The 57283-nt window shown below is 55.0% G+C and carries 54 protein-coding genes, 1 pseudogene and 1 other annotated feature (2 of these 56 running past the window's edge); of the genes and pseudogenes, 20 read left to right on the top strand and 35 right to left on the bottom strand.

The window, feature by feature from the left end:
• The 9 genes from arnT to AC1RKG_RS00775 all read right to left on the bottom strand — a co-directional run.
• A protein-coding gene (arnT, locus tag AC1RKG_RS00815) for a lipid IV(A) 4-amino-4-deoxy-L-arabinosyltransferase (RefSeq protein ID WP_116928033.1) crosses the window boundary here: on the bottom strand, positions 1-1079 show its 5' portion. It extends 586 nt beyond the left edge of the window; only the first 1079 of its 1665 coding nucleotides appear in the window; the start codon lies at positions 1077-1079; its stop codon lies off the left edge, out of view.
• On the bottom strand, positions 1076-1981 hold the full coding sequence (arnD, locus tag AC1RKG_RS00810; protein WP_020826631.1) for a 4-deoxy-4-formamido-L-arabinose-phosphoundecaprenol deformylase: 906 nt from the start codon (positions 1979-1981) through the stop codon (positions 1076-1078). The genes arnT and arnD overlap by 4 nt, the downstream gene beginning before the upstream one ends.
• Positions 1978-3960 carry a bifunctional UDP-4-amino-4-deoxy-L-arabinose formyltransferase/UDP-glucuronic acid oxidase ArnA gene (gene arnA, locus AC1RKG_RS00805; protein WP_046375045.1) on the bottom strand — a complete coding sequence of 661 codons (1983 nt, stop codon included), beginning with the start codon at positions 3958-3960 and terminating at the stop codon, positions 1978-1980. Before arnA ends, arnD begins: the two co-directional genes overlap by 4 nt.
• Positions 3960-4940: an undecaprenyl-phosphate 4-deoxy-4-formamido-L-arabinose transferase gene (gene arnC / locus AC1RKG_RS00800; RefSeq protein ID WP_020826629.1), complete on the bottom strand. Its 981-nt coding sequence runs from the start codon at positions 4938-4940 to the stop codon at positions 3960-3962. The genes arnA and arnC overlap by 1 nt, the downstream gene beginning before the upstream one ends.
• On the bottom strand, positions 4927-6081 hold the full coding sequence (gene arnB / locus AC1RKG_RS00795; protein WP_493181697.1) for a UDP-4-amino-4-deoxy-L-arabinose aminotransferase: 1155 nt from the start codon (positions 6079-6081) through the stop codon (positions 4927-4929). The genes arnC and arnB overlap by 14 nt, the downstream gene beginning before the upstream one ends.
• Positions 6082-6481: 400 nt before the next feature.
• A complete protein-coding gene (gene btuD, locus AC1RKG_RS00790; RefSeq protein ID WP_020826627.1) occupies positions 6482-7237 on the bottom strand; it encodes a vitamin B12 ABC transporter ATP-binding protein BtuD in 756 nt (251 codons plus the stop codon).
• A 20-nt stretch (positions 7238-7257) separates the two neighbouring features.
• A complete protein-coding gene (locus tag AC1RKG_RS00785; RefSeq protein ID WP_020826626.1) occupies positions 7258-7809 on the bottom strand; it encodes a glutathione peroxidase in 552 nt (183 codons plus the stop codon).
• A 41-nt stretch (positions 7810-7850) separates the two neighbouring features.
• Entirely contained in the window at positions 7851-8858 is a 1008-nt protein-coding gene (gene btuC, locus AC1RKG_RS00780; RefSeq protein WP_020826625.1) for a vitamin B12 ABC transporter permease BtuC, read from the bottom strand.
• A gap of 172 nt (positions 8859-9030) precedes the next feature.
• Positions 9031-9450, bottom strand: coding sequence for a DUF2502 domain-containing protein (locus AC1RKG_RS00775; RefSeq protein ID WP_493181694.1), 420 nt, complete (start codon positions 9448-9450; stop codon positions 9031-9033).
• Positions 9451-9682: 232 nt separating this feature from the next.
• Here AC1RKG_RS00775 and AC1RKG_RS00770 point away from each other — a divergent pair, with 232 nt between their 5' ends.
• Positions 9683-9814: a hypothetical protein gene (locus AC1RKG_RS00770; RefSeq protein WP_020826623.1), complete on the top strand. Its 132-nt coding sequence runs from the start codon at positions 9683-9685 to the stop codon at positions 9812-9814.
• A gap of 216 nt (positions 9815-10030) precedes the next feature.
• Here the strand turns inward: AC1RKG_RS00770 and ihfA are convergent, their stop codons facing one another.
• The 9 genes from ihfA to AC1RKG_RS00725 form a co-directional block, all read right to left on the bottom strand.
• Positions 10031-10327 (bottom strand): integration host factor subunit alpha, encoded by a 297-nt coding sequence (ihfA, locus tag AC1RKG_RS00765; RefSeq protein ID WP_004943604.1) that lies wholly within the window; start codon positions 10325-10327, stop codon positions 10031-10033.
• A gap of 4 nt (positions 10328-10331) precedes the next feature.
• Positions 10332-12719, bottom strand: coding sequence for a phenylalanine--tRNA ligase subunit beta (gene pheT / locus AC1RKG_RS00760; RefSeq protein ID WP_400826345.1), 2388 nt, complete (start codon positions 12717-12719; stop codon positions 10332-10334).
• A gap of 14 nt (positions 12720-12733) precedes the next feature.
• Positions 12734-13717, bottom strand: coding sequence for a phenylalanine--tRNA ligase subunit alpha (gene pheS / locus AC1RKG_RS00755; protein ID WP_020826621.1), 984 nt, complete (start codon positions 13715-13717; stop codon positions 12734-12736).
• A 118-nt stretch (positions 13718-13835) separates the two neighbouring features.
• Positions 13836-13958, bottom strand: a sequence feature (Phe leader region).
• A complete protein-coding gene (gene pheM / locus AC1RKG_RS00750) occupies positions 13910-13954 on the bottom strand; it encodes a pheST operon leader peptide PheM (RefSeq protein WP_121626058.1) in 45 nt (14 codons plus the stop codon). Its footprint overlaps the feature before it by 45 nt.
• 113 nt (positions 13959-14071) lie before the next feature.
• A complete protein-coding gene (gene rplT, locus AC1RKG_RS00745) occupies positions 14072-14428 on the bottom strand; it encodes a 50S ribosomal protein L20 (protein WP_020826620.1) in 357 nt (118 codons plus the stop codon).
• Between the two features lie 43 nt (positions 14429-14471).
• Entirely contained in the window at positions 14472-14669 is a 198-nt protein-coding gene (rpmI, locus tag AC1RKG_RS00740) for a 50S ribosomal protein L35 (protein ID WP_004931418.1), read from the bottom strand.
• A 98-nt stretch (positions 14670-14767) separates the two neighbouring features.
• Positions 14768-15319 (bottom strand): translation initiation factor IF-3, encoded by a 552-nt coding sequence (gene infC / locus AC1RKG_RS00735; protein WP_013812633.1) that lies wholly within the window; start codon positions 15317-15319, stop codon positions 14768-14770.
• Between the two features lie 3 nt (positions 15320-15322).
• Positions 15323-17251: a threonine--tRNA ligase gene (gene thrS / locus AC1RKG_RS00730; protein ID WP_041414516.1), complete on the bottom strand. Its 1929-nt coding sequence runs from the start codon at positions 17249-17251 to the stop codon at positions 15323-15325.
• A gap of 414 nt (positions 17252-17665) precedes the next feature.
• On the bottom strand, positions 17666-18034 hold the full coding sequence (locus AC1RKG_RS00725; protein ID WP_187962786.1) for a hypothetical protein: 369 nt from the start codon (positions 18032-18034) through the stop codon (positions 17666-17668).
• A gap of 272 nt (positions 18035-18306) precedes the next feature.
• Between AC1RKG_RS00725 and AC1RKG_RS00720 the strand changes: the two are divergent.
• Positions 18307-18612: pseudogene (locus tag AC1RKG_RS00720) on the top strand (chromosome partitioning protein ParB); the annotation flags it as partial.
• A 189-nt stretch (positions 18613-18801) separates the two neighbouring features.
• Here AC1RKG_RS00720 and AC1RKG_RS00715 read toward each other — a convergent pair.
• Both AC1RKG_RS00715 and AC1RKG_RS00710 read right to left on the bottom strand, forming a co-directional pair.
• The gene (locus tag AC1RKG_RS00715) at positions 18802-19413 is read right to left on the bottom strand and encodes a hypothetical protein (protein ID WP_493181692.1); all 612 of its coding nucleotides are present in this window, start codon (positions 19411-19413) and stop codon (positions 18802-18804) included.
• Between the two features lie 251 nt (positions 19414-19664).
• Positions 19665-20705 (bottom strand): PspA/IM30 family protein, encoded by a 1041-nt coding sequence (locus AC1RKG_RS00710; RefSeq protein WP_130015635.1) that lies wholly within the window; start codon positions 20703-20705, stop codon positions 19665-19667.
• A 247-nt stretch (positions 20706-20952) separates the two neighbouring features.
• Between AC1RKG_RS00710 and AC1RKG_RS00705 the strand changes: the two genes are divergently transcribed.
• The gene (locus tag AC1RKG_RS00705) at positions 20953-21174 is read left to right on the top strand and encodes a hypothetical protein (protein WP_020826578.1); all 222 of its coding nucleotides are present in this window, start codon (positions 20953-20955) and stop codon (positions 21172-21174) included.
• A 124-nt stretch (positions 21175-21298) separates the two neighbouring features.
• Positions 21299-21985: a MarC family NAAT transporter gene (locus AC1RKG_RS00700; RefSeq protein ID WP_020826577.1), complete on the top strand. Its 687-nt coding sequence runs from the start codon at positions 21299-21301 to the stop codon at positions 21983-21985.
• Between the two features lie 38 nt (positions 21986-22023).
• Here the strand turns inward: AC1RKG_RS00700 and AC1RKG_RS00695 are convergent, their stop codons facing one another.
• The 6 genes from AC1RKG_RS00695 to AC1RKG_RS00670 all read right to left on the bottom strand — a co-directional run bounded on the left by AC1RKG_RS00695 (position 22024) and on the right by AC1RKG_RS00670 (position 29679).
• A complete protein-coding gene (locus AC1RKG_RS00695) occupies positions 22024-23157 on the bottom strand; it encodes an ABC transporter substrate-binding protein (protein WP_046375047.1) in 1134 nt (377 codons plus the stop codon).
• Between the two features lie 149 nt (positions 23158-23306).
• Entirely contained in the window at positions 23307-24590 is a 1284-nt protein-coding gene (locus AC1RKG_RS00690) for an SLC5/6 family protein (RefSeq protein ID WP_020826575.1), read from the bottom strand.
• A 256-nt stretch (positions 24591-24846) separates the two neighbouring features.
• Positions 24847-26184, bottom strand: coding sequence for a c-type cytochrome (locus AC1RKG_RS00685; RefSeq protein WP_493181690.1), 1338 nt, complete (start codon positions 26182-26184; stop codon positions 24847-24849).
• Positions 26185-26196: 12 nt separating this feature from the next.
• Positions 26197-27978, bottom strand: coding sequence for a GMC family oxidoreductase (locus AC1RKG_RS00680; RefSeq protein ID WP_041414502.1), 1782 nt, complete (start codon positions 27976-27978; stop codon positions 26197-26199).
• A gap of 2 nt (positions 27979-27980) precedes the next feature.
• Positions 27981-28706 carry a gluconate 2-dehydrogenase subunit 3 family protein gene (locus tag AC1RKG_RS00675; RefSeq protein WP_128865382.1) on the bottom strand — a complete coding sequence of 242 codons (726 nt, stop codon included), beginning with the start codon at positions 28704-28706 and terminating at the stop codon, positions 27981-27983.
• 307 nt (positions 28707-29013) lie between these two features.
• Positions 29014-29679: a transglycosylase SLT domain-containing protein gene (locus tag AC1RKG_RS00670; protein ID WP_020826571.1), complete on the bottom strand. Its 666-nt coding sequence runs from the start codon at positions 29677-29679 to the stop codon at positions 29014-29016.
• 109 nt (positions 29680-29788) lie between these two features.
• On the opposite strand from AC1RKG_RS00670, the gene ghoS reads away from it, so the two are divergent.
• The 5 genes from ghoS (at position 29789) to AC1RKG_RS00645 (ending at position 33772) form a co-directional block, all read left to right on the top strand.
• Positions 29789-30088 (top strand): type V toxin-antitoxin system endoribonuclease antitoxin GhoS, encoded by a 300-nt coding sequence (gene ghoS / locus AC1RKG_RS00665; RefSeq protein ID WP_020826570.1) that lies wholly within the window; start codon positions 29789-29791, stop codon positions 30086-30088.
• Between the two features lie 132 nt (positions 30089-30220).
• Positions 30221-31165 carry a metal ABC transporter substrate-binding protein gene (locus AC1RKG_RS00660; protein WP_493181687.1) on the top strand — a complete coding sequence of 315 codons (945 nt, stop codon included), beginning with the start codon at positions 30221-30223 and terminating at the stop codon, positions 31163-31165.
• Positions 31162-32052, top strand: coding sequence for a manganese/iron ABC transporter ATP-binding protein (locus AC1RKG_RS00655; RefSeq protein ID WP_493181685.1), 891 nt, complete (start codon positions 31162-31164; stop codon positions 32050-32052). Before AC1RKG_RS00660 ends, AC1RKG_RS00655 begins: the two co-directional genes overlap by 4 nt.
• A complete protein-coding gene (gene yfeC / locus AC1RKG_RS00650; RefSeq protein WP_046373759.1) occupies positions 32052-32912 on the top strand; it encodes an iron/manganese ABC transporter permease subunit YfeC in 861 nt (286 codons plus the stop codon). The genes AC1RKG_RS00655 and yfeC overlap by 1 nt, the downstream gene beginning before the upstream one ends.
• Positions 32912-33772, top strand: coding sequence for a metal ABC transporter permease (locus AC1RKG_RS00645; RefSeq protein ID WP_493181683.1), 861 nt, complete (start codon positions 32912-32914; stop codon positions 33770-33772). Before yfeC ends, AC1RKG_RS00645 begins: the two co-directional genes overlap by 1 nt.
• Before the next feature lie 37 nt (positions 33773-33809).
• Here the strand turns inward: AC1RKG_RS00645 and AC1RKG_RS00640 are convergent, their stop codons facing one another.
• On the bottom strand, positions 33810-34259 hold the full coding sequence (locus AC1RKG_RS00640; RefSeq protein ID WP_176983977.1) for a GNAT family N-acetyltransferase: 450 nt from the start codon (positions 34257-34259) through the stop codon (positions 33810-33812).
• Positions 34260-34519: 260 nt separating this feature from the next.
• Here AC1RKG_RS00640 and AC1RKG_RS00635 point away from each other — a divergent pair, with 260 nt between their 5' ends.
• Positions 34520-35389 carry a fructosamine kinase family protein gene (locus tag AC1RKG_RS00635; protein ID WP_020826564.1) on the top strand — a complete coding sequence of 290 codons (870 nt, stop codon included), beginning with the start codon at positions 34520-34522 and terminating at the stop codon, positions 35387-35389.
• A 44-nt stretch (positions 35390-35433) separates the two neighbouring features.
• Here AC1RKG_RS00635 and AC1RKG_RS00630 read toward each other — a convergent pair whose 3' ends face one another.
• Positions 35434-35994, bottom strand: a complete 561-nt coding sequence (locus AC1RKG_RS00630; protein ID WP_020826563.1) for a YniB family protein — start codon at positions 35992-35994, stop codon at positions 35434-35436.
• A gap of 195 nt (positions 35995-36189) precedes the next feature.
• Between AC1RKG_RS00630 and AC1RKG_RS00625 the strand changes: the two genes are divergently transcribed.
• The 4 genes from AC1RKG_RS00625 (at position 36190) to AC1RKG_RS00610 (ending at position 40714) form a co-directional block, all read left to right on the top strand.
• Entirely contained in the window at positions 36190-37470 is a 1281-nt protein-coding gene (locus AC1RKG_RS00625) for an HdeD family acid-resistance protein (protein WP_217331174.1), read from the top strand.
• 58 nt (positions 37471-37528) lie between these two features.
• Positions 37529-38194: a hexitol phosphatase HxpB gene (gene hxpB / locus AC1RKG_RS00620; protein ID WP_493181680.1), complete on the top strand. Its 666-nt coding sequence runs from the start codon at positions 37529-37531 to the stop codon at positions 38192-38194.
• A 396-nt stretch (positions 38195-38590) separates the two neighbouring features.
• Positions 38591-39139, top strand: coding sequence for a metal-dependent hydrolase (locus AC1RKG_RS00615; protein ID WP_020826560.1), 549 nt, complete (start codon positions 38591-38593; stop codon positions 39137-39139).
• 183 nt (positions 39140-39322) lie between these two features.
• The gene (locus AC1RKG_RS00610) at positions 39323-40714 is read left to right on the top strand and encodes an L-cystine transporter (protein WP_020826559.1); all 1392 of its coding nucleotides are present in this window, start codon (positions 39323-39325) and stop codon (positions 40712-40714) included.
• Positions 40715-40779: 65 nt separating this feature from the next.
• Here AC1RKG_RS00610 and phnX read toward each other — a convergent pair whose 3' ends face one another.
• Complete coding sequence (gene phnX, locus AC1RKG_RS00605) at positions 40780-41589, bottom strand: phosphonoacetaldehyde hydrolase (protein ID WP_020826558.1); 810 nt, start codon at positions 41587-41589, stop codon at positions 40780-40782.
• A gap of 8 nt (positions 41590-41597) precedes the next feature.
• Positions 41598-42701 (bottom strand): 2-aminoethylphosphonate--pyruvate transaminase, encoded by a 1104-nt coding sequence (gene phnW, locus AC1RKG_RS00600; protein ID WP_493181678.1) that lies wholly within the window; start codon positions 42699-42701, stop codon positions 41598-41600.
• 269 nt (positions 42702-42970) lie between these two features.
• On the opposite strand from phnW, the gene phnR reads away from it, so the two are divergent.
• A complete protein-coding gene (gene phnR, locus AC1RKG_RS00595; RefSeq protein ID WP_122079031.1) occupies positions 42971-43690 on the top strand; it encodes a phosphonate utilization transcriptional regulator PhnR in 720 nt (239 codons plus the stop codon).
• A gap of 74 nt (positions 43691-43764) precedes the next feature.
• Here the strand turns inward: phnR and kdgR are convergent, their stop codons facing one another.
• Complete coding sequence (gene kdgR, locus AC1RKG_RS00590; protein ID WP_142815364.1) at positions 43765-44556, bottom strand: DNA-binding transcriptional regulator KdgR; 792 nt, start codon at positions 44554-44556, stop codon at positions 43765-43767.
• 211 nt (positions 44557-44767) lie between these two features.
• Here kdgR and AC1RKG_RS00585 point away from each other — a divergent pair, with 211 nt between their 5' ends.
• Positions 44768-46162, top strand: a complete 1395-nt coding sequence (locus AC1RKG_RS00585; protein WP_493182064.1) for an MFS transporter — start codon at positions 44768-44770, stop codon at positions 46160-46162.
• Between the two features lie 48 nt (positions 46163-46210).
• Here the strand turns inward: AC1RKG_RS00585 and htpX are convergent, their stop codons facing one another.
• The 4 genes from htpX to AC1RKG_RS00565 all read right to left on the bottom strand — a co-directional run bounded on the left by htpX (position 46211) and on the right by AC1RKG_RS00565 (position 50884).
• Positions 46211-47089 (bottom strand): protease HtpX, encoded by an 879-nt coding sequence (htpX, locus tag AC1RKG_RS00580; protein ID WP_020826553.1) that lies wholly within the window; start codon positions 47087-47089, stop codon positions 46211-46213.
• Between the two features lie 435 nt (positions 47090-47524).
• Entirely contained in the window at positions 47525-49561 is a 2037-nt protein-coding gene (prc, locus tag AC1RKG_RS00575; RefSeq protein ID WP_020826551.1) for a carboxy terminal-processing peptidase, read from the bottom strand.
• A gap of 19 nt (positions 49562-49580) precedes the next feature.
• Positions 49581-50291, bottom strand: coding sequence for an RNA chaperone ProQ (proQ, locus tag AC1RKG_RS00570; protein ID WP_020826550.1), 711 nt, complete (start codon positions 50289-50291; stop codon positions 49581-49583).
• 95 nt (positions 50292-50386) lie between these two features.
• Positions 50387-50884: a GAF domain-containing protein gene (locus AC1RKG_RS00565; RefSeq protein WP_020826549.1), complete on the bottom strand. Its 498-nt coding sequence runs from the start codon at positions 50882-50884 to the stop codon at positions 50387-50389.
• Positions 50885-51128: 244 nt separating this feature from the next.
• Between AC1RKG_RS00565 and yebS the strand changes: the two genes are divergently transcribed.
• The 4 genes from yebS to AC1RKG_RS00545 form a co-directional block, all read left to right on the top strand.
• Positions 51129-52376 carry a membrane integrity lipid transport subunit YebS gene (yebS, locus tag AC1RKG_RS00560; RefSeq protein WP_048762701.1) on the top strand — a complete coding sequence of 416 codons (1248 nt, stop codon included), beginning with the start codon at positions 51129-51131 and terminating at the stop codon, positions 52374-52376.
• Positions 52345-54975 (top strand): PqiB family protein, encoded by a 2631-nt coding sequence (locus tag AC1RKG_RS00555; protein WP_020826547.1) that lies wholly within the window; start codon positions 52345-52347, stop codon positions 54973-54975. Before yebS ends, AC1RKG_RS00555 begins: the two co-directional genes overlap by 32 nt.
• Positions 54976-55078: 103 nt before the next feature.
• Positions 55079-56515 carry a 16S rRNA (cytosine(1407)-C(5))-methyltransferase RsmF gene (rsmF, locus tag AC1RKG_RS00550; protein WP_493181675.1) on the top strand — a complete coding sequence of 479 codons (1437 nt, stop codon included), beginning with the start codon at positions 55079-55081 and terminating at the stop codon, positions 56513-56515.
• 279 nt (positions 56516-56794) lie between these two features.
• Positions 56795-57283, top strand: the 5' portion of a protein-coding gene (locus AC1RKG_RS00545) for a Csu type fimbrial protein (RefSeq protein WP_122079008.1). 51 nt of this gene lie beyond the right edge of the window; 489 of the gene's 540 nt are visible here — the first part of the coding sequence; its start codon is at positions 56795-56797; the stop codon falls past the right edge of the window.

The raw sequence follows: 57283 nt of genomic DNA, 5'->3' as shown, positions 1-57283 counted from the left end.
CAAATCAGACCAAATAAGCCGTTCAGCAATGCGTTGATCTTGAAGGTTTTGCTGCGTAGGCTTGCCGCATAATCCTCAGCGTAAGCGGCCATCAACAGCGCCAACGGCGCCATGCACGGCAAAATATAGGTCGGCAGTTTGCCTTTGGCGATGCTGAAAAAGATCAGCGGCATCATCACCCAACTCAGCAGGAAGAACAGCTCCGGCCGTTGGACGCGTTCACGCCAACCCTTAAGCAAAGATCCCGGCAACAACGCCAGCCACGGTAATACCGCCGCCATCAAAATCGGGATGTAATACCAGAACGGCGCTTTGTGCTGGGCGTTATCCTCGGCAAAACGCTGAATATGCTCCACCCAGAAGAAGTAGTTCCAGAAGTCCGGCTCACGTTGAGCAATAGCCAGCGCCCAAGGCAGGCTAAGCAATACCGCGGTCAGGATAGCCAACGGGCCGTAGATCAAGAGATCCTTGATCCGCCGCTGCTGAATGACTATCGGGATCACCGCAATCACCGGCACCGCCAGCGCCAGGAACCCCTTGGTCATAAAGCCCATGCCGCAGGCCAGCCCCAGCAACACGTAACCGCCGACTTTACCCTTGACCGTGGTGGCTTTCAGCGTCAGGTAATAACTGACCATGGCCGCCACCAGCCACAGGGAAATCATCGGATCCAGCACGCTGTACGTGCCGATGCTGAACACCAGCACCATCGACAGGAAAATCAACGTAGCCAGGCTGGCGCGGCGCGCGTTGCGCCACATCAGCATTGCCAGCGCGAACACCAGCACGGCGGTCATGCCGGTGCTGAATACCGAGCCAAAACGCACCGCGAAGTTGGTATCGCCAAACAGCCACTGGCTGATGTTGTTGAACCAATATCCGGCAACCGGTTTTTCAAAATAACGCAGCCCAAGCAGATGTGGCACTACCCAGTCGCCGCGTTGCAGCATTTCACGGCTGATCTCGGCGTAACGAGTTTCATCCGGTTGCCACAGCAGGCGACCATTGAGGGGGATCAGGTAAACCAGAGCAAAAAAAATGGCCAACACAATGGCCCAGGATCCTTTTAGCGCCTTCATGAATCGTCCTTCACATCGGTTTGACAACCCAGCCAACCTTCGCGGCCAGGGAAAGGAGCACGCTCGACGCGGCCCAATGGCAATGACGCCAAATCTTGTGGCAACAAGGTGCTTAACGGGCAGAATTCTATGCCCTGCCGTTGCGCCCGTTGCAGTAACTGCTCAAACATTGCGGCCTGAGACATACCCTCAACTTCGGTATGAATGGTATAAACCGGCACGCCGCGATCGTTTTCAATCGCCCGTAAAATGTAATCGTTGAAGTCAGCCATACTGACTTCACTACCAATTACCTCATCAAAGGTCGGTAACGTCACCGGGATCTGCACGGTTCCCACACGGCCATCGCTTAACAGCGGACGAAACGGATGGGTACCACGACAATCGCTGTTGTAGTGAAAACCGAAGCGCTGCTTCACTTCCAGCACCCGTGTGTCCGCGCGCCAACCGGCAACGGCCGAGCATTTGACCGGCAGCCCGGTACTGGCAGTCAGCGCATCAACACCCAGCTGCACCTGTTGCGTCAACTGCGCCTCAGACCAACGGCCGACCTTGGCCTGCCAGCCCTGATGATCCCAGGCGTGCAGGCCCACTTCATGCCCGGCCTGGGCGGTGAGTTTCATCAATGGCCCCAGGGCACGGGCGATATTACGCCCCGGCCAGGCGGTGCCGGCCAGCAGAATATCCCAGCCGTACAGCGACGCGGCGTTCGAGCGCAGCATTTTCCACAGGAATTTCGGACGTAAAAGGCGCCACAGATGGCGCCCCATATTGTCCGGCCCTACGCTGAAGAAGAAACTGGCCTGAATGTTGTACTTGTCGAACAACTCCAGCAACTGCGGTACCCCTTCACGGGTACCGCTGAAGGTATCTACATCAACTCGCAGACCGACTTTCTTCATGCACCGTCACCTTCCTGAACGGTGGTGCGCAAGAAGTAGTCCAAGGTATCGGCAACGGTTTGCTGCATCGCGATGGTCGGCTGCCAATCCAGCAGGCGACGGGCATTTTTGATGCTTGGCGTACGGTGCTCAACGTCCTGATAACCCTTGCCGTAATAGCTGCTGCTTTCGACATCCTTAAAGCCGGCAAACGGCGGGAAGCGGTCGCGCAACGGGTGATTATTGAAGCTTTCGAGCAGCATTTCCGCCAGTTCGCGGATGCTGGCCTCGTTGGTCGGGTTACCAATGTTGACGATTTGGCCATCGCACAAGCCGTCGCGGTTTTCGATGATGCGGAACAGCGCTTCAATACCGTCGTTGATATCGGTAAAGCAGCGTTTTTGCGCCCCGCCGTCCATCAGTTTGATCGGCGACCCTTCCACCAGATTGAGGATCAACTGGGTGATAGCACGGGAAGAACCGATGCGCGCTGCATCCAGGTTATCCAGGCGCGGCCCCATCCAGTTAAACGGACGGAACAGCGTAAACTTCAGCCCTTCTTTGGCACCATAGGCCCAGATGACTCGGTCCAGCAGCTGCTTGGACACCGAGTAAATCCAGCGTTGTTTGTTGATTGGCCCGACGATCAGGCGGGAATGATCTTCGTCGAACTCTTTGTCGTCGCACATACCGTACACTTCGGAGGTGGACGGGAAGATGATGCGCTTGTTGTATTTTACGCAGTCACGAACGATTTTCAGGTTTTCTTCAAAATCCAACTCGAACACGCGCAGTGGATTGCGGGTGTACTCGATCGGCGTGGCGATGGCCACCAGCGGCAGAACGACATCACATTTCTTGATGTGATATTCGATCCACTCGGAATGGATGCTGATATCCCCTTCCACAAAGTGGAAGCGCGGGTTATCCAGGAAACGGCTGATGGCATCAGAACCGATATCCAAACCGTAAATGTCGTAACGATCGTCACGCAGCAGACGTTCGGTCAGGTGGTTACCGATAAAGCCGTTAACGCCGAGGATCAGTACGCGGGTTCTGCGCTTCATCACTGCGTTGGGCTTGGCGGCCAGACGTACGTCGGTGACGATGCCCATTTCCTGCGCCAGACGGCTACCCTGTACGTACAGGCCGGCATCATTTTGACCGGCAACGATTTCCAGTGCGCCTTCGCCGCAGGCAATGACCAGCGGAGAAGTACTGAGCACGGTACCAGGCTGTTTGTCATGCTGCGCATCCAGCACGCGAGCACGCCAGACAATCAATTTACGCTGGCCGAGATAGCTGAAGGCGCCAGGATAAGGTTCGGTCACTGCGCGGATCAGGTTGTTGATTTCCTGCGCCGATTTATGCCACAGGATCTCACCGTCTGCCGCAGTCCGGCGGCCAAAGTAGCTGGCTTCGGCTTCGTTTTGCGCACTGAATGTCGCCGTGCCGTTTTTCAGCTTCGGCAGTTCGTCCTTCAGCAATGACTGTGCGGCTTCCAGCACTTTTTTGTGCAGCGTCAGCGCCGTGTCGTCAGCGGCGATTGCCACTTTGCGCTGACCAACGATATCGCCGGCGTCCGGACGCTTGACCATTTTATGCAGCGTAGCGCCGGTTTCTGTTTCGCCGTTCACCAGCGCCCAGTTCACCGGTGCGCGGCCACGGTAGCGAGGCAGCAGTGAACCATGGAGGTTGAAACCGCCAAGCGGCGCCAGCGACAGCAGCTCGTCGCTCAGTAGATTACGGTAATAGAAGGAGAAAATAATGTCCGGCTGCATCTGGCGAATGCGTTCGATCCACAGCGGGTGGTTAACGTCCTCCGGCGCATAGACCGGTAACTCCAATTCTGCACCCACACGGGCAACGGAGGAGAAGAAGTTGTTCTCACCAGGATCGTCGGTATGCGTGAATACTGCTTGAACGTCATAGCCTGCGTCAGTCAGCGCTTTCAGACCTGCGCAGCCAATATCATGGTAAGCAAATACAATAGCTTTCATCATTCTTCTTCCTGAGTATTGTGGTTAGGCTGTTCACCGACCACTTTCTGAACAAAATAACGAGGACGAGCACGCACGTCGGTATAAATACGACCGATGTACTCTCCCAACAGACCCATGCCGACAAATTGGGCGCCAATAAAGGAAAACAGCACGGCAAACAGGGTGAACACTCCGCCGCCCGCCCATTCAGGGCCCATGATCAAACGCAGGGCGATCAGCAATACCGCCAGCACGAAACCCGAAAGCGCAATCACGCTGCCCACTACGCTCAGCAAACGCAGCGGCGTGGTGGTCAAACAGGTGATCAGGTCGTACATCAGATTAATCAGCTTCATCAGGCTGTATTTAGAGTCGCCAAACTCGCGTTCAGCGTGCAGCACGTCAATTTCAGTAGTACGACGGGCGAAGGTGTTCGCCAGGATCGGGATAAAGGTGCTGCGCTCGTGGCAGTTCAGCATCGCTTCGATAATGTGGCGGCGATAGGCGCGCAACATGCAGCCATAGTCGCCCATCGATTTACCGGTAGCGCGCTGGATCATCATATTGATGATGCGGGAGGCGCTTTTACGGAACCAGGAGTCCTGACGGTTGGCGCGCACAGTGCCGACCACGTCGTACCCCTCTTCCGCCACCCGAACCAACCGCGGGATCTCTTCCGGCGGGTTTTGCAGGTCAGCATCCAGCGTGATCACCAGATCGCCGCTCACCTGATTGAAACCGGCCATGATTGCCGAGTGCTGCCCATAGTTGCGGTTCAGCAATACGGCAATGACGCAACTGCCGGGCTGTTCGGCGGCAGCGGTCAGCATATCGGCAGAATTGTCGCTGCTGCCGTCATCGACCAGGATAATTTCATAGGGCTGGGCCAGCTGTTTACAGGCGGCGGTGGTACGTTCAAGCAAGGCAGGTAAACTTTCCTGCTCGTTGTACACCGGGATCACCACCGAAACTTTTTTAATCGGTTCAACGCGAGACACGTAACGACTCCACAACAGAAGACAAGGCTTTGACCACGCGATCAACATCAGCGTCGGTCATATCAGGGAATAGCGGCAAGGTGCACAAACGCGCCGAGTTCCATTCGGTATTGGGTAAGGACAATTGCGGATAGCGGTCGCGATAAAACTTCTGGGTATGCGCGGCACGGAAATGCAGACCGGTACCAATGCCCACCTCTTTCAGGCGTTCCATCAGTTGGTCGCGATCGATACCGCAACGCTCGGCGTCAACGCGCACCATAAACAGGTGCCAGGCGTGGTCATGCGGATAATCAGGCAACCCCAGCGGCAGGAAAGGTGAACCTTCCAGCGCGGTGAGATAACGCTGTGCCAGCTCTTTACGGCGGGCGTTCAACTGCGGCAGGCGCGCCAGCTGTACGACGGCGATGGCCGCGTGGATATCCGAAAGGTTGTATTTGTAGCCCGGTTCCACCACTTCGGCCTGCGGCTTGCGCCCCAGTTGCTGACGGTCGAAAGCGTCAACGGCCAGACCGTGAAACTTCAGACAGCGCAGACGATCCGCCAGTGCATCGTCGTCGGTGGCAATCAGGCCACCTTCGGCACAGGTCAGGTTTTTAATCGCGTGGAACGAGAAGATGGCCGTCCCTTGTGCGCCAACCCATTCACCGTTGTAACGGGAACCCACCGCATGAGCGGCGTCTTCAATCAGCGGCAGATTATGGCGTTTGGCCACGTCTCGCAATGCATCCATTTGCAGTGGCGCACCAGCGTAATGCACCGGGACAATAGCTTTGGTTTTGGTCGTAATGGCGGCTTCAACATCTTTGGCATTGACCATCAACGTATCGCGATCAACGTCAATCATTACCGGCGTGGCGCCGAGCAACTCAATCATGTTGAGGGTTGAAACCCAAGTTTGTGAGGGAGTGATGACTTCATCGCCGGGACCAATGCCCAGAGCCATCAGGGTGATATGCATGCCTGCAGTAGCAGAACAAACGGCAATCGCATGTTTGCAGCCGAAGGTGGCGCAAAACTCACTTTCCAACTGCTGATTTTGCGGTCCGGTGGTGATCCACCCTGAGCGCAATACCTTTTCTACCGCCGCGATTTCTTCATCGCCGATCGCCGGGCGTGAGAAAGGTAAAAATTGATCCATAGTTAACCCCAAACGTATCAAATTTCTTTTAATGACACTGTAGATCTCTTTTATTTAACGAATATTAAACGCCAGAGAGAATCGTTCCCGGTGGATTAACTGCCAATGTACGGCCGCAAGCTTAACTAAACCTTAAGGCGAGATTAATTATCAGCGGACTATCTGATTTGCGAGGGCCATCATCATCATTTTTTATTGATTTAAAAATCAATTAGTTATAGTTATTAATAATTGTTTACTTATTTTATTCGAACTAAATCAGCGTAGCACGTCAGCGACGGTTTTCAAGATTTATGAGATAATTTTTGGCGGAGAGTGAAATAAAGCCGATGCTTACTCGGCTATTTATATCGAGTCCGTTTAATTTTCGTTTAGGCCGCATTTTCAATACGCTAACGCACTAGGCGGTTTTGGTCATAATCCAGCGTTGATCGCCCACTGCCTGCAAATGAAAATCGACGTCATAAATTTGTGACAGCAGAACCGGCTCCATCACTTCCCGCGTGCTGCCCTGAGCAACTAAGCGCCCCGCATGCAGCAGCCAGACCCGGTCGGCCTGCTGTAAGGTGTGGTTGAGATCGTGCGCGCAAACCAAGGCGCTGCGCCCGCTCTGGCAAAACTCTCTTAATAGTCGGTCCAATGCCACCTTCTGCGCCACATCCAGGCTGTTGGTCGGTTCATCCAACAGCAGCAATTGGCTGTACGGGTTAACCGTCGGCCAGACCTGCAGCAGCACTGCAGCCAGACGTACTCGCTGCCATTCCCCGCCGGATAGCTGAGTCAACATGCGCGGCAGCTTGTCCATCAGCTTTAAACGCTGGCACAGATAAAGAATGGCGCTTTCCAGCGCCTCTTCCGAAGCTCCCGCCGGTTGATGCAATGCCAGATACTGGAATACCGGCATCAACGCCACCGGGGGCTGCTGTTGGCTTAAATAACCACGACGCAGTGCCAGCTCATTGCCCTGAAAACTTTTCAGCGGATGACCGTCCAGCAGGATCTCCCCGATACCGGGCAAGATACCCGCCAGGCAGGCCAACAGCGTGCTTTTACCGGCGCCGTTCGGGCCAATAAGGTGAAACTGCAACCCAGCATCAACCTGTGCTGAAAACGGGGCCAAGCGCCCTTCTACCCCAACCTGCCTGAGTTGCAGCATGATGTATTACCGCTCCTTCTTTAGTCGGCCAGCGCCTGTTTGACGGCGGCCAGCAACGCAGGATCTTCCGGCGTCGTATCCGGGGAAAAGCGTTCGATGACCTTGCCATCGCGGCCAATCAGGAATTTCTCGAAGTTCCACAGGATATCGCCAGTTTGCTTTGGTGCCCGCCCCTTGCTGCTCATACGCGCCAGGAACTCACTGCCCTGTGGCGCAACGGCATGCGGTTTGGCGGCGGTCAACGCCTGATACAATGGATGGCGGTTTTCGCCGTTCACTTCCAGTTTGGCAAACATCGGGAACTGAACGCCAAAGGTACCCCGGCAAAACGCCAGGATCTCTTCGTTGCTGCCCGGCTCCTGCCCCAGAAATTCGTTGGAGGGGAATCCCAGTACCTCAAAACCTTGATCCCGGTAGGTTTCGTACAGGGCTTCCAGCCCTTCATATTGCTTGGTCAGGCCGCATTCCGACGCCACATTCACCACCAGCAACACGCGGCCTTTATATTGTGCCAGCGTGGTAGATTGATTCTCGATGGTGTTCAGCGGAATGTCATAAATAGCTTGAGTCATGGAGCTTATCCTCTTGTTTTACTTGCAGGTGAACAGAGAAACTACCTTACGCTTTTTACCCGAGTGAGCAACCAGATAAACAGAGGTGCCCCCAGGGTGGCTGTCACCACCCCGATGGGCAATTCAGCCGACAGCAGCGTAATACGCGCCACCACGTCGGCCGCCAGCAAGACGCCGGCACCGGCCAGTGCGCAACCCGGCAGTAAATAACGCTGATTGGTCAAACCGCTAAGGCGCAGCATATGCGGTATCACCAGCCCGACAAATCCGATCACCCCCGCCAACGCCACGCTGACGCCTACCAGCCAGCCGATTGCCAGCACCAGCAGATTGCGCCACAAATGCAGTGAAAGCCCGAGCTGGCGGGCCTGTACCTCGCCCAGCGCCATAAAGTTTAGCGCCTTGCCCTGGCAACACAGCCACAGCACCACCGGCACCAGGGCCAGCACCAGCCATTTTTGGCGCCAGTCTACGCCGCCAAAGCCGCCCATCATCCAGTACATTAGCTGGCGCAGATCCAGGCTGGAACTGAAGTACACTGCCCAGGTCATCACTGCACTGCACACAATGCCCAAGGCTACGCCGACCAATAATAATCGCGCGTTGGTCAGACGCTTGCGACGGGCAAAGCTCAGCAGCATAAAGGTCATGATTAACGCACCCGCAATGGCGCTCAGACTCATCAACGCTACCGGCAGCAGGCCGTTGCCCAGTAATACCATTAGCACCAGTGCAACCCCGGCACCGTTAGCCACTCCCAATAAGCCAGGCTCTGCCAACGGATTCTCAAACAAGGCCTGCATTACCGCACCGGCAATGGCCAGGCTGGCTCCGACCAACATCACCGCTAGCGCACGCGGCAGGCGTAATTGCCAGACAAACAGCTGCGCCGCATCACTTGACCACTGTGAGGGCCAAAGCCAGACATCACCCGCGCTGAGGCTAAAAACAAAAGCCACGGCAACGCCCAGCGCCAACAGCCATAAATGGCGTTTATCGCGATGACGCTGTTTGTGCAGTAATAAAGTAAAGGTCTGGCTGGTTGGCATAGGTGTGGCGATTCCCTGCGGGCCGCGAGCGGCGGTCGAATAATTGACGTCTGGGTCAAATATTAGGGGGTTAGCGCCAGAAGGGAAAGCCTTGCTTGAGGATTATGGCAGGAAAACAACGGCTGATGCTGCCCCCTCCACTGAGGGGCAACACCAGACGTCGTACACTCAATTAGCGTCGCGGATCATTTCCGTTTTGTGGGTAGGGTTTACCGTGGTCATTGTCGTTGCCGCGGCCCTTACCGTGGTCATTATCATGACGGTTGCCATCGTTACGGTTATCGCGTTCACCGTGGAACGGATTGCCGCCCCGCTCTGGACTCCGGTGATCGTTGCCGCGCGGCGGTGAGGGTTGCCAGCGACCACCGTCCCAGTACAGACCACGGCTGTTACGCTCACCCACGCCGCGTCCCTGATGGGCATGCCACCACTGTGGCGGACGCCAGTCATAGCCGTCCCAGTAGTAACCTCGCCGATCCTGATCCCCCAGATGGACCGAGACGCCCGGCACGTTGATATCAATGGAGACATCTGCCTGGACCACGAGCGGCAGCAGCAGCGGTAAACACACCAGCAACAGGATCTTTTTCATTTTGGCACTCTCACTTTATTTTTTGCTGAGCTGGTTATATCAGCGCGATTATTTTACGCCTATCGCCGCAATGCCTATTTTCAGATCGTTTTCACCTCGCTTACATAATCCATACACTCTCATTTTTCAGATTAAATAAAACAGCTGCTAACAACGTTTAACGAATAGCTGACATACCGGATGCCATGCCGCTATTTATAATGACGCTGACACTTATCAAAGAGATATTATTATGATTAAACGCATTGGAATGTTGTTCACGGTCGCCGTGCTGACCACCGCGCTCAGCGCCTGCTGCTTCGGCCCCCACGGTGGCGGTCATCGTGGCGGAGGTGGCCCGGGCCACTATTACAACCATTATTAAAAACCAGGAGCCTCGGCTCCTGATTTTATTTTAGGTAAAGCAAGGACATTAATATCCATAAGAAAAATCCGCAAAAAATTGGATATCTTAATATTAAACACCAACCCACTTTATTTAATCGCATAGGCTCTTACGGCCATAATTTAGGAATAAACCGAATTTTTCTTCAAAAAAAGAAAAAGGCCGCAAAAGCGGCCTTTTTTGGTTTCACGCAACTTACTCTTTCGGGCTTGCGTTCTCTACCCGACTTTTCAGTTTTTGCCCTGGACGGAAAGTGACCACGCGGCGCGCCGTAATCGGAATGTCCTCGCCGGTCTTCGGGTTACGCCCCGGACGTTGGTTCTTGTCACGCAAATCAAAATTGCCAAAACCTGACAGTTTCACCTGCTCACCGTTCTCAAGAGCACGACGTACCTCTTCGAAAAACAGTTCTACCAGGTCTTTGGCATCCCGTTTGCTAAGCCCAAGCTTTTCAAACAGGTGTTCTGACATTTCAGCTTTAGTAAGCGCCATAGGTTCAATCCCTCAAGGATGCTTGGAATCGCTGTTTTAGAGCCTCTACACATTTTGCAACGGTAACGGCTATCTCCTCTTCTTCCAGTGTACGAGCGGTATCCTGCAATACCAGACTGATAGCCAGGCTCTTATAACCCTCTGCCACGCCCTTGCCACGGTACACATCAAACAAGTTTACGCCAACTACCTGATTTGCGCCAACTTTCTTACACTCTGCCAAAATATCTTCTGCAGGGACGTTTTCAGCCACCACAACGGCGATATCTCGACGGTTTGCCGGGAAGCGAGAAATCTCCCGCGCCTGAGGCACGGCGCGGCTTGCGACCTTGTTCCACTCCAGTTCAAACACCACGGTACGGCCGTTAAGATCCAGTTTACGTTCAAGTTCCGGATGAACCACACCGATGAAACCGACACGTTCGCCCTGGAAATAAATAGCGGCGCTTTGCCCTGGATGCAGGGCTGGATTGGTCTCTGCCTTGAACTGAATTTCGGATAATTTACCGGTCAGCTCCAGGACAGACTCCAGATCCCCTTTCAAATCATAGAAGTCGACCGGCTTACGCGCCAGATCCCAATGTTCTTCATGCGTATGGCCGGCAATCACCCCTGCCAGCATGACATCCTGACGGATACCCAGATTTGCCGCAGTATCAGGCACAAAGCGCAGGCCGCTTTCAAACAGGCGCAGACGAGTCTGCTGACGATTCTGGTTATACACCACCGCAGACAGCAAGCCGGTCCACAGCGACAGGCGCATAGCGGACATCTCTACCGAGATTGGGCTTGGCAGGATCAGCATTTCTTCGCCCGGGTGCAGCAAGGCCTGAACCTTAGGATCGACGAAGCTGTAAGTGATCGCTTCCTGGAAGCCGTGATCGACCAGCATGGTTTTCACACGCTTGAGCGTTAGATCCGCTTCGCGATGCTTGGTCATGATCAGGTCAGCACGTACCGGCACGTCAGGAATATTGTTGTAGCCGTAAACGCGTGCGACTTCTTCTACCAGGTCCTCTTCGATTTCCATATCGAAACGCCAGCTCGGCGCGACCGCCAGCCAGTTGTCACCTTGCTCGGTCACCTGGCAACCCAAACGACGCAGAATATCGCTCACCTGCTCGCTCGGTACCACGTGGCCGATCAGACGGTCCAGCTTTTCGCGACGCAGGGTGATGGTGGCACGCTTCGGCAATTCGGCTTCAGCTGTCACATCGATGACCGGGCCAGCCTGACCGCCACAGATATCAATCAGCAGGCGGGTCGCACGCTCCATCGCTTTGTACTGCAATGCAGGATCAACGCCACGCTCGTAGCGATGTGAAGCGTCAGTGTGCAAACCATTACGGCGCGCACGACCGGTAATGGACAGCGGGCTGAAGAACGCGCATTCCAGCAGCACGTCCTGAGTAGTTTCATTCACGCCGGAGTGTTCACCACCGAAAATGCCGCCCATGGCCAGCGCTTTCTGGTGATCGGCGATCACTAAGGTATCGGCATTCAGTTTGGCTTCGTTGCCGTCCAGCAGCGTCAGGGTTTCGCCTTCGCTCGCCATACGCACCACGATACCGCCTTCAATACGGCTCAGATCGAAGGCGTGCATTGGCTGACCCAGTTCCAACAGTACGTAGTTGGTCACGTCAACCACTGCGTCAATGGAGCGGATGCCGCAACGACGCAGCTTCTCGCGCATCCACAGTGGGCTTGCCGCTTTGACATTGATGCCTTTTACTACGCGGCCCAGGTAACGCGGGCACGCCTGCGGCGCGTCAACGCGAATTGGCAGCGTATCCGCAATAGTGGCGGCTACCGGGCTCATATCCGGCTCGGTCAGGGCAACCTGGTTCAGCACCCCAACGTCACGCGCCACACCGATAATGCCCAGGCAGTCGGCACGGTTTGGCGTTACGCTGATTTCGATGGTGTTGTCGTCAAGCGACAGGTATTCACGGATATCGGTGCCAATCGGCGCGTCTTCCGGCAGCTCAATGATACCGTCGTGATCGTCGGTAATGCCCAGCTCGGAGAACGAACACAGCATGCCTTCGGAAGGCTCGCCACGCAGTTTGGCAGCTTTAATCTTGAAGTCACCCGGCAGTACTGCGCCTACGGTGGCAACCGCCACCTTCAGGCCGGTACGGCAATTTGGCGCGCCACAGACGATGTCCAGCAGGCGATCGCCGCCCACGTTGACCTTGGTCACGCGCAATTTGTCTGCGTTCGGGTGCTGACCGCACTCAACCACATGGCCTATCACCACGCCGTTAAAGGCGCCGGCAACCGGCTCCACGCCGTCTACTTCCAGACCGGCCATGGTAATTTGATCGGATAATGCTTCGCTGCTGATGGCCGGGTTTACCCACTCGCGCAACCAGAGTTCACTGAATTTCATGTGATATTCCCGCCTTACTTAAACTGTTTGAGGAAACGCAGATCGTTTTCGAAGAACGCACGCAGGTCGGTGACGCCGTAACGCAGCATCGTCAGACGCTCCATACCCATACCGAAAGCGAAGCCGGAATAGATTTCCGGATCGATGCCCACATTGCGCAGAACGTTCGGGTGCACCATGCCGCAACCCAGAACTTCCAGCCACTTGCCGTTTTTACCCATCACATCCACCTCAGCGGAAGGTTCGGTAAACGGGAAGTAAGACGGACGGAAACGAACCTGCAAATCTTCTTCAAAGAAGTTGTTCAGGAAATCATGCAGCGTTCCCTTCAGATTGGTGAAGCTGATGTCTTTATCGACAATCAGCCCTTCCATCTGATGGAACATCGGGGTGTGCGTTTGGTCGTAGTCATTACGATAAACGCGGCCCGGCGCAATAATGCGGATTGGCGGCTGCTGGTTCTTCATGGTGCGGATTTGCACGCCGGAAGTCTGGGTGCGCAGCAAGCGCGTGGCGTCGAACCAGAAGGTATCGTGATCGGCACGCGCCGGGTGGTGACCCGGAATGTTCAACGCGTCGAAGTTATGATAGTCGTCTTCAATCTCAGGCCCGGTCTCAACGGAGAAACCCAGTTCGCCGAAGAAAGCTTCGATACGGTCGATGGTACGGGTGACCGGATGCAGCCCACCGTTTTCCATACGACGGCCCGGCAGGGAAACGTCGATGGTTTCTGCTGCCAGTCGCTCGTTCAGCGCAGCCGATTCCAGCGTATTTTTACGCGCGTTCAGCGCATCCTGCACTGCCTGTTTTGCCTGGTTGATTACCGCGCCTGCTGCCGGGCGATCTTCTGCCGGCACGTCACGCAGCGATTGCATCTGCAAGGTAAAATGGCCTTTCTTGCCTAAATATTCGACGCGCACCAAATCCAACGCGGCAACATCCTGGGCATCTTCTACGGCTGCCTTGGCATTGGCAACCAGCTCTGCGAGATGTGGCATTGCTTTCCTCTTCCTCTGGCCGATATGGCTCTAAGTAATTGTTATCTATTATTCGAACACGCCTTTAGCACATCTTCAAAGCATTTAACGCTTTAACCCGGCTCAGAAGACGGCCAAAAACAAAAAAGCCTCCACAGGGGAGGCTTAGGCGCTACTTTTCGTTTCTTTTCTTACGCGCAAAGCCTCCTGAGATCAGGCGCTAAAGTAAAAGAAGAAACGAAAAATAGCAGCGTGCATGATTGCGTTACCTTGTCGATGATTGTCCACCAGTGATAAAGCGGCGGGCAATAAAAGTCAATATTGTCTCTGAAAGCTAAAGATTAAAAGAGGGAGCAAGCTCCCTCTTCAACTGACTTACGCCAGTGCTGCTTTCGCTTTCTCAACCAGTGCAGAGAATGCCACTTTGTCGAAGACCGCGATGTCAGCCAAGATCTTACGGTCAATTTCAATAGAAGCTTTTTTCAAGCCGTTAATGAATTTGCTGTAAGACATGTCGTTCTGACGTGCAGCTGCGTTGATACGTGCAATCCACAGCTGACGGAACTGACGCTTACGTTGACGACGGTCACGGTAAGCGTACTGACCTGCTTTGATTACTGCCTGGAAGGCAACACGATAAACGCGCGAACGGGCACCGTAGTAACCTTTCGCTTGTTTTAAAATTTTCTTGTGACGTGCGCGTGCAATTACACCACGTTTTACGCGAGCCATATGCTCTCTCCTAAAGTCTTATTCTAGATTCAAAAAAAATGGCTTAAGCGTACGGCAGGCACGCGGTAACCAGGACCAGATCGTTTTTAGACACCATGCCTTTCGGACGCAGGTGACGTTTACGCTTGGTTGCTTTTTTGGTCAGAATATGACGCAGGTTAGCATGTTTACGCTTAAAACCACCGCTGCCGGTTTTTTTGAAGCGTTTGGCTGCACCACGTACAGTTTTAATCTTTGGCATTTTAATTAAATCCACTTCGCATTGTTAAACAACGAATCAGTGAGGCGAATAAAACCCACACAACGCAAGCGCTGCGCGGGTTCGATTACTTGGAAGCCTTACTGTCTCTTCTTCGGTGCGAGCACCATGATCATCTGACGGCCTTCGATCCTCGTAGGGAAGGATTCGACAATGGCCAAATCAGAATCTTCACACAGGTCTTTACGGACGCGGTTAAGCACTTCCATACCGATCTGTTGGTGCGCCATCTCACGCCCACGGAAACGCAGGGTGATTTTGGCTTTATCGCCATCTTCCAGAAAGCGAATCAGGTTGCGTAGTTTGACCTGATAGTCGCCATCATCGGTACCAGGACGGAATTTGATTTCCTTGACCTGAATAACTTTTTGCTTCTTCTTCTGTTCTTTTGTCGACTTGCTCTTCTCGTAGAGGAATTTGCCGTAATCCATGATTCGGCAAACTGGCGGTTCGGCATTTGGGCTGATTTCTACTAAATCAACGCCCGCTTCCTCAGCTTTTTCAAGAGCTTCATTCAGACTGACAATACCAATCTGCTCGCCATCGACGCCGGTTAGGCGAACTTCTTGCGCGCGAATTTCTCTGTTAATGCGATTAGGACGCGCCGGTTGAACTCGTTTTCCGCCTTTAATACTTTATTCCTCCAGTTGATGAAGACTACGGCTGCGAATCTCTTTTTGCAGCTTGTCTACGACTTCGTTTACGTCCAGGCTTCCCAGGTCTTTGCCACGGCGGGTACGAACGGCAACTTTGCCTGATTCGACCTCTTTATCACCGCAGACCAACATGTAAGGAACCCGTCGTAAAGTATGTTCGCGAATTTTAAAGCCAATCTTCTCATTTCTCAAGTCCGCTTTAACGCGAATCCCTGCGTCCTGCAGTTTTTTGGTCAATTGCTGGACATAATCAGACTGGCTGTCGGTGATATTCATCACCACCACCTGCACCGGAGCAATCCAGGTTGGGTAGAACCCTGCGTACTCTTCGGTAAGAATACCGATGAAACGCTCCATGGAGCCCAAAATAGCGCGGTGAATCATTACCGGGACCACGCGATCGTTGTTTTCGCCAACATACGATGCGCCTAAACGGCCAGGTAAGAAGAAATCGAGCTGCACGGTACCACATTGCCATGCACGATCCAAACAATCATGCAGAGTAAATTCAATTTTTGGTCCGTAGAAGGCACCCTCACCCGGCTGATATTCAAACGGAATCCCGTTTTCAGTCAGCGCCGCAGCCAGATCCTCTTCCGCACGGGTCCACATATCGTCAGTCCCGATACGCTTTTCAGGGCGAGTAGAAAGTTTTACCGCAATCTTGTCGAAGCCAAAGGTACCGTAAACATCATAGACCATACGGATACATTCGTTCACCTCGGCACGCACCTGCTCTTCTGTACAGAAGATATGGGCGTCATCCTGGGTGAACCCGCGTACGCGCATCAGGCCATGCAGAGAACCAGAAGGCTCGTTACGATGGCAGCTGCCGAACTCACCCATACGCAGCGGCAAATCACGGTAGGATTTCAGGCCCTGGTTGAAGATCTGCACGTGACCCGGGCAGTTCATCGGCTTGATGCAATACTCGCGGTTTTCCGACGAGGTGGTGAACATGGCGTCTTTATAGTTTTCCCAATGGCCGGTTTTTTCCCACAGCACACGGTCCATCATAAATGGCCCTTTCACTTCCTGGTACTGGTACTCTTTGAGCTTCATGCGCACAAAGGCTTCCAGCTCGCGGAAAATTGTCCAGCCATCGTTGTGCCAGAACACCATACCCGGCGCTTCTTCCTGCATATGGTACAGGTCAAGCTGCTTGCCGATCTTGCGGTGGTCACGCTTGGCGGCTTCTTCCAGACGCTGCAGATAGGCATTCAGCTGTTTCTTGTCTGCCCATGCGGTGCCGTAGATACGCTGCAGCATTTTATTTTTACTGTCGCCACGCCAGTAGGCGCCAGACGTTTTCTGCAGTTTGAAGTGATGGCAGAAACGCATGTTCGGCACGTGCGGACCGCGGCACATGTCGACATATTCTTCGTGGTGATACAGGCCAGGACGGTCGTCATGGCTGATGTTCTCATCCAGAATCGCCACTTTGTAGTTTTCACCACGCGCGGCAAAGGTGTCACGGGCTTCTTGCCAGCTAACCTTCTTCTTGATGACGTCATAATCTTTGTCGGCCAACTCATGCATCCGCTTTTCCAGCAGATCCAGGTCTTCCTGCGTCAGGGTACGGTCGATATCAACGTCATAATAGAAACCGTTGTCGATCACTGGGCCGATAGCCATTTTGGTGTCTGGCCACAGCTGCTTGATGGCATGACCCAACAGATGCGCACAGGAGTGGCGCATGATTTCCAGGCCTTCGGCATCCTTGATGGTGATGATAGCCAACTGCGCGTCTGATTCGATCAGATCGCCGGCATCAACCAGTTCACCGTTCACACGGCCGGCAATACAGGCTTTCGCCAGGCCAGGGCCGATATCGCGGGCAACATCCAAAGGGGAAACAGGGTGATCGAAATGACGCTGACTTCCGTCAGGAAGAGTAATAACAGGCATTAATAATTCCTTATCTACAGTGGTGACCCACACGACAGATCACATGAAGAAATACAATAACGTTTAACTACATGAAGTTATCGACGCTATCCAGCTTTACCCTGCCAGATATGTACACTCATATGTACACAATTTAAAATGTACTATGTTGTTACGCCATAACGGAAAAGAGAGTGTACCACTTTGATCAGGCGAAGTTCTAGACGCCAGATCAGCAAGCCTCATCCATGACCATTCCCGGAGCAGCACAATGGCGGCATCCGAATACCCAGTTTAAATAACAGGGTTCCATCCCTGCCTAAAGGGCTACATCCCCAAGCGTATTGCAGGGGCGGATATGGCCGCGAGCATGCCTCTCATCCTGTGCAGGCCTAGCCATGAATTCCTACTATTAAAAAGCCCGCCGTAGCGGGTTTATTTTAATTCTTCAATAGTAGCTCGAAGGCTTTCTAGTTCTATCTTTTCATGTGAGGGCTTGGTTCTAAATCTATCGTCATAGTTGGCAGTTGCCTCACTTGCCAACAACAGGCGCTTTACTACGCCGTCACCATAAATCCCGCTGAATCCATAAGGTTCATTTCCATAGATGACGTCTCCGTCAATCAACAAGCTTGCCGACCTAGGATTTACATCACCAGAATATTTGATTTTGTAGTGCCCATTAAGATGGCTAATGGTTAATTTACCATCACTAATTGCGCTGCCGTTATTGATTAACTTCCATTGGCTTGCGCTTGCTGTGCTTGCTAATAAAATCAATCCTAATAATGCGAATTTTCTCATTGTTTCTCTCCCTGAAGAAGACTCCATTTTATCATGCGAGACGTCAGAGTAGCTAATAACTGCTATTTGGTTTCGCAACGTTGCCACGCTTATCAGAGTTGCCAGGCCACTTGCGGCTTACCCGCCAGCAAGACGTGATCACCTCCTGCGGGGTTACACAGCCTTAATCCTTGTCGTGAGAATTCGTTACTGGGACGGCTTTCACCTTCAGGCTGATGCACTTCATCGACAACCCGTTCCATCGGGCTAAATGTGCAATACCCAGCACCGGCATTCACGTTCAGGGTGGCTTTAATAAGCGCGTAGATGATGAGCGGCGGACGATAATTTATTTAATCACCTTATACGCACGGCAAGCCGGTTCCGCCCCTGGAAGTCAGGCCGCGTGATGAAGGTAGTGTGTGGATTTTTGAGGGGCATCGCCGCCACCAAGCCTATTCTCGTTGCCGTGATGGTGGTAAGCCCGTCGAATGGATCGCCATTCTTCCTTTCACTGGCAGTGATGTCGAGCGCATAGCCCGGATCATGGATAGCAACAGTCCGTTAGCCCCCCTTACGAACAATCGCAGGTAGTTAAATAGCGGGCAGGTTTTAATCTGTCGCCGGATGAGAGGCAGGAAAGAAAAAGTTCACCAAGTCCTTTCCCCCCCTCTATTCATTCAGCTCCACCCGCGCACGCAGATTATGCGAGCTGCTCTATGACACCTCACCGAGGTTAGCATCACTAAAATTGTTCCGGATAAATAAACTGCGGCACAGGCCCGGATTTAACGGGAAGCCCGGAGATCCTTCAGGTAAGCCAACGCGGCAATCAGGCAGAAGGCGTAACCCAACAGCTCGCAGCCCTCTTCCACCATGTTCTTCACCACCCGGTTATAACCATCCAGCATCAGCATTTGCCACAGGGAATTCATGCCGAACAAGCGTGAAAATACCAGAATGCACAGCAGGCCTGCGCACATCATGCCGTAGCTCGGATGCGTCACGAAATGCGCCAATCCCTGCACCGTGGCCTCAATGTGGCGTGACGCATACCACAAGCATCCAAGCGTCACCGCCAAGGCGAACCACAACCAGGAACCGTGCCACAGCATATCGAAGGCAAAATCCATCTCGCGGATCAGCATGCAAAGGAAGAAACCTCCCGCCAGCACCCATGCGGGCCGGTAGGCAACTTGCCGGCGTGCAGCCACAAAGAACAAGCCTGAGATGGCGGCCAGCATCACTTCCTGCGCCGATTCGGTTAAGGAGGTTTCGTAGACAAAATTATGCAGCCAGTGCACATCAATGAACATTAAGCCCATCAGCGCAGCCAAAAATGCGCTGTAAAGCAGAAAGGAGCCTATTTTTCCCAGTAAAATTTGCAGATCATGTTTCATAGTCATACTCGTTATTATTTAAAGCGCGACTATGGTATTCACCTGCGCAAGGGGATCGTAGCAATTGATGCGGAATAGGCTTACTTCGTGTCTGATTTGCCACTAAAGGGCCATAAAAAACAAAAATCCCCGGCAAATTGCCAGGGGGGATGCCAGTCTTTCCTGGCTGTCACTTCACCGTCGTGAAGATCCGGGCCTCTCATCCCGATACCGAGACGCGCAAGTAAGACCCGGCTAACTCCTTGTCGCCGTTATTCTCTCACCACCACGATACGGCTGTTGGTCTTAACGCCCCACAGGCCGGCCAACGCGCTGATGACTGCGCCAATCAGCAATGCGAAGAATGACCACAAGGCCGCATGAGACAAGGCCTTAGCCGCTTCCGCTGCCTGCTCGCGCGCTTTTTGCTTCAGCTCTGTATATTCCTGCTTAGCCTGATTAATTTTTACTTCCACGTCGTTCAAGCGCTGATTCACCAGCTGCGCCGTTTTGTTTTTCGCATCCACCAGGTTTTTGACGGTCTGGTCAACTTCCTGCGGTGTCATATCGGTATTCTCCGACAGCGCTTTCTTGAGCGAATCCTCATCGACGTCCTGCGAAATGGCCTCACCGTGTTTTTTCAATTTGGCAACCAGATCCTGAATAATTGCATCGCTATTGTCAGGCTGCAGCGCCAACGCTTTTACCGCGTCCCCCACTTCACTCTTGGCCGCGTCCAACTGTTGCTGCATAAACTCCGGCTGCAATGAAGGGATATCGCTTTTTTTCAGTGCCGCCACGACATTGTCTTGTAACTTTTCGGGTTCCAACTTGGTGTCGATACCCAACTTATCAAACACTTTGCCGCCGGCATCCGCGAGACCCGAAGCGCCTTTACCAATGGCTGACCCGGCACCGGAAAGCAGGCTACCGGAAGTTGAGGCAATAGCCCCCAGCGCGTTCCCGGTAGCTTTGACTGCAGACCCCACCAACAAAGCGCCCAACACGGCCGCCACAATCAGCGAGGTGGCCCAAACCAGGAAACCGTGGATTAACCCATCATTCGCTGCCAGACGACCGGCAATAAAGGCACCGGCAGCCAGGCTCAGGATGATCGAAATTGCAGACCAAACCACCACAGTCGTACCGGCCCCGTTGACCGGATCGTCAGAGGTCGGATCGACGATGGAAAAACCCAGACTGGTCCCCAGAGTAGACAGCAGCAGCGACACCGCCAAAACGGTGATAACCCCGCCAATTACGCTGCCCCACGATATTTTTTTAACCGTTGCCAATTCGTTTGCCACTTGCATAGTAAAACTCCTTTTAAGCTTTTCGATTAAGTGAAACTGCCCGAAAGCCCTATCAGTATAGAATCCAATAAAAAAAGGGGTGGCTTAATGATCAAAAATATAAAATTAACTAATGATACATGTACTCTTTGTCCGTGTTTAGCCGGCGTGTTGCTCCCTGCACATTGCGCAAATCAGCGATGGCGAACATCTCTGGCTCCCGCTATCCTGATGCCATTAACGGCAGAGTTGAGAAGCACCCCGCATCATGAACCGGTTATTGAAATTACTCGTTGGCGCCTGCCTGGTGCTGACGGCTCTTTTTGTCCTGCTCCATCTGGGAGCAGACCGTCATCCACGGGCCATCGCGGTGAATGAGCCGCCGATGGAATGTGAGGATACACCGGAGATTGCCAATGATTGCGTGAACGACGATGACGCTAATACCGACGCCGTTCTTGAACTGCTCCCCCCTGGCAGTCCAGGTTAACGGCGTGAGAACCTTTTATTAATTCATTGTATTTTAAGTCACTTATTGCGGAAGCAATTCGCATTTCATGGCAGGCGATCAGGTTGCGCTGTCGTGTTTTAACTGAAAACAGGGAGTTCGCTTTATGACAAGTATTCTGCAGTTATTCCAGGCCATCGGACTGGGTTTGGTACTGCTGTTGCCACTGGCCAACCCGCTGACCACCGTCGCGCTGTTGCTTGGCCTGTCGGGCAATATGACGCGCGAAGAACGCAATCAGCAGTCGCTGATGGCATCCATTTATGTGTTCTTTATCATGACGGTGGCGTTCTACGCCGGCCAAGTGGTGATGAACACCTTCGGCATTTCCATTCCCGGTCTGCGTATTGCCGGTGGGTTGATTGTGGCATTTATCGGTTTCCGCATGTTGTTCCCGCAGCAAAGCGCAGAAGACGCGCCAGAAGTGGAAACCAAGTCAAACGAACTGCGTAAGAAAACCTCGGCCAATATCGCCTTTGTCCCCCTGGCAATGCCAAGCACCGCTGGCCCCGGGACTATCGCCATGATCATCAGCTCCGCATCGAGCATTCACGAAAATACGCTGGGTTTCGCCCATTGGGTGCTGCTGGTGGCCCCGGTGGCGATTTTCTTCTCGGTTGCCTTTATCCTGTGGGTCTGCCTGCGCAGTTCCGGCGCCATTATGCGCCTGGTGGGCAAAAGCGGCATCGAAGCCATTTCGCGCCTGATGGGGTTCTTGCTGGTGTGTATGGGCGTGCAGTTTATTATCAACGGCGTGCTGGAAATCATCTCCACCTACGTGCCTGCGGCCTGACAATAAGGGCGCGGTATCAGCCGCGCCCTTCACGATATTTACTTTCCTGCCGGTGCCTGCGCACCCAATATCCCCTTACCTTCCGGCACTTCGGTAAAGCGGCTGAGGATTTCGCTGTAGGTTTTTGCCGGATCCAATTCCTTGAACTGATTCGGATAGATAAACTTCGCCAGATATTCCAGCCCGACGATGTTGTACGGGTGGTTATAGAAGTTATGGTAAATGCCGTAGAAGCGCCCCTCCTTCACCGCCGTGACCTGGGCGAAACCCGGGCGTTGCTTCATCCGGTTAAAAGCGTCATCAACCTGCTGCTGCGTCACGCCGTAACCAAAGGGCACGGCGGCATTGGTTTTGGTCGCCCATTGAGAGCCGGACACGATATAGGCGTCAGGTTTCATGCTGATCACTTTTTCCAGGGAGACGTCGCCGGTTGCGCCAGGCAACAGTGCGGAGCCCAGGTTACGTGCGCCCACCGCCTCGATCATCCCACCCCAACCGACGTGAGAATGAGTGAAACAACAGGACTCAAGCCCGTTAAGACCGGCTTTTGCCTCGATAAATACCAACGGCTTTGGCTCGACGGCTTTGGTTTTATCCAGGATGTTCTGATAATGCTGCTGATAGAAGTCGGTGTACTGTTTCGCTTCGCTTTCGCGGTTGAGGGTCTCACCCAGCAGCGTGATGCTTTTCGGGGTGTTTTCCACCGGCTTGAGCATGGTGTCGATAAACAGCACCGGAATGTTGAGCGCTTTCAGCTTATCCAACACGCCAGTCTGGCTCAGTGAAGGCTTGGAACGCAGTTGAGCCACCATCAGATCAGGCTGTTTGGCGATCACGCTTTCCAGGTTGACCTCGCCCTTATCACTAAAGCCCATATCGATAATGCCGTTGGCTTCCGGCCACTTGTTACGCAGGATCTTCCAGGTTTCACCGTCGCTTTTCTTGAGCAGGTTATTCCAGGCCACCAGCCGGGCGAAAGGATCGGCGCGGTCGAGCAAGGCCAGCGTCAGAATATCGCGCCCGTCCTGCACCACAATGCGCTTCGGCTCTTGCTTGATGGTCAGACTCTGGCCGGAGGTATCTGTCAGGGTTAACGGATAAGTGGTCGCCATCGCCTGAGCGGACAAACCGCAGGCGCAGGCCAAAGCCAACAGGGTGATTCGACGGTGCACGTAAAACTCCTTAGCGTAGGAAATCAGTGCGGAAATAATAATGAGAACCGCTCCCATTATCAAAGATAACCCCGGGTGCGTTTTCGCTTAATTGAAAAGGGATGTGAACAGGGAAAAAGCAGCGCACCGGATCCGATGCGCTACTGAGGTCAAATCAGGCCGTAAATCAGCGCCGACAGCGCTATCAGGCCCATCACCAGGACAAAGACGTTGCTCAGCGCACGATAGCGGCGCATCGCGGGCACTGCACGCACAGCGTACATCGGCAGAATAAACAGAATGGCTGCAATCAGCGGACCGCTGATGGTTTCGATAATGTGCAGCGCACTTGGGTTCCACACCGTCGCCGCCCAGGTCAGCAGGAACAGCGATATCGCAGAAATCCGGTGCGTAATTCGCGAGCTCAAGGGTTTACCAACCGCTCGCGTCAGGCCGTCGATCAGGCTGGTTGCCCCTTCGGTCACGCCCAGGGAAGTACCGAGATAAGACTTGGCCATCGCCAGCATCGCCATCATTGGGCCAAGGTAGGCGATCAGCGGGTTGGAGAATTTGTTCGCCAGCGTGGTCAGCACGGTGATGTTTTGATCTTTCGCCTGCTGCATATCCTCATGTGACAGGCTCAGTACGCAGCTAAAGACAAAGAACAAGACGGTGACGCAGATCAGCACATAGCTGTAGCGCATGATACGCGCGCAGCGGCGTTCGGCCTTCTCACCGTACAGGCTCTTTTGCGTGGAGGCGAAGGACGAAATAATCGGCGCATGGCTGAAAGAAAACACCATCACCGGCACCGCCAGCCACAGTGAATGCCACAGGTCCGGGCTGCTGAACTGGGTGTTGGCCAGGCCGCTGACAAAGTTTGCCGTTTGCCAGGTGGGTACCAGATACAGCGAGATACCCATCAAAAACACCAGCAGCGGGAACACCAACATGCCCATCGCCGAAACGATAGCGTCTTTGCCGCGCAGCAACACCAGGTTCAGAACCACCACCACCGCCAGGCTCAGCCAGACACGCGGCAGCGGCGCCAGGTGAAACTGATGGATCAGGAAGCTGTCCAGCGCATTGGTGATCGAGATGCTGTACACCAGCACGATCGGGAAGAACGCCATCAGGTACAGCACCATGATGATTTTGCCGGCCAGCACGCCAAAGTGCTCCACCACCACATCATGGATATTGCCGTCACGGCTGGAACCGGACAGCACAAAGCGGCTCAATGCGCGGTGCGGTAAATAAGTCAGCGGGAAAGCGAACAACGCCATCAACAACAGGACCAGCGGGCCATTCAGACCTGCATTGATCGGCAGGAACAGGGTTCCTGCGCCGACAGCGGTGGCATAGAGCCCAAACATCCACACGGTATCGGTTTTATTCCATTTGGCAGCCTGGGCGGTTGCCAACGTGCCTGAATCGGGAGAAATCGTACTCATAAGAAAGCTTACCTTACTCTTCAGCGACAACGATTGCGCTCAACGGGATATCCTTCTCCGCGAATTTTTAATATTAATCAGTGGATTAACGCAGTATTTCACTCTTGTTCCTGCTAAAAGGACGGCAAAGGATAATGAAAAATGCGGCTCGGGTCTATGTTTTATCGGCTGACAGAGTGATTTACGAGCAGAAAATGCTGCCAAAATCAGCACGCCCGGCCAAAAGAAAAGGGCCTCGAACGAGGCCCTTTCAGATTTACTTGTTGGCGTCTGGATGTTCCGGTACGGCGGCGCTGCCCATCTCCTTCTCATCGCGGATCATCGAGCGGTCTTTACGCACGCTGGCCACGTCTGAGGCGTCGATTGGCTTGGCGCTGTTGCCCCAGCTTGAACGGATGAAGTTCACCACATCCGCTACCTGCTGGTCGTTCAGACGCCAGCCGAACGGCGGCATGGTGATGTTGGAAACCGCCCCTTTCACCGCCGGCGTGGTGTTACCTGTCAGCACGATATGAATCAGCGAAGTCGCGTCTTCGGTCTGTACCACCGGATTGCCCTTAAGCGCCGGGAAGGCGCGTTTATAGCCGACGCCATCGGTGCGGTGGCAGGCCGCGCAGTTATCGACGTACAGCGCCGCTCCGGGCTTGCTGTCGTTACCGCGCCACAGATCCTTGGCGACGCTGTCTTCGCCCGGTGCCGCCTGCTGCTTGCCGTCTTTCGGCGGCAGCGTTTTCAGATAGCGCGAGATCGCCGTCAGATCCTCATCGCTGAGATACTGCAGGCTGTGCTCTACCACGTCGCTCATGCCACCAAACACGATAGACTTGTCGTTGCGTCCGGTTTTCAGGAACTCCGTCAGTTCGGCTTCGCTCCAGGTCCCCAACCCATCCTTGTTGTCACCGCGCAGGCTGGAAGCCACCCAACCGTCGATCGGCGCATTGCTGCCGGACAGATAGGTGTCGCCGTCGTTATTGCTCAGCGCTTTTTCCTGCATGGTAAGGCTACGTGGCGTATGGCAGGCGCCACAGTGACCCAGCCCCTCCACCAGATAGCGACCGCGTTCAATCACCGGATCCGCCTTGGTGTCAGCCACAAAGTCGGCCGGTGAAGGCGCAAACATGCCGCGCCAGATGCTCAACGGCCAACGCATCGACAGCGGCCAAGGAATGTCGGAATCCTTGTTGGCCTGCTCCACCGGTTGCACACCGTGCATGAAATAGGCGTACATGGCGCGCATGTCATCCTCTTTCACCAAGGCAAACGACGGATACGGCATCGCCGGGTACAGGGTGCTGCCGTTTTTGGCGACGCCTTTGCGTACCGCATTGTCGAAGTCTTCGAAGCTGTAATCACCGATACCGGTTTTCTTGTCCGGCGAAATATTGGTGGAGTAGATGGTGCCGATCGGCGTTTCCATCGCCAGACCGCCTGCAAACTCTTTACCGCTTTTGCCGTTGGTGTGGCAGGCCACGCAGTCACCGGCGCGCGCCAAATACTCGCCGCGTTTGATCAGCTCGCTGCTGACCGTGGCGTCCTGCGCCCATACGGAAAAACTCAGTGCACTGAGAACCAGTGCGGGAACAAATGCTTTCATCAGTCGCCGTCCTTATGCCTGCACCAAAGGGCCTGGGTTTTTCAGATACTGCTCGCGAATGGCGCGGGCAGACCAGTAAGCCAACGCGGCCACGGTGCCGGTCGGGTTGTAACCCAGCCCCTGAGGGAAGGCCGACGCGCCGATCGAGAATACGTTATGCACGTCCCAGCTTTGCAGATAGCGGTTCACCGCGCTGGTTTTCGGATCTTCCCCCATCACCGCCCCGCCGTTCATATGGGTGGTCTGGTAGCTGGTGGTATCAAAGTGGCTATTGGCGTTTTTCGGGCTGCCGGCGATCAGTTTAGGGTTCATGGCCTTGGCGATAGGTGCCATTTTGTCGTACATGAACTGCGACATCTTGACGTCATTTTCCTGCCAGTCGAACGTCATGCGCAGCAAGGGCTGGCCGAAGACGTTCTTGTAGTTGGGATCGAGGTCCAGATAGTTGCTGCGGTACGACTGATGCGCACCGTGCGCATCCATCGACACATGGTGGGTATAAGCATCGGCCACTGCCGCTTTCCACTTGCTACCCCAGGCTGGCGTTCCTGGCGGCGTTGGCAAGCCGGAAATAGGCTTGGTCCCCGCCTGGTTGACCCAGAACGGCGAACCGCCGACGAAGCCTTCTTTGGCATGATCAAAGTTATCGGCGTTGAAGTCGTCAACGCCGACACCGTTACCGCCGGCGCCGATGAACGGGTTGGTGTATACGTCCTTGTCGAAGAACGCCTTGATGGTGGTCATGTTCTGATAGGCGAAGTTACGCCCTACCACACCTTCGCCGGTCACCGGATCGTAAGGTTTACCGATGCCGGACAGCAGCATCAGATGCACGTTGTGGAACTGGAACGCCCCCAGAATCACCAACTCCGCCGGCTGCTCGACTTCACGACCCTGCGCGTCAATGTAATTCACCCCGGTCGCACGGGATTTATCGGCGGTCAGATTCACTTTCAACACGTTAGCGTTAGTGCGCAGCTCAAAGCGTTTTTCCATACGCAGCGCCGGCAGAATGTTGACGTTCGGCGAAGCCTTGGAATACATGTAGCAGGCATAACCGCTGCAGAAACCGCAGAAGTTGCACGGCCCCATCTGCGCACCGTACGGGTTGGTATAGGAATCGGAGGTGTTGGCGGAAGGCAGGTTATACGGGTGATAACCTACTTCCAGCGCTGCCTTCTCGAACAGCTGGGCAGAGAAGGTATTTTTCTGCGCCGGCAGCGGGAAGTCGTCCGAACGGTCACCGGCAAACGGGTTGCCGCCCTTTTGACCCACTTTCTGGCCTTTGATGGTCCAGGCGGTACCGGAAGTACCGAATACTTTTTCGGCCTTGTCGAAGAATGGCTCCAGCTCGGCGTAGCTCACGCCGAAATCCTGGATGGTCATGTCTTTCGGAATAAAGCTCTTGCCGTAGCGCTCTTCGTAATGGCTGCGCATACGCAATTCAATAGGATCGACTCGGAAATGGACGCCGGACCAGTGCAGGCCCGCGCCGCCCACGCCGGTACCCGGCAGGAACGCCGCCAACTGGCGGTAAGGCACCGCAGTCTGGCTGGTATTATGACGAATGGTCACGGTGCTTTTCGACAGATCCTGGAACAGCTTGCGGCGGATGTTATAGGTCAGTTCGTCGATCACCTGCGGATAGGAACCGTCCGGATAGGTATCGCGCATCGGGCCACGCTCCAGCGCCACCACGTTCAGGCCCGCTTCGGTCAGCTCTTTGGCCATAATCGCGCCCACCCAACCGAAACCGACGATCACCGCGTCTACTTTTTTCATTACCGTTGCCATTGTTACCCCCTCTCCCCACGAATCGAGACCGGAGGTAAGGGATAACGTTCCCCTCGCTCAACCCAGTCCATAAAGTCGGCGCGCGCGCCCGGAAAATTAATCAGCTTCCAGCCAACCATGTCTTTATTGCCGCCATGGATCGGGTCGCTGAAGAAACCTTCGCGGGTGTTTTGCAACAGGTAGGAGAAGAACAATTTTGCCGGCAACTGCGAGAATTCCGCCTCTCCGGACTCAAACTTCTGCAACAGCGCATCCTGCTGTGCAGCGTCAAGTTCAGCAAAGGGTTTACCGGCGGTTTTCTTGCAGTAGGCATCAGCATCTGCGATGCCCAGGTTATAGATCTGTTTTGGCACCAATGGCAGTTGATAACCCATTTCTTTCGGTGCATCCGGGTTAAACGGTCCCTGCATGTACCAAATAGAACCGGTGGCGTACGGGGTATTCATTTGACGATCGATAAACTCCGGCACGCCGGCCTCCAGCGCACCGGGGCCGCGTTCATCCGCCGGGATCAGTCGCGCCACAGCGGCTTTAACGAAGGCCCACTCTTCCGGCGTAAAGAAAGTCGGTTGGTAATCTGGCTGTTTTGAGGTGTCTGTTGCCGCAACCGCCGGGATTGGAGCTGTCAGCGCACTCACGCCACTGCCGCCAATCACTGCTGCGGGAATTAAAGTCATCGATTTCAACAGGAAATCGCGCCGTGAATTGTTAGTTTTATCGTCCGACATATCACATTCCATCCAAAGATAATCACAACTATTTAACCTCAACCTTGCGGTCGATGCGGGTTTTAAACACAAATTGTTACTTATTTGTATGTTTATTGAAGACCAAAATGTGAACAAAAGCCAAAATGTTACCGGTAACTTATTGAATAAACGTAAAGATTTGATGGGTAATGTAAAGTTAACGATTCGTGCGGTTTTTTAGGTAACAGGATGGGAAATAACGAAAAATGAGAGATGTGTCGCGAATTTAGCGCAAGCCAATAAAAAACCGGCTGCTGACGCGGCCGGTTTTACGAAAAAATCTTGGCTAGGGTGACATCGCCTGGTAGGCGGTGGTCACTTTCCAGAGATAGCGTGGTGCCTGCGGGGCAGGATGCTTTTTCTGGATGTGTTGATAAAACTCATCCGGGCTCATTTGGTTGATGCGGTTCACCGCCACACGCTTGTCCGATGAGAAAGTGCGAAGCATAGCGCCCGCCCCATTCACGTAGGAAACGATGGTGGCGTAACGCAACGTCTGTGGGTTGTTGATCCCGGCTAGCTGCTGGCTTTGAAGAATATTGATATAGGCCGTTCCCAGATCAATATTGACCGCCGGATCCTTCAACTCACGCGAGCTTGGTTGCCCGCTTCTTCCTTTTAAACGATAGGCATCACGCCCGGCGGTTGAAGGCTTCAGCTGCATTAATCCCACTGCGTTCGAGGTGCTGACTGCGTTCGGGTTAAACCCGGACTCCACCTGAATAATCGCTTTAATCAGCGTTTCGTCAACGCCATAGCTGCTGGCTGCCTGACGAATGTAATCGTTATAGGCTATCGGTGTCCCCGTGCGGTTAACCGGTGCCTGCGGGGGGGTTTTTAGCCAACCACCACGCGATGTGCCACTGCCTGAATTATTAGTTGCTGTTTGCGGGTCTTTCGCACACCCCGACAAAAGCAAAATTGCCGTCAGGCAACCTATTTTTGTTTTCACAGAATCCCTCACTCCTTTCAATGAGTTGCGTAGCATATACAACTTGTAAGGACGCCTGTACGGTTTTTTTGGTCTATTCTCAAGCTACTCGTATACCAAGAGGTGATTTATGAGTCAATCTGCAACGACGTGTTTTGTGGTGACTTTTCGCTATCAGGAAGAAGGATTAGCTGATTTAGCCAAGCTGACAGGACAATTAACCCTGCAGGGATTTGTCACGTCGGTGGCCGACGAAAATGGCGTTCCGCACGAGCTGGGCAGCAACAGTTTTGCGTTAATAACCCCTCTAGATCAAGAGGATGTACGGCAATTGGCCCAGAAGCTTGGTCAGGTGGCCTTGGGCAAGGCGCCGGAGGTCGACATCGTCACCTATGAGGACTACGTAAAGCGGTTACATACTGATACATAAAATGCTATAACTCACTGCTGGGTATTATTTCGCTTCGCTGTGGAAATAACCGGCAGTTTGCCTACAGGTGACGCTTGACTTTGCTCTAATTGATATTGATAATCATTTTCATTTGAGCCAGGAGATGTCACCATGTTTTTGAAACAACGCGCTTTTCCCCGCCTACCCCTCGTTAAGAACAGGGCTTACTTCCGCCCTTTCACCCTGCTGTGTCTGTTGTTGACCGCCAGCCTTGCCAGCCATGCCGCGTTGGCGGAAAAAAAGCTGCGCGTGGTGACCACTTTCACCATTATTCAGGACATTGCCCAGAACGTAGCCGGTGACGCCGCCGTAGTGGAGTCAATCACCAAACCGGGGGCAGAGATCCATGATTACCAGCCTACACCACGCGACATCGTCAAAGCGCAGCACGCCGACCTGATCCTGTGGAACGGTATGAATCTGGAACGCTGGTTCCAACGCTTCTTCGAGAACATTAAACAGGTGCCTGCGGCCGTGGTCACCGAAGGCATCACCCCGCTGCCGATCCGCGAAGGGCCTTATAACGGCAACCCGAATCCACATGCCTGGATGTCTGCCAGCAATGCGCAGGTGTACATCGAAAATATCCGCAAAGCGCTGGTGCAGTACGACCCGGCCAATGCGGAAACCTACAATCGCAATGCTAAAGCCTACGCCGCCAAAATTGCCGCGCTGGATGCCCCACTGCGCGAACGCCTGTCTCGCATTCCGGAAGCCCAGCGTTGGCTGGTGACCAGCGAGGGCGCCTTCAGCTATCTGGCCAAAGACTATCAGTTGAAAGAAGTCTATCTGTGGCCGATCAACGCCGATGAACAAGGTTCACCGCAGCAGGTTCGCCGGGTGATTGACGCCGTGCGTGCCAACCACATCCCGGTGGTGTTCAGCGAAAGCACTATTTCAGACAAACCGGCCAAGCAGGTCGCGAAAGAAACCGGCGCAAAATACGGCGGCGTGCTCTATGTCGACTCCCTGTCCACCCAGGATGGCCCGGTACCGACCTATATCGACCTGCTCAACGTCACCGTACAAACCATTGCCAAAGGATTTGATCAATGACAAGTGAGGTTTTTGTCCGCCCTGAGTTGAGCGTGGACGACGTTACCGTGACCTACAACAACGGCCATACCGCGATCCACAACGCCAGCTTTACCCTGAGCGGCGGTGCCATCTGCGCGCTGGTTGGCGTCAACGGCAGCGGTAAATCGACCTTGTTCAAAAGCATTATGGGCCTGGTGCGGCCCACCACGGGCCGCGTACAGCTCAACGAGCAGCCGGTCGCGCAGGCATTAAAGAAAAACGTTATTGCTTACGTGCCGCAAACCGAGGACGTTGACTGGAATTTCCCGGTGCTGGTGGAAGATGTCGTCATGATGGGCCGTTACGGCAAGATGAACTTCCTGCGTATTCCTTCAAAGGAAGACCGGCTGCGGGTGGACAAGGCGCTGGAGCGCGTTGGGCTGAGTGAGTTACGCACCCGCCAGATCGGCGAGCTTTCCGGCGGGCAGAAAAAACGCGTCTTTCTGGCGCGGGCGCTGGCGCAACAAGGCAGCGTTCTGCTGCTGGACGAGCCTTTCACCGGGGTCGACGTCAAAACCGAGAACGCCATTATCGATCTGCTGCGCGCACTGCGTGATGAAGGCCACCTGATCCTGGTTTCAACCCATAACCTGGGGAGCGTACCGGAATTTTGCGATCGGGTTATCCTGATTAACCGCACGGTGCTGGCTGCCGGCCCAACAGAAACCACCTATACCCAAAGCAACCTGGAACAGGCGTTTGGCGGCGTACTGCGCCATATCAATCTGTCAGGCCCGGATCTGCACGACGACAACGATCCGCGCACGGTCACGGTATTGACCGATGACGAGCGGCCAGCGGTGTTCTACGGCCATACCAAGAGCGATCCGCCGGCGCAAAGCCAGCCGAAGGAGAAACAACCCTGATGCTGGAACTTCTGCTGCAACCCTTCAGTTACAACTACATGGTCAAAGCCATTTGGGTCAGCGCCATCGTCGGCGCCGCCTGCGCGTTCCTTTCGGCCTACCTGATGCTAAAGGGCTGGTCGCTGATGGGGGACGCACTGTCGCACTCGGTGGTACCCGGCGTTGCCGGGGCCTATGCGCTAGGCCTGCCCTACGCCGCCGGAGCCTTCTTCACCGGCATGCTGGCCGCGCTGGCAATGACGTTGGTGCGCCACGTGACTCGCCTGCGCGAAGACGCCATTATCGGCTTTATCTTTTCTACCTTCTTCGCCGTAGGCCTGTTGATTGTGTCGCTAAACCCGACCTCGGTTAACGTCCAGTCGATTATCTTCGGCAATATCCTCGGTATCGCCGATGAAGACGTTTTGCAGGTCGAGATTATCATCGGCGTTTCGCTACTGATCTTGTGTCTGGTGTGGAAAGACTTACTGGCAGTGTTTTTTGACGAAAACCACGCCGTGTCTATCGGCCTGTCGCCGCTGCGGTTAAAGATCCTGTTCTTCACCCTGCTCAGCGCCTGCACCGTAGCGGCATTGCAAACCGTTGGCGCCATTTTGGTGATCGCCATGGTGATCACGCCGGGGGCTACCGCCTACCTGCTGACCGACCGCTTCAGCCGGTTGGTGATTATCGCCATCGTGATTGGCGCACTGACCAGCGGCCTGGGAGCTTACCTCAGCTTCTTCCTCGACGGGGCTACCGGCGGGGTGATCGTGACTCTGCAAACGCTGGTATTCCTGGCCGCCTTTTTCTTCGCCCCCAAACATGGGCTACTGGCGTCCAAACGCCGCGTAGCACGTGAACAGACCGGAGGCCACTGATGGAAACCCTGTATCAACTGCTCAGCGAACCCTTCGCCTATCCCTTTATGCAGCGGGCAATCCTGGCCGCCATCGTGACCGGCGTGGTGTGTGCGGTGCTCTCTTGCTATCTGGTGCTCAAAGGCTGGTCGCTGATGGGTGACGCCATCTCGCATGCGGTGCTGCCCGGTATCGTGGTGGCGTTCGTGCTCGGCATTCCGGTGGTGATAGGTGCCTTCTTCTCCGGTATTTTCTGTGCGGTGGCCACCGGTTACCTGAAAGAAAACAGCCGGGTGAAAGAGGACACGGTAATGGGGATCGTTTTCTCCGGCATGTTTGCCTTTGGCCTGGTGCTGTTTTCCCGTATCGATACCGATCAGCACCTCAGCCACATTCTGTTCGGCAATATGCTGGGCATTACCGATGCAGAGCTGAAGCAGACGTTGCTGATGGCTGGCATTACGCTGCTGGTGGTGTTGCTGAAACGCAAAGATTTGATGCTCTACTGTTTTGATCCCAACCATGCCAGGGTGATTGGCCTGCCGGTGAAACTGTTGCACTACGGGCTGCTGTGCCTGCTGGCGCTGACGATTGTCGCCTCATTGCAGGCCGTCGGGGTCATTCTGGTGATTGCGATGTTGATTGCTCCAGGCATCATTGCCTTCATGCTGTGCCGCAGCTTCGACCGCATGCTGATAGTCGCCACGGTGGTGTCTGTGTTCTCCTGCGTACTCGGCACCTTGATCAGCTTCCACATTGACGGTGCCACCGGCCCCTGCATTGTGATAGTCCAGGCCATTCTGTTCGTGTTCGCCCTGCTCTACAGTAAATTTAAACCGTTACAACGTCACGGAAATGGAATGCTCGACGCAAAACCTTGAAACAGGCGGCGGTGCCTAATGGCGCCGCCGCTGCTCATTACGGCTGCTGATAGATATCCGGTCGGACAATATGCCAGACAAAATCCTCGCGGTTTATCGCTTCATAACCCACCTTTTGATACAACCACGGCGCAGTACCGGTCACCAGCATAATCCGCCGCAGCCGCTGCAACACCGGGTGTTCCAGCGTGCAATCCATCAACCAACGCGCTAACCCTTGTCCCTGGTAGTCCGGGGAGACAAACACATCGCACAGATAGCCAAAAGTAGCGTAATCCGTCACCAGACGCGCAAAACCAATCTGCTGGTGTTGATGGTACAGGCCAAAACACAGGCTATTGTCGATAGACAACTGCACCGTCGGCAACGAAATGCCGCTCGCCCAGCTTGAAGTGGTCAAAAATGCGTGAGTAAAGGAGAGGTTCAATTCACTTGTATCGCAGTTGATCCGGTATTCCCCTCGCTGCCACTGCCGGTTTTGCTCCATTGTTGTTCATCTCATTGATAATGATAGTTATCTGAATCCTGCCCTTGCCGTAATAGCTGACGACCTTATAAACATCGCTCTCACGCCGCCAAGTTGCAACAGACGTCGTACTTAAATTAATCAATAGCGTATATACTTTGAGCAAATGCGATGGCGATAAAATCGCCGGTTGTTGGTGCCAGCTGTGCGCCAGGTCGTGTTTTCACAGGGCTAAAGACGCTAACCTAATGAATTCGCAGGCAACACAGAGGGGGTGTACCATGTGGCAAGCCGTTAGCCGTCTGTTAAGTGAACATCTTGGCAGCGCAGAAATCCGCGAAAGGACCGAACTGCCCGGGGGAGAAATCCATCCGGCGTGGCGCGTGAGTTACGGTGACAATCAGGTGTTTGTCAAATGTGACGCTCGCGAACTGTTGCCCATCTTCACCGCCGAAGCCGACCAGTTGGCCTTGCTGGCGCGCAGTAAAACCGTGCGGGTTCCGCAGGTGTACGGCGTAGGCAGCGATCGCGATTACAGCTTCTTGCTGCTGGAATACCAAACCCTGAAACCTTTAGACGCCCATGGCGCTCACTGTCTCGGACAACAGCTGGCCCATTTACACAAGTGGAGCGAACAGCCGCAGTTTGGCCTCGACTTCGACAACGACCTGTCCACCACCCCACAGCCCAACGCCTGGCAGCGCCGCTGGTCAGAGTTTTTTGCCGAACAGCGCATTGGCTGGCAACTGCAGATGGCGGCAGAGAAAGGCATGACCTTTGGGGATATCGATGAGATTGTCGACATCGTGTATCTGCGTTTGCAGCATCATCAGCCGCAACCTTCTCTTCTGCACGGGGATTTGTGGCCGGCCAACTGCGCAATGACCGCCGACGGCCCACTGCTGTTCGATCCGGCCTGCTATTGGGGCGACAGAGAGTGTGATTTGGCCATGCTGCCGCTGTATCCGGAACTGCCGCCGCAGATTTACGACGGCTACCAGAGCGTCTGGCCGTTAGAGAGCGGCTTTATCGAACGTCAGCCGCTGTATCAACTGTATTACCTGCTCAACCGCAGTAACCTGTTCGGCGGGCAGCATCTGGTTCGGGCCCAACGCGCGGTGGAAGCGTTGCTGCATCCCGAGTCCCGATAAAATAAAGGCGCTGAAATCAGCGCCTTTTTAATGAACAGCCGTTATCAGGCCGCCCCGGCCAGTTGGCCGAGCAGCTTGATCACAAACCAGCCAATCACCGCAATCACCACCGGCAAGATGTACAGCGGGAAGTATTGCAGCAAGATGGTGTGGTGCGGCAGCGTAATGCGCTCTTCCAACTGCGCACGCGTATGCCCTTCACTGCCTTTAGCCTGTTCGAGGATCATCTGATCTTCCAGGCCTTCGCGGATAAACTTCACCTGACGTGACATACGTGCGCCAGAGGCCTGCAGCGCCAGCCCGACAAAAATCAGAATATAAATGATGATAAACATCAGGTTCGCGCCGCTGAACAGGCTTTTTTCTACGTCCGGTACCGGCGAGTTATACCAGAAGATATTCAGGAACGGGGTGTTAAAGCGCACCATATCTACCATTACGTGAACGAAATCCAGCATTACTGCGTTGATGCCTTTGGTCTTTTCGCTGTGTTGATACACAAACATCAGCAGCGAGATCAGCGTTGACAGTAACGCAGGGATGAAAACCACCCAGCCAAGAATACGTTTTAAAATGGCAATGCGCCCAGCCTGTTGATACGTCATGTGTTCCCCTTGTAAGCGACGTAACCGTAATGGGCTAAGTCTACCTGTAGTTGTTGAAACTCGCCCACCGTTTTCTTCAGCACTGCTGTGCTACAAGCGTAGCCGGGATTATCCGAAATCAACAGCTTAACGGCGAGCGCGCGTTGCCGGTAAATAGTTATATAGTTAAATCAAACCGTTTAAACAGGGGCCGCCATGATTCGGCTGATTATCTTATTGCTGGGTGCGCAAGCACTGCGGGGGCAACGCCGCCTGCTAATGCTGTTCGGCTGGGCGTGGATCACCGTAGGCGCGCTGATGCTGTTCGATGTACTTCAGGACGGGCGTTCCGTGCTGGCGTTGGATGCGCTGGCAGTACTGCTGGCGCTGGAGGGATTAGTGGCGATTTCCGCCGCACTGGTGATCGGCTCATCCGCCAGTCGCCCAGTGATGCTGAAGGGATTGGGCTTTTTGTTTCTGGCCTTTTTAGTTTGGGACGTGCCCGCCGACGACAACATCGTCGCCACGCTGGTGTTTGGCAGCGCGCTACTGCTTGACGGTGCGGTTCGCATTGCTTCTTCTACGGTGATCCAGCACAGCCGCTGGAAACCGGTCGCGCTGGCGGGCAGCGGCGAAATCTTGCTTTCGCTGATGATTTTTATTGGCTGGCCGGTGCCGCATCGGATGACGGTTCCTTTTTGTATCGGCGTGATGATCCTGCTTTCCGGCTGGGCACTGCTACGCATTGCCCGCAGGTTGGAAAGCTTCTCGCTAAATCAGAACCCGCAGTTAGCCACTCAGCCGCAAACCAATGACGCTAATCCGCTCAGGGTGTATGTCTGGACACCGACAGGATCGGCAAAAGATGCCCGCAGGCGTTACATCGTCGATCGCTACATCGCGGCGGTGGACGGCAGCGGCAATATATCCACTGGCCATGCCGCCCTGGCGTTGGCACCGGACATGTATATCAGCCACTATCCGCTTAACGAAATCAGCCAGTCTGCACAAGATTTCCGCCGGCTATTGCACTCCGGCGAACAAAACAACGTCGACGGACGCTTTCTGCCCGATTTGCAACAGGAAGTGGCAGCCTGGTGCCCGCCGGACAAAAGAATACAGTTTCGCCGTTACAACCCGACGGCATTACGAGTCTTCTGGCAGCGTTATCGTCAGGATGCCACTTACAATCTGACTCGTCGCAACTGCTCCACCACGGTTATTCAGGCGCTCGATAGCGCGCTGGAAGGCGTACTGGGCGATAAACATCTGTGGCGGCGTTTCCTGTTGCTGATACTCGATCCTAACCTGTGGATGTTGGCGGTGCTGCGTAGCCGTGGCGAAAGCATGACCTGGACACCGGGGTTGGTGCTGGATTATGCCCGCATGCTGCAACAGGTCACCGAACGCCAGCATCAGCGCTGGTGGCTAAAAGTGCAGGAGATGTGGCGCATCCTGCGTTTCGGCAAGGCTCAGCCACGCAGGCAAAAATTTTAGTCTCAACGCCGGCGATGATAAAGTGTCGGGCACATTCACCGGCAGGAGTTAACCGATAATGGCCTATTCGCAACGCATTGAAACCGCTATTTTTGATATGGACGGTTTATTGATCGATTCAGAACCGCTGTGGCTACAGGCAGAGCTGGATATCTTTGGCGCACTGGGGCTGGATTTGTCAGACCGCCACAAGCTGCCGGATACCCTGGGTCTGCGCATCGATCTGGTGGTGAAGATGTGGTACCAGGCCATGCCGTGGCAAGGGGTGTCGCAAGAAGAAGTCTCTGCGCGTATTATCGAGCGCGCCATCGAACTGGTGCGTGAAACACGCCCCCTGCTGCCTGGCGTACAACAGGCGCTGGAGCTATGCCGCAGCCTGGATCTGAATATTGGCCTGGCCTCCGCCTCACCGCTGCACATGCAACAACAGGTGCTGCAGATGTTTGACCTCGAAGGCTACTTTGATCAACTTGTCTCCGCCGGGTACTTGCCTTACAGCAAGCCGCACCCGGAAGTGTACCTGATCGCCGCCGAGCGCCTGGGCAGCGATCCCCTACGCTGTATAACGCTGGAAGACTCGTTCAACGGCATGATTGCCACCAAGGCCGCGAGGATGCGTTCTATCGTGATCCCTGCGCACGAGTATCGTCATGATGGCCGTTGGGCGCTGGCCGACCACAAGCTCGATTCCCTTGAGCAACTCACCTCCGATCATCTGGCCTGATTTTCACGGCATCGGCTTACTGCCGGTGCCGCTAACCTGACTTCTCCCGCCTTTTCGTTGCTTAAGTTCAAAATCTGGCTACACGTCATAAAATAAATAAAACATTATTTCATTTTTATTGAGTTACTGTTGCGGCCTCATTATGCTGCAGTTCAAGAAAGTCGCCGGACGTTAGGCACAGGCTGTCACTGCCACGCAGCCTTACCCTGTCGTCCGGCGCTTTCTCCTACGCCCATCCCCTTACCGCAGCAAAAGCGTACAGCACTTGACCATTTAAGTAACAAGCCGTTGTAAAACCGGGAAAAATAAACAATTGGTTACAGGGTAACTGCTTCCACTACTGGGAATTTTCCCATATACTGGATAAATTAACAGTTTATCAGCCGGAACAGCAGTATGACCGCGGAAGGACATCTTATTTTTTCTGTCGCTTGCGCGATTTTCGCCAAGAAGGCCGAGGTGACCCCAGAGCTGGCAACGGGCGACTGGTGGCACATCATCCCTGCCGCGCTGTTGACCTCACTGCTGCCCGATATCGATCACCCCAAGTCGGTACTGGGCCAACGGTTGCGCTGGATTGCCATTCCGATATCGCGCGCCTTCGGCCACCGCGGTTTTACCCATAGCCTGCTGGCGATCGCCGGCGGCATGGCGTTGTTCCAGCTTGACGTGCCGCGCAGTTGGCCGATTCCGGCCGACGTCCTGCATGCCATGATCATCGGTTACTTCAGCCATCTGCTGGCGGATATGCTCACTCCCGCCGGCGTCCCCTTACTCTGGCCATGCCGCTGGCGCTTTCGTCTGCCGCTGCTAAATTCTCAGAAAGGCAATCAGCTTGAGCGCGCCCTGTGCCTGTGTCTGGTGGCTTTCGCTATCTATTGGCAGGGCGGATGCACCATCCCAGTGCAGTCTTATTTTGAGCAAATAAAAAATATCAGACTGTGATCACATAAAAACGGACATTTAATAACCACCAAGTGCATAAATTAAACAAATTTACGCAATGAGTTATATCAAATTCCATTTGGATATAAGTGAGCCGTTAAGCAAACTGTTACGATATTTAGTATCGCTACGCCATGGTGCATAGCCATTTTCATATAAGAAAAAATTTTGGAGACATTGGGGATGAATTTTCCGCTGGTTATTAACGTGGTGATTTTTGTCGCCCTCCTTTTGCTGTTGGCGCAAAGCCGCCATAAGCAATGGAGCCTGGCGAAAAAGGTACTGGTCGGCCTGGTCATGGGTGTGGTGTTCGGTTTGGCACTGCAGCTGGTGTACGGTTCGGACAATCCGGTACTGAAAGAATCCATCAGTTGGTTCAACATCGTCGGTAACGGCTATGTACAGCTGCTGCAAATGATTGTCATGCCGCTGGTCTTCGCCTCGATTCTGAGCGCGGTCGCCAAGCTGCACAACGCCTCTTCCCTGGGGAAAATCAGTTTCCTGACTATCGGCACCCTGTTGTTCACCACGCTGATTTCGGCGCTGGTGGGCGTGCTGGTAACTAACCTGTTCGGTCTGACCGCTGAAGGCTTGGTGCAGGGGGCGCAGGAAAGTGCGCGTCTGTCCGCAATCCAAAGCAACTATGTGGGCAAACTGGCCGACCTGACCGTACCGCAGATGGTGCTGTCCTTCATTCCTAAAAACCCGTTCGCCGATCTGACCGGTGCCAGCCCTACCTCGATCATCAGCGTGGTAATCTTCGCGACCTTCCTGGGTGTGGCGTCGCTGCAGCTGCTGAAAGACGACAAGCCAAAAGGTGAGCGCGTGCTGGTCGCTATCGACACCCTGCAGGCCTGGGTGATGAAGCTGGTGCGTCTGGTGATGAAACTGACTCCGTATGGCGTTCTGGCGCTGATGACCAAAGTGGTTGCCGGCTCTAACGTTCACGACATCATCAAACTGGGTAGCTTCGTCGTGGCCTCTTATCTGGGTCTGGCGATCATGTTTGCGGTGCACGCTGCCCTGCTGGCCTTCACCGGCGTTAATCCGCTGAAGTTCTTCCGCAAGGTATGGCCGGTCATCACTTTCGCCTTTACCAGCCGCTCCAGCGCCGCCAGCATTCCGCTGAACGTGGAAGCGCAAACCCGTCGCCTGGGCGTACCGGAATCCATTGCCAGCTTCTCGGCCTCGTTCGGCGCCACCATTGGCCAGAACGGCTGTGCAGGCTTGTACCCAGCGATGCTGGCGGTGATGGTGGCCCCAACCGTCGGGATTAACCCGCTGGACCCGGTGTGGATCGCGACCCTGGTCGGTATCGTCACCATCAGCTCCGCCGGTGTAGCCGGCGTGGGTGGCGGCGCGACTTTCGCTGCGCTGATCGTGCTGCCGGCAATGGGTCTGCCAGTGACGCTGGTTGCCCTGCTGATCTCCGTTGAACCGCTGATCGACATGGGCCGTACCGCACTGAACGTCAACGGCTCTATGGCGGCGGGTACCATCACCAGCCAACTGATGAAGCAAACAGACAAGTCCATTATGGACAGTGAAGACGAAGTGGAACTGGCTCACCAGTAAATCTCGTCGGCAATAAAAAACCGGGGCTTGTTCGCAGCCCCGGTTTTTTTATATCTGCAATCCACTCAGGGCCGTTCGCCCGCCGCCAGTCGCTGATTGATTTCAGCAATCACATCCGGCAGTTGTGCCAATGTATCAATCACGTAGTGCGCGCCGGCGGAATACAGTTTATCGGTTGCCAAAGCGCGCCGCTTGTTAACTTCCGACTCACTCATTTGTTGGTATTCCTGCCAGGTAGCCCCAAACTCGTTACCCGACAGCGCCAGCCCGATGCTCCACATGCCTGCATTCAATCCTTCGCTGATACCCGGCACTGCATCATCCACTTTCACACAGTGCGCCACCGAATCGATACCCAGCGTAATCACGTTTTGCAGCGCCATCCACGGGCCTGGACGCCCACCAGCGGCCAAATCGTCAGTCGCAACCCAGTGATCCGGCGCGTAACCTCGCAGCGCCGCTGCCGGCGCCAGCACCTCCATCACCGCCCGCGGATAACCCGAACAGGAACCTATCTTGATGCCCTGCTCACGCAATGCAGCAATCACCTGTGGCACACCCTCAATCGGATCGGCAAAGTCGACCACCTTGGCAATTTGCAACGGCATAAAAGCCTGATACAGCGCGTCAATGTCCTGATGGCTCATGGAGCGGCCCAACTGCTGCCGCCAACGCGCATCCACCTCGGGCAATTTTCCCAAAGCCTCAATGTGCTGCCATTTGCCCAACCCCATCGGAATGCGCGCCTCCGCCAGGCTGATGTCGATATCAAAGGTCTGCTTAAAGGCTTCAACAAAAATCTGCGTTGGCGCAAAGGAGCCGAAATCTACCGTGGTGCCGGCCCAGTCGAGTATCACTGCGTTAATCTGACTCATGCTCATCCTCATTGCTCCCAGTACATTGCCTGCCCGACCGCGGCCAGCAAACGTTCGATATCCTGCGGGTAAACTTCGCCGATATTGCCAATGCGGAAGCAGTCGCTCTGCGATACCTTGCCCGGATAGATGACAAAGTCCTGCTGTTTCAGGCGCTGATAGAACTCGGTAAAACGGTAAGTGTCGGCCTTCGGCGAATAGAACGCGGTGATGATCGGCGAGTGCAAATCATCCTCCAACAGGGTTTCGAACCCCAGCGCGCGCATCCCAGCCACCAGCCGCTGCTGGTTTGCCCGGTAACGAGCGTGGCGGGCATCGATCCCCCCTTCTTGCTCCAGCTCGCGCAGCGCCTGAGCAAAAGCCAGCACCGTATGCGTCGGCGAGGTAAAGCGCCATTTGCCGGCGTTATCTTCCATACAGCGCCACTGGGCATACAGATCCAACGACAGCGAGCGCGAGCGCCCCGCGCACTTATTCAGCTCATTGCGGCGGGCAATAACAAAGGCGAAACCCGGCACGCCCTGAATGCATTTATTGGCCGAGCTGATCAGATAATCAATGCCCAGCGCATCGACATCCAGCGGAATACCGCCGAAACTGCTCATCGCATCCACGATCAGGGTTTTGCCATTTCGCGCCGCCAGGCCTGAGACGCGCTCCAGCGGATTCAGCATTCCCGTGGTGGTTTCACAATGCACCATGGCGATATGACTGATGCCTGCATCGCCTTTCAATACCGCCTCCATCGCCTCAACATCCGGCTCATTCACTTCGCCACAGTTGAACGCATGGTGGTTGATGTCCATCAACCGGGCCATTTCGATCATCCGCGCACCATAAGCGCCGTTATTGACGATCAGCAATTTGTCCTGCGGCCCCATTACCGTGCCCAATACCGCTTCGACCGCAAAACTGCCGCTGCCTTGCAACAACACTGAGGTGTAGCCGGTTGACCGAGTCGCCAGGGCCTCGAGCTTCTGACGAATGCTCTGCACCACGCCCAGGTTGTAATCTTCATCCCAGGTACAGCTATCGAACAGCATCGCTTCCTTCACCGTTTTTGAGGTGGTCAACGGGCCAGGGGTTAACAGCAAATAATCGTGCTCAGACATTTCATTCACCCAATTGGTCTATACCAGATGAGTATTATACTGACCGCAACCCGGCCTTCGGGTCAAACGCCAACCGCAGGTGAAACAAAAAATTCATCTGCGCATGTATACCCCAAATAATTCGAGTTGCTTGTAGGCGGCAACTGAGTGAATCCCCAGGAGCTTACTCAAGTAAGTGACTGGGGTGAGTGAAGGCAGCTAACACCCAAGCCACTTGAAGTATGACGGGTATATAATGAGCGCGTGCCGTAATGCCATAGCGAGATGAAATGAAAGAACATCTGGGTGAGTTGCCCCACTACCTGCAAATCAAGGAACAGCTACAGGCGCGTATCACTCGCGGCGCGCTGCAGGCGGGCGATAAGCTGCCTTCCGAACGTGAGCTGTGCGCCATTTTCTCTACTACTCGTGTCACCGTACGGGAAAGCCTGGCGCAGTTGGAAGCCACCGGTGCCATCTACCGCGCCGACCGCAGGGGTTGGTTTGTTACGCCGGAAAGGTTGTGGTTGGATCCGACGCAGAACACCAACTTCCACCGGTTATGCCAGGAGCAGGGGCGCACGCCGCGCACTGAGCTGTTGTCCGCCGAAAAAACCGCGGTGCCACTCGACGTAATGCGACCATTAGCGCTGGAGCCGAATGACCCAATTTATCTGCTGCGCCGCGTACGCTATGCCGACGGCCGGGCTATTTGCTATTGCGAGAACCACTGCCTGCCACAGCGGGTGCCTGAATTGCTCAACCAGGATCTTAACGGCAGCCTGACCGAGATTTATCAGCAACGGTACAATTTGATTTACCACCGGATGCACCTGTCATTTTACCCTACCGCCCTGCCATACGCCGCCGCCACTGCGTTGGGCGCGATGGTTGGCCTGCCCGCACTGCTGCTGCGCCGGTTAAACTACGACCAGCACGGGCGAATTCTCGATTTTGATATCGAATACTGGCGACATGACAGCCTGCGCATTGAGGTCGATACGCTGTGATCTCTGCCCTGTGCCAAACAAAAAAGGGCGCCGCCGGTGAATGGCTGCGCCCTTGATTTGGTCAACTGACGGGATCAGTACGGGTAGTCGTGATAGCCCATTTGCTCGGAAATGTTGCGCGCGGCGGTGTGCAGACGTTTGACGTAATCTGCCCTGGCATCTTCAGAGTAACGAATCGACGGGAACGAAATGCTCAGGCCGGCGGTCACTACGCCAAAGCGGTCAAATACCGGCACCGCAATACAGCGCAGCCCTGCTTCTTGCTCTTCGATGTCCTCACCCACACCTTGCTCACGCACTTGATCCAACAGCGACAGCAGCGCCCCGGCATCGGTCAGGGTATTCGGCGTGCTGCGGGTAAATTCAATCTGCGACAGAATTTGCGCCACTTCCGCCCTATCGCGCCACGCCAACAACACTTTACCGATCGCGGTACTGTGCAACGGGTTACGCCGACCGATGCGTGAATACATGCGCAGGTTATATTGCGCGTCGATTTTATGGATATAAACAATGCTGTCTTCGTCCAGCGCCCCAAGGTGAATAGCTTCCCGGGTGTGATTCGACAGTTCACGCATTTGAGCATCTGCAATACGGATCAGATCGACGTTCTGCAACGACTTGGCACCCAGTTCAAACAGCTTGAGCGTCAGCGCATATTTTTCCGTTTCCCCTTCCTGCGACACATAGCCCAACGACTTCATGGTCTGAAGAAAACGGTATACGGTACTTTTGGACATCATCACCCGCTGGGAAAGCTCTGTAATGCCAATCTCACGCTCCTCGCCCAGCGCCTGCAAGATACCGAATACCTTCAGCACGGAGGAAACCGCATCCGGTTGTTTGTCTGGATCTGCGTTCACCATAGTCAAAATCCTACCCAGCTTTTGTGTTTTAAGAAATTTGAACAAGGGTTTCAGTATACGCGGTACCGCAGAAGCCACGCAATCGGGCTGGGCTGAATGCATGCACGGATCTCATCGGTTATTACAATTGTACGGAAAAGTGTGGATGCAATCGCAGAGGAACATGATTAGCATGGTAATACTCCCCCGGATTAATACCTTCGAGATCAACATGCGTTCTTGTACCGACGGCCTCCCCGTCCCGCAGCGCTATGGGGCAATCCTCGCCATTGCCCTCGGCATTACCGTTTCCGTGCTCGACGGCGCAATCGCCAACGTGGCGCTGCCGACTATCGCTCGCGATCTGAACGCCAGCCCGGCCAGCTCCATCTGGGTGGTGAACGCCTATCAGTTAGCCATCACCATTTCCCTGTTGTCACTGGCCTCGCTCGGCGATCTGATTGGCTATCGCCGCATCTATCAGGCCGGTTTGCTGGTCTTCAGCGTAACCTCACTGTTTTGCGCACTGTCCGACTCGCTGACGACACTGACTATTGCTCGCGTGCTTCAGGGGTTTGGCGCCGCCGCCATCATGAGCGTCAACACCGCACTGATCCGCATTATCTATCCGCAACGTTTTCTCGGACGCGGCATGGGCATCAACTCGCTGATTGTCGCCTTTTCTTCGGCTGCCGGGCCCACGGTGGCGGCGGCAATCCTCTCGGTGGCCTCGTGGCAATGGCTGTTTGCCATCAACTTGCCGATCGGCATTGTGGCGTTGCTGCTGGGGATGAAATATCTTCCCACCAATAGTCAGAAGAGCACCAATCAGCGTTTCGACCCAACCAGTGCGGTGATGAACGCCCTGACTTTCGGGCTGCTGATCACCGCCATCAGCGGTTTTGCCCAGGGCCAGAGCCTGACGTTGATTTTCAGTGAAATCGCCGCGCTGCTGGTCATTGGCTTCTTCTTTGTCCGCCGCCAGCTGCGCCAGGAATTTCCGCTGCTGCCGGTAGACCTGCTGCGTATCCCGATTTTCGCCCTGTCGATGGGCACCTCAATTTGTTCCTTTACCGCACAAATGCTGGCGATGGTCTCGTTACCATTCTTTCTGCAAGGGACGCTGGGCCGCGATGAGGTCGCCACCGGGCTGTTGCTGACCCCCTGGCCGCTGGCGATTATCGTCATGGCACCATTGGCCGGGCGGCTGGTGGAGCGGATCCACGCCGGATTATTGGGTTGTATCGGCCTGGCGGTGTTTGCAATGGGGTTATTCTTGCTGGCATTGCTGCCGCATAACCCTTCCGATCTGGATATCATTTGGCGCATGGTGCTGTGCGGCGCCGGCTTCGGGCTGTTTCAATCGCCCAACAACCACACCATTATTTCCGCCGCCCCGCGCAACCGCAGCGGCGGTGCCAGCGGCATGTTGGGTACCGCCCGCTTATTGGGGCAGACTTCCGGTGCCGCACTGGTGGCACTGATGTTCAATTTGTTCCCCACTTCCGGTACCCACGCTTCGTTGATTCTGGCCGGTACCTTTGCCACGCTGGCGGCGGCAGTCAGCAGCCTGCGCATTACCCAACCGCGTGCGCAAGCGGTAGAAAACCGTGAGCAAGCCAAATAGCAGGCATAAAAAAACCCCGGCAAGCCGGGGTTTTTTACGTTCTTTGGGTTACTTCAGGTACTGGCCTGAACGCAGCGCTTCGATACGCTTATCGAGCGGCGGGTGAGACATGAAGAGTTCGCTGAACGACTTGGATTTGCCGTTAATGCAAAACGCCATCATGCTGCCTGCTTCCTGCGGTTCATAGCTGGTTTTCAGCCGTTGCAGCGCCGCGATCATCTTCTCGCGGCCCACCAGTTTGGCGGAGCCTGCGTCGGCGTAGAACTCACGGTGACGCGAGAACCACATGGTGATGATGCTGGCCAGGATACCGAACACCAGTTCCAACACCATCGACACGGCAAAATAGATCATCGGGTTGCCGTTACCTTCCCCTTCACCGTCACGGTTACCCAGGAAGCCGGCGGCCACCTGCGCAATCAGGCGCGAGATAAAGATCACGAAGGTGTTCACGATACCCTGAATCAGCGTCATGGTCACCATGTCACCGTTAGCGACGTGACTGATTTCATGGGCGATAACCGCCTCCGCTTCGTCACGGCTCATGCTCTGCAGCAGACCGGTACTGACGGCGACCAACGAAGCGTTGCGACGCGCGCCGGTGGCGAAGGCGTTAATGTCCGGTGCGTGATAAATAGCGACCTGCGGCATGGCAATGCCCGCCTGCTGCGACTGACGACGTACCGTTTCCAGCAGCCAGTTTTCGGTTTCGTTACGCGGCTGTTCAATCACTTCCCCGCCAACGGAGCGCAGCGCCATCCATTTGGACATCAGCAGTGAGACAAAAGAACCGCCGAAGCCGAACAGACCGGCCATGATCATCAGGCCCTGAACGCTACTGGATTGGATTCCTGTCAGGCTGAGCACCAGCCCGAAAACCAACATCACCGCCAGGTTGGTGAGCAGGAACAGAGCTATACGCATCATAAAATGTTTACTTCCTCATAAATGTTAACAAAACGCTGCCTTGGATACCCTAGATCGTATGGGCATTCATCACAGTTTCAAGAGTTGCACGCCATTAACCTACTAAAAATACGAAACTTTACAAAAACGGCGCTTCAGCAATACTCCCCAAATTGTAAACGATTGTTGCGTAAAGCGGCGAGTTTTTATGGGAATTTTATCTGCGACCCAATCGGATCAACCGAACAAAATTCCGTCCCCTGCACAGGAAGCAAAGTGTCCGCCAGCCCCAGCCGGTAAGATTTACGTCACAAAGCGCTACCCTTACCGTCGCTCCCTGATCTATTTCCTCGCCGGCGGCGACTGGGCTTGGTTTTAATTTCGACTCGGGGCCCTGAGTGCGCCCATTAAAAAACGCACCCGAAGGTGCGTTTTTCTTTTTGGTGCTTGGCTGCGTTACTTCGCTGCCGCTGGCTGCGCCTGTTCAAGGTGCGCCAGATCCAGAGCGATATGCACGGTTTCATCCAGGTATGGGTCGGGCTCCTGGTAATCCTTCGGCAGATCCTCCAGCTTCTTCAACGGCTTTTTACCGGCGCGCTGCAGGCGGTCATTAATGCGCTGCAGACGGGTAGCGTCATCATCGTGGTTCTCTTTCTCACGCTGGGCAAGATTGAGTGAAACGATGTTGCGCTTGTCCTTCAGCGCCTTGTAATGCGCGATATCCTGCGCGATGTACTGGAACTCAGGATCCTTGGCGATACGCTGCTCGTGATCTTTCAGCAATTCAGGATCGAAAGGCTTCAGATCGCCAGTTTTGGTGTAGGTCGCCGCATTAATACTGTCCCACGGCATCGCATTGTCTTCAAAGGCTTCACCGGTTTCCGCCGGATCAATGCCGCTCGGCATCAGGATATCCGGGGTTACGCCTTTACGCTGGGTACTGCCGCCATTCACGCGGTAGAACTTCTGAATGGTGTATTGCACCGAGCCCAACGCCGGCCATTCCGGACGCAGCATCTGGTCGTAAATACGGTTCAGCGAACGGTACTGCTGGACGGTGCCTTTACCGAAGGTCGGTTCACCGACGATCAGCGCGCGGCCGTAGTCCTGCATCGCCGCAGCAAAGATCTCGGAAGCCGAGGCGCTGAAGCGGTCAACCAGCACCACCAGCGGCCCTTTGTAGTAGGTCACGCCGTCGGTGTCCGCGTCTTCACGTACCTTGCCGTTGTTGTCACGTACCTGCACCACCGGGCCGCTCGGAATGAACAGACCGGACAGTGATACCGCTTCGGTCAGCGCGCCGCCGCCGTTGGTGCGCAGATCGATGATCAGGCTCTTGACGTTCTGCTTGGCCATCTTCTGCAACTGAACTTTCACATCATCGGTCAGGCCAACGTAGAAGCCTGGGATGTCCATCACCGCGACTTTCTCTTTGCCGACGGTCTTGATGGTCATCTTCACCGCGCGATCTTCCAGACGAATACGCTCACGGGTCAGTGTGACCACACGGGTTTTGGTACCTTTGCCCGCAGGCAGGATATCCAGGCGCACTTTGCTGCCCTTCGGCCCTTTGATCAGCGAAACCACATCGTCCAGACGCCAGCCGATAACATCGACCATAGGTTTACCCGCCTGGCCAACGCCGACAATACGGTCACCTACGGTGATCGCCTTGCTCTTCGCCGCCGGGCCACCCGGTACCATAGAATTGATCAGGGTGTAGTCGTCATCCATCTGCAGCACTGCACCGATGCCTTCCAATGACAGGCTCATTTCGGTGTTGAACTGTTCGGTATTGCGCGGAGACAGGTAGTTGGTATGCGGGTCGATTTCATGCGCAAAGGCATTCATCGCCAGTTGGAATACGTCTTCGCTGTTGCTTTGCGTCAGGCGCTTAATAGCGAACTGATAGCGTTTGGTCAGCGTTTCGCGAATTTCCTTGTCGGTCTTGCCGGTCAGTTTGAGGTTCAGCTCGTCATATTTGACTTTGGCATCCCACAGGCTGTCCAGTTCGGCCTTGTCTTTCGGCCACGGCGCTTTGCTGCGGTCGAGATCGATAGTGTCGTTGCCGGTGAAGCTCATTGGCTTTTCCAGCAGCGACAAGGCATAGGTGTAACGCTCAAAACGGCGTTTTTGGGCCAGATTGTACAGCGCGTATGGCGTATCCAGCTTACCGCTTTTCAGCTCTTCGCCAAGCTGGTTGCGCTTGTCGGCGAATTGCGCCACGTCGGAGGCCAGCAACACGTTATGGTTGTAGTCCAGCATATTCAGGTAACGATCGAAGATCTTGCCTGAAAAGTCCGCATCGAGGGCAAACTGGCGGTAATGAGAGCGAGTGAAGCGCGAGGTTACGCGCTCACTCACCGTTGCATGTTGCGGTTCCTGCTTAAGCTGGGGCAGTTGATCGATGCGGATGTTGGCTGTGTCCGCTCCGTAACTGACGCCCGCCCACAACAGACCCGCGACTGCTGTTAATCTGACAAATTTGTTCATGCCTTGGTTGGCCTCCGTATCAGAACTGCAAGTGTTCTGCGCGCACAATCATCGCCAGACCGGAAGAGAGCTGCACACGTACGCCATCTTTAGCGATTTCGAGTACGGTAGCATCCATCGCGCTCTTGCCTGCTCTGACTTTGATTTCTTGGCCAATTTGCAGTTTAGAGATATCCGTGACTGGCACATGGCGCTGCTGGCTTTCCTCTTTGACTTCACGAGGTTGACGAGCGGGCTGTGGGCGAGTTTGTGGGCGTGGCTTGCGGTTCTCCGGTGCGGCTCCACCTTCGCGACGTGCAGCAGGTTTTTTACCGGCTGGACGTGGACGACGCGGTTGCGCATCGGCTGATTCGCCGGCAGCTTCACGTTTTTTGGCGTTTTGCTCGGCACGCTGTGCCTGAACGCGCGCTTTCGCTTCTTCAAGCTGTTGGCGGGCATGATCGACATGCTGCTGTTCGAGTTCACCGCACGGGTTGCCGTCTAAATCGACGCGCTGCGCGCCAACTTTGACGCCGTACAGGTAACGCCAGCTAGAGGTGTACAGGCGCAGGGCAGAACGCAATTGCGTTTTGCTGAGGTTCTCTTCCCCTTGAACACGCTCGACCAGATCCTGAAAAATACCGATTTTCAACGGGCGAGCTTCGCCCTCGGCGCTAAAGCAGAGCGGAAAACGCTCGGCAAGAAAAGCAATGACTTCTTTACTAGAGTTCAACTTAGGTTGATTTTCCATGAAATTTCCTGATTACAACGGGTTTGCCAACCAGCGCAGGCATGAACAGGCGTCATTATAATGACGCCATCGGTAAATGCCACGTTAACCGTAGATCAACTTGCTGCCACAGTGACATATTTCGCACTATCACACTGTTCCAGCTGCGCACAAAGCCCCGCCACCACTGCTTCCAGGCCCCTTTCGTCCTGTTCGTCGAAACGTTGATAAACTGTGCTGTCGATATCAAGAACGCCGATAATCTGACCGCTAACATTCAGCGGCAGCACAATTTCTGCATTACTGGCTGCATCACAGGCGATATGGCCTGGGAACGCATGGACATCACCAACACGTTGCACGCGGTTTTCCGCTACGGCAGTCCCGCACACGCCCTTGCCTACCGGAATACGTACGCAGGCGATTTTCCCCTGGAACGGGCCGAGCACCAATTGCGCACCGTCCATCAGATAAAAACCTGCCCAATTGACGTCATCAAGGCGCTCGTTGATCAACGCACTGGCGTTGGACAACGCGGCGATAAAGTTGGTTTCCCCGTCAAGCAGCGCGCACAAATCACGTTTTAATTCCGCGTAGAATTGTTCTTTTGTCATGTGTTAACCATTAATACCGTGAAGATGGCCAGAAGCCCAAGTCTTAAGCCCTATAAAATAAGCATTAAATGCCTATAGCCACAAGGTTAATCATCTGTTGCTTCACAAAACCCTACCGGGCAAGGTATGTTTGCCGGTCTGAAACCCTGTTTTGCCGCCCGGCGCTTGAACCGATGAGCACGGACAGATTTATTTTTCAGCTACGCTAACTGTTGCGGCGAGCTATAGGGCAGCTTTTCTCATGATGAAAATACACGCTATCACCGGCCCACTTTCCAAAGCACGCCACCAGCGCTGTTGCGAATGCGACCTGCTGTTTGTGTTGCCGCCGCTCAGCGGTAAACAGGCAGCCTACTGCCCACGTTGTGATGCGAAGGTGGTCAGCGGACGCGACTGGTCGATGACTCGACTGACCGCCATGGCGGTCACCATGTTGCTGCTGATGCCCTTCGCCTTCAGCGAACCGCTGATCAGCATCCGCTTGCTGGGCGTACGTATCGACGCCAGCCTGCTGGAAGGCATCTGGCAGATGAGTCGCCAGGGTGATCCTATCACCGCCAGCATGGTGGCGTTCTGCACCATAGGTGCTCCACTGACGTTGGCGCTGTCGCTTCTGTACCTGCGTTTCGGCCATGCGCTGGGCATGAACCTGCGCCCGGTGCTGCTGATGCTGGAACGGTTAAAAGAGTGGGTGATGCTCGATATTTATTTGATTGGCATGGCCGTGGCAACCATAAAGGTCAAAGAGTATGCCGATATTCAGGCCGGCAGCGCCCTGATCGCCTACCTGTCACTCACCCTGCTCAGCATCCTGACGCTAATCCACGTCAATCTGGAGCAGTTGTGGGAACGCTACTACCCGCAAGAGCAACCTGAAGGCCCACCGACGGCACTGCATATTTGTCTGTCGTGCCATTTCACCGGTTATCCCGATGAGCGCGGACGCTGCCCGCGCTGCCATGTGCCCATGTGCCACCGTCAGCCCTACAGCCTGCAAAAAACCTGGGCGGCGCTGATTGCGGCAATGATTTTACTGATCCCGGCCAACCTGTTGCCGATATCGATCATTTACGCCAATGGCGCCCGGATGGAAGACACTATATTCTCCGGGGTGGTGTCACTGGCAAGCTCCGGCAATGTGCCGATCGCCGCCATCGTCTTCATCGCCAGCGTGCTGGTGCCCTTTACCAAGGTCATTGTGCTGATCACGATATTGTTCAGTATTCATTTCAAAACCTCGCACAGCCTGAAAACGCGCATTCGCTTGCTGCGGCTGGTGACCTGGATCGGCCGCTGGTCAATGCTCGATTTATTCGTTATTGCACTGATGATGTCGCTGGTGAACCGCGACCAGTTGTTATCTTTTACTATGGGACCGGCAGCCTTTTACTTTGGGTCTGCGGTTATTTTAACTATTCTTGCCGTAGAGTGGCTGGATAGCCGATTGATTTGGGATGCACATGCAACAGGAAACGCCGAATACACCGACTGAAGCGCGGGTCAAAAACAAGCGCCGCATTTCGCCATTCTGGTTACTGCCGTTTATTGCCCTGCTGATTGCGGGGTGGCTGGTCTATAGCAATTTCCAGGAACGCGGCACCACGGTGACCATTGATTTTCAGTCTGCGGCAGGCATCGTCGCTGGCCGTACCCCGGTGCGCTATCAAGGGGTAGAAGTCGGCACCGTACAGAGCATCAGCCTAAGCAAGGATCTGCGCAGCATCGTGGTCGAAGCCAGCATCAAGAGCGATCTGGAAGACTCGTTGCGCGACGGCACCCAATTTTGGCTGGTTACGCCAAAAGCCTCATTGGCGGGTGTGTCAGGCCTGGATGCGCTGGTTGGCGGCAACTACATTGGCATGATGCCGGGCAGCGGGCAGCCGCAAACCCACTTCACCGCCCTCGATACTCAGCCCAAATACCGGCTGAACACCGGCGAGCTGATGATTCACCTGCATGCCGACGATCTGGGGTCGCTCAATACCGGCTCGCTGGTCTATTACCGCAAAATTCCGGTCGGCAAGGTGTATGACTACACCATCTCCGAAGGGAATAAAGGCGTCACTATCGATGTGCTGATCGATCGCCGCTTTGCCAATCTGGTGAAGGGCAACAGCCGTTTTTGGAACGTTTCCGGCTTTAAGGGCGATTTCAGCCTGTCGGGCGCCTCGGTGCAGATGGAAAGCCTGGCCGCGCTGGTTAACGGCGCCATCGCTTTTGATTCACCGCTCGACGGTCAACAGGCCAAGGCCGATCAAAGTTACACCCTCTACCCGGATCTGGCGCACAGCCAGCGTGGCGTTAACATTACGCTTGATTTGCCCAGCGGTAACAGCCTGAGTGAAAATCACACGCCGCTGATTTATCAGGGGCTGCAGGTAGGTACTTTGACCAAACTGACGCTGGAACAAGACAGTAAGGTCACCGGCGAACTGACCATCGATCCGTCGGTGGTGGATTTAATGCGCAGCGGTACGCGGATCGTCATGCGCAGCCCGCGCTTGAGTCTTAACGACGCTAAACTCAGCCAACTGCTGACCGGCAATACGCTGGAGCTGGTGCCGGGCGAAGGCGAGCCGCAGCAGCACTTCAACGTGCTGGACAGCAGCGAAACCCTACTGCAACAGCCGGGCGTGCTGACCGTAACGCTTAACGCGCCGCAAAGTTACGGCATCGACGTTGGCCAGCCGCTAGTGGTTCATGGCGTCAAGGTCGGCCAAATAATGAGCCGCGCGCTAACCGACAGCGGCGTGGTATTCACCGCCGCCGTGGAGGCTCAATATCGCCGCCTGCTGCATAAAGACAGCAAGTTCGTGGTCAACAGCCGCGTCGACGTCAAGCTGGGGCTCGATGGCATGGAAGTGCTGGGTGCCAGCGCGCAGGAATGGCTGGACGGCGGCGTGCGCATCATCCCCGGCAGCAAAGGCGATCCAGTCGGCCAGTATCCACTGTACGGCAATAGCGAAAAGGCCGAAGCCGGCATCGTCGGTAACAGCCCAACGCCGACCCTGACGCTGAACGCCGTCAGCCTGCCTGACGTGCAGGCAGGTTCGGTGGTGCTGTACCGCAAATTCCAGGTGGGCGAAATTGTTAACGTGCGCCCCAAGGCCAACGAGTTTGAAGTCGATGTTTATATCAGCCCGGAATACCGCAAGCTGCTGACCAGTGAAAGCATCTTCTGGGCCGAGGGCGGTGCCAAGGTGCAGTTGAACGGCAACGGTCTGACGGTACAGGCATCCCCGCTTAACCGCGCGTTGAAAGGCGCCATAAGTTTCGACAACCTGCAGGGCGTGACGCTGGACAAAGGCGCCAAACGCGTACTGTACGCCACGGAAACCGCCGCCCGCGCGGTGGGTAGCCAGATCATCCTGAAAACCTACGACGCCAGCAAACTGTCGCCGGGTATGCCGCTGCGCTATCTCGGCATCGATATCGGCCAGGTGGATTCGTTGAAGCTGGCGCCAGAGCGAAATGAAGTTTTGGCCAAGGCGGTGCTGTATCCGGAATACGTCCAGACCTTCGCACGCCTGGGCAGCCGATTCTCGATTGTCTCGCCGGAGATTTCCGCCGCCGGAGTCAGCAACCTCGATACCCTGCTGCAACCTTATATCAACGTGGAACCGGGTCGCGGGCGCGAGCTGCGCAGCTTTGAGCTGCAGGAAGCCAGCATCACCGACTCGCGCTATCTGGACGGTCTGAGCGTGATCCTTGACGCGGCCGAAACCGGCTCGCTGCAGATTGGGACCCCGGTGCTGTTCCGCGGCGTGGAAGTGGGCACCGTCACCGGTTTCTATCTGGGGGCCATGTCCGATCGCATCCACGTGGCGCTGCGCATCAGCAAGAAATACCAATATCTGGTTCGCAACAACAGCGTGTTCTGGCAAGCCTCCGGCTATAACCTGCAGTTTGGCCTGACCGGCGGCGTGATCAAGAGCGGCACCTTCCAGCAGTTCATTCGCGGCGGCATTGCTTTCGCCACCCCGCCAAGTATTCCGCTGGCGCCTAAGGCCACGCCGCACAAGCACTTTATGCTGAATGCGGAGGAACCTAAGGACTGGAGAGACTGGGGCACCGCCATCCCTAAAGAGTAAATAAGTCACCTTCTCAGGGGCTCAGCAATGCTGGGCCCCTACTGTTTCCAGCTTTGTGGTAAACTTCCGCCCTTATTTTGACAGCTGCCAGAGAGCTCACCCCGTGGCCAAACCTGCCTCCGTTTATTTGCCGCCCGCCTTTCTCGACGCGACGCGTGCCATCATGCCCGCCGACCTGTCGATGGACGATTTTATTGCCGCCTGCCAACGCCCGCTGCGCCGCAGCCTGCGAGTGAATACGCTGAAGATCAGCGTTGCCGACTTTTTGACGCTGGTGCAGGATTACGACTGGCAGTTGGAGCCGATCCCCTGGTGCGCGGAAGGCTTTTGGATCGAGCGCAAAGACGAGGAACTGCGGCTGGGTAGCGCGGCGGAACACTTGAGCGGCCTGTTTTACATTCAGGAAGCCAGCTCGATGCTGCCGGTCAGCGCACTGTTCGCCGCAGGGGAAACGCCACGTCGGGTGCTGGACGTCGCCGCCGCGCCGGGTTCCAAAACCACTCAGATTGCGGCCTTGATGAACAACCAGGGTGGCATTGTGGCGAACGAATATTCCGCCAGCCGGGTCAAGGTGCTGCATGCCAACATCAGCCGCTGCGGGGTTAAAAACACGGCGCTCACCCACTTTGACGGGCGGGTATTCGGCGCCGCACTACCGGAAAGCTTCGACGCCATTCTGCTGGATGCACCCTGCTCCGGTGAAGGCGTAGTACGCAAAGATCCGGACGCCATGAGCAACTGGTCGCCGGAGAGCGTTGCCTCCATCGCCGAGACTCAGCGCGAGCTGATCGACAGCGCCTTCCATGCCCTGGCACCGGGTGGCGTCATGGTCTACTCCACCTGCACGCTCAACGCGCAGGAAAATCAGCAGATCGTCAACGGGTTGCTGGCGACCTATGGCGACGCGGTCAGCGTCGAGCCATTGGGCGAACTGTTCCCAGACGCCAAACAGGCCCTGACCGCCGAAGGCTTCCTGCACGTGTTCCCGCAGATCTATGACAGCGAAGGCTTCTTCGTGGCCCGCCTGCGCAAACATCATTCCGTGCCCGCGTTGGCGAAACCAAGCTATAAGCTGGGCAAATTCCCGTTCGCGCCGCTTTCCGCTAAGGACTCTGCTGAAATCGCCCAGGCCGCCGCTGCTTCCGGGTTGGTCTGGGATGAAACCAGCCGCCTGTGGGCGCGTGATAAAGAGATTTGGCTGTTCCCTGCCGAACTGGAAACGTTCGTCAACAAAGTACGTTTTTCCCGCATTGGGCTGAAACTGGCCGAACGCTTCACCAAAGGCTATCGCTGGCAGCACGAAGCGGTGATCGCGCTGGCGGCGGCTGACGGTAAACAGCGCTTTGAGCTGGATGCCACACTGGCGCAGGAGTGGTATCACGGCCGCGACCTGTACCCGGACTCACCGCCGCTGACCGATGAATGCATCGTGACCTATCAGCAACAGCCGCTGGGGATCGCCAAACGCATCGGCAGCCGGATAAAAAACAATCTGCCCCGCGAACTGGTTCGCGACGGTGCGTTGGATTTTCATCAGTAGATGCGCTGAAACTGGCCGGAAAATGCCGGCCAGTTAATGGCGCTAATAATATTCCGATAGGGGAATATTATTATTCTAATCATTTACCCTTTTCGGCATTATCCTCCCGACTTGCCAAATATACCGACGCCTTTCAAAAATAAAGATAATTTTTGGCTCCTGACCAAGACAATTCAGCATTCTTATTCTATTAATTAAACTGTAAATAAATTAATGCGTTTAACCCGGTTCCGGGCGGCGCTTTTGTGGGGTTCTCCCTTACACAGCAAGGAAACTAATATGAAAAAAACTCTGATGGCATTGACCTCGGTAGCCACCCTGCTGTGCGCAAACGGCGCAGCTAACGCAGCAGGCACTATTCAGGGCAACCTGGGCGTAACCTTAACCATCGGCGCGGGTTGCGTGGTCGGCGGTGGAAACAGCGCGGGTAGCGCCAACGACTTTGGCGCCATTAGCTTCGGGACTTACTCTTCCCTGTCCAACATTATTGACGCCAGCGCAACCGGTTCCGGCGGTGCAGGTACCCTGTCGCTGACCTGTACCACAGGCACCGCCTATACCGTGGCGTTGAATAACGGTCTGCACGTGGGTGCCGGTAACCAACGCCAAATGGCCAGTACGGCAGGCGCGTTAATCAAGTACAACCTCTATCAGGATTCGGCACGTGCTACCGCCTGGTCTAGCGGCGCCAATGCCCTGACCGGCACCGGTACCGGCTCAGCGGTTCCATTAATTGTCTATGGCCGTGTCCCGGCGGCGGCCACTACG

This window comes from Serratia sp. GW822-FHT06D09, from assembly GCF_058799515.1.
This window is presented reverse-complemented; position numbering and strand designations above follow the sequence as displayed.

What these genes read in the sequence shown, in the direction of transcription:
- rplT (WP_020826620.1), bottom strand. Translation starts at nt 14,428, where the DNA reads ATGGCTCGCGTAAAACGTGGTGTAATTGCACGCGCACGTCACAAGAAA.
- AC1RKG_RS00610 (WP_020826559.1), top strand. Translation starts at nt 39,323, where the DNA reads ATGAATTTTCCGCTGGTTATTAACGTGGTGATTTTTGTCGCCCTCCTT.
- kdgR (WP_142815364.1), bottom strand. Translation starts at nt 44,556, where the DNA reads ATGGTGAACGCAGATCCAGACAAACAACCGGATGCGGTTTCCTCCGTG.
- AC1RKG_RS00675 (WP_128865382.1), bottom strand. Translation starts at nt 28,706, where the DNA reads ATGTCGGACGATAAAACTAACAATTCACGGCGCGATTTCCTGTTGAAA.
- AC1RKG_RS00660 (WP_493181687.1), top strand. Translation starts at nt 30,221, where the DNA reads ATGTTTTTGAAACAACGCGCTTTTCCCCGCCTACCCCTCGTTAAGAAC.
- thrS (WP_041414516.1), bottom strand. Translation starts at nt 17,251, where the DNA reads ATGCCTGTTATTACTCTTCCTGACGGAAGTCAGCGTCATTTCGATCAC.
- ghoS (WP_020826570.1), top strand. Translation starts at nt 29,789, where the DNA reads ATGAGTCAATCTGCAACGACGTGTTTTGTGGTGACTTTTCGCTATCAG.
- AC1RKG_RS00715 (WP_493181692.1), bottom strand. Translation starts at nt 19,413, where the DNA reads ATGAAACATGATCTGCAAATTTTACTGGGAAAAATAGGCTCCTTTCTG.
- AC1RKG_RS00640 (WP_176983977.1), bottom strand. Translation starts at nt 34,259, where the DNA reads ATGGAGCAAAACCGGCAGTGGCAGCGAGGGGAATACCGGATCAACTGC.
- pheT (WP_400826345.1), bottom strand. Translation starts at nt 12,719, where the DNA reads ATGAAATTCAGTGAACTCTGGTTGCGCGAGTGGGTAAACCCGGCCATC.
- AC1RKG_RS00680 (WP_041414502.1), bottom strand. Translation starts at nt 27,978, where the DNA reads ATGGCAACGGTAATGAAAAAAGTAGACGCGGTGATCGTCGGTTTCGGT.
- AC1RKG_RS00555 (WP_020826547.1), top strand. Translation starts at nt 52,345, where the DNA reads ATGCAACAGGAAACGCCGAATACACCGACTGAAGCGCGGGTCAAAAAC.
- yebS (WP_048762701.1), top strand. Translation starts at nt 51,129, where the DNA reads ATGAAAATACACGCTATCACCGGCCCACTTTCCAAAGCACGCCACCAG.
- btuD (WP_020826627.1), bottom strand. Translation starts at nt 7,237, where the DNA reads ATGCTGCAACTCAGGCAGGTTGGGGTAGAAGGGCGCTTGGCCCCGTTT.
- pheS (WP_020826621.1), bottom strand. Translation starts at nt 13,717, where the DNA reads ATGCCACATCTCGCAGAGCTGGTTGCCAATGCCAAGGCAGCCGTAGAA.
- arnB (WP_493181697.1), bottom strand. Translation starts at nt 6,081, where the DNA reads ATGGATCAATTTTTACCTTTCTCACGCCCGGCGATCGGCGATGAAGAA.
- AC1RKG_RS00725 (WP_187962786.1), bottom strand. Translation starts at nt 18,034, where the DNA reads ATGAGAAAATTCGCATTATTAGGATTGATTTTATTAGCAAGCACAGCA.
- htpX (WP_020826553.1), bottom strand. Translation starts at nt 47,089, where the DNA reads ATGATGCGTATAGCTCTGTTCCTGCTCACCAACCTGGCGGTGATGTTG.
- phnW (WP_493181678.1), bottom strand. Translation starts at nt 42,701, where the DNA reads ATGTCTGAGCACGATTATTTGCTGTTAACCCCTGGCCCGTTGACCACC.
- AC1RKG_RS00700 (WP_020826577.1), top strand. Translation starts at nt 21,299, where the DNA reads ATGACAAGTATTCTGCAGTTATTCCAGGCCATCGGACTGGGTTTGGTA.
- arnA (WP_046375045.1), bottom strand. Translation starts at nt 3,960, where the DNA reads ATGAAAGCTATTGTATTTGCTTACCATGATATTGGCTGCGCAGGTCTG.
- phnX (WP_020826558.1), bottom strand. Translation starts at nt 41,589, where the DNA reads ATGAGTCAGATTAACGCAGTGATACTCGACTGGGCCGGCACCACGGTA.
- AC1RKG_RS00710 (WP_130015635.1), bottom strand. Translation starts at nt 20,705, where the DNA reads ATGCAAGTGGCAAACGAATTGGCAACGGTTAAAAAAATATCGTGGGGC.
- arnD (WP_020826631.1), bottom strand. Translation starts at nt 1,981, where the DNA reads ATGAAGAAAGTCGGTCTGCGAGTTGATGTAGATACCTTCAGCGGTACC.
- AC1RKG_RS00615 (WP_020826560.1), top strand. Translation starts at nt 38,591, where the DNA reads ATGACCGCGGAAGGACATCTTATTTTTTCTGTCGCTTGCGCGATTTTC.
- AC1RKG_RS00630 (WP_020826563.1), bottom strand. Translation starts at nt 35,994, where the DNA reads ATGACGTATCAACAGGCTGGGCGCATTGCCATTTTAAAACGTATTCTT.
- btuC (WP_020826625.1), bottom strand. Translation starts at nt 8,858, where the DNA reads ATGCCAACCAGCCAGACCTTTACTTTATTACTGCACAAACAGCGTCAT.
- hxpB (WP_493181680.1), top strand. Translation starts at nt 37,529, where the DNA reads ATGGCCTATTCGCAACGCATTGAAACCGCTATTTTTGATATGGACGGT.
- prc (WP_020826551.1), bottom strand. Translation starts at nt 49,561, where the DNA reads ATGAACAAATTTGTCAGATTAACAGCAGTCGCGGGTCTGTTGTGGGCG.
- AC1RKG_RS00585 (WP_493182064.1), top strand. Translation starts at nt 44,768, where the DNA reads ATGCGTTCTTGTACCGACGGCCTCCCCGTCCCGCAGCGCTATGGGGCA.
- yfeC (WP_046373759.1), top strand. Translation starts at nt 32,052, where the DNA reads ATGCTGGAACTTCTGCTGCAACCCTTCAGTTACAACTACATGGTCAAA.
- AC1RKG_RS00645 (WP_493181683.1), top strand. Translation starts at nt 32,912, where the DNA reads ATGGAAACCCTGTATCAACTGCTCAGCGAACCCTTCGCCTATCCCTTT.
- AC1RKG_RS00775 (WP_493181694.1), bottom strand. Translation starts at nt 9,450, where the DNA reads ATGAAAAAGATCCTGTTGCTGGTGTGTTTACCGCTGCTGCTGCCGCTC.
- proQ (WP_020826550.1), bottom strand. Translation starts at nt 50,291, where the DNA reads ATGGAAAATCAACCTAAGTTGAACTCTAGTAAAGAAGTCATTGCTTTT.
- rpmI (WP_004931418.1), bottom strand. Translation starts at nt 14,669, where the DNA reads ATGCCAAAGATTAAAACTGTACGTGGTGCAGCCAAACGCTTCAAAAAA.
- AC1RKG_RS00785 (WP_020826626.1), bottom strand. Translation starts at nt 7,809, where the DNA reads ATGACTCAAGCTATTTATGACATTCCGCTGAACACCATCGAGAATCAA.
- ihfA (WP_004943604.1), bottom strand. Translation starts at nt 10,327, where the DNA reads ATGGCGCTTACTAAAGCTGAAATGTCAGAACACCTGTTTGAAAAGCTT.
- phnR (WP_122079031.1), top strand. Translation starts at nt 42,971, where the DNA reads ATGAAAGAACATCTGGGTGAGTTGCCCCACTACCTGCAAATCAAGGAA.
- AC1RKG_RS00565 (WP_020826549.1), bottom strand. Translation starts at nt 50,884, where the DNA reads ATGACAAAAGAACAATTCTACGCGGAATTAAAACGTGATTTGTGCGCG.
- AC1RKG_RS00690 (WP_020826575.1), bottom strand. Translation starts at nt 24,590, where the DNA reads ATGAGTACGATTTCTCCCGATTCAGGCACGTTGGCAACCGCCCAGGCT.
- AC1RKG_RS00685 (WP_493181690.1), bottom strand. Translation starts at nt 26,184, where the DNA reads ATGAAAGCATTTGTTCCCGCACTGGTTCTCAGTGCACTGAGTTTTTCC.
- AC1RKG_RS00635 (WP_020826564.1), top strand. Translation starts at nt 34,520, where the DNA reads ATGTGGCAAGCCGTTAGCCGTCTGTTAAGTGAACATCTTGGCAGCGCA.
- AC1RKG_RS00770 (WP_020826623.1), top strand. Translation starts at nt 9,683, where the DNA reads ATGATTAAACGCATTGGAATGTTGTTCACGGTCGCCGTGCTGACCACC.
- AC1RKG_RS00705 (WP_020826578.1), top strand. Translation starts at nt 20,953, where the DNA reads ATGAACCGGTTATTGAAATTACTCGTTGGCGCCTGCCTGGTGCTGACG.
- AC1RKG_RS00655 (WP_493181685.1), top strand. Translation starts at nt 31,162, where the DNA reads ATGACAAGTGAGGTTTTTGTCCGCCCTGAGTTGAGCGTGGACGACGTT.
- AC1RKG_RS00625 (WP_217331174.1), top strand. Translation starts at nt 36,190, where the DNA reads ATGATTCGGCTGATTATCTTATTGCTGGGTGCGCAAGCACTGCGGGGG.